This is a genomic window from Chryseobacterium sp. D764, from assembly GCF_019317325.1.
Lineage (GTDB): Bacteria > Bacteroidota > Bacteroidia > Flavobacteriales > Weeksellaceae > Chryseobacterium.
The window spans coordinates 3,572,268-3,629,938 of record NZ_CP079219.1; the positions used below are offsets into that span (position 1 = coordinate 3,572,268).

The window sequence follows — 57,671 nt, forward strand, 5'->3', positions numbered from 1 at the left end:
CCATAGCAATGAATATCTCCTTCGTTGAGTTCTTTTCCGGGAACATGGTGTTGTGTAATGATATCAATTACATAATGATGGTCAAGAATTTCAATATTTGGGCTGTTATTGGCTGTTTCCAGCAAAGCTCTTTCAATTTCAAAACCTGTAATATCTTTGTGGTGTACGATTCTGTTTTCAGTATGGCCTCCTTCTCTTCCTAAAGCGAATTTGCCGTTCTTCATGTCAAATTGGGCCCCCCATTCTACAATTTCTTTAAATCTTTTTGGAGCTTCCGTAACGACCATTTCTACGACATCGCGTTTGTTCTCACCGTCTCCGGCGCGCATAGTGTCTTCAATATGTTTGCTGAAATTATCATTTTTAGAATCTGTAACTACAGCCAGACCGCCTTGTGCATATTTGGTATTGCTTTCGTCTTCGTCAGATTTGGTTACGATAATGATTTTGGCATCAGGGAGCTGTTCAGAAACTTTAATGGCATAGGAAAGTCCGGAAATGCCGGAACCGATTACTAATACATCCGCTTTTATCATATGCTTGCTTTAGGTACAATCGCTTTAGAACGATTAAATAAATTTAAACAATTTTTCGTTTGGTTTCCTTACTTTTTTCATGTGCTGAAAATGGTCTTCTTCAGAACGGTAGCCTAAAGCGAGGGTAACGGTTACTTTTTCTGTTTCGGGATTGATATTCAGAATTTCTTCTATAAGATCCTGGCGGAAACCTTCCATAGGGCAGGAGTCTATATTTTCAATAGCGGCGGCATACATAAGATTGGCCAATACTATATAGGATTGTTTTTCTGCCCAGTTGAAGATTTCATCCTCTGTTTTCTGGGTGATGTGCTGATTTATACTGTTTCTGAAAGGATCCAGTTTTTCAACAGGAGTATCTCTTACTTCAGAAATATGATTAAAATATCCCCGGATATAGTTCTCTTCAATAATTTTCTTTGAAATAATAACGATAAGATGAGAACAGGTGGAAATCTGAGAAGGATTATAGAAAGCCGGAATCAGTTTCTGCTTCATTTCTTCACTCTCAACAATCACAATTTTATAGGGCTGAAGTCCCAGAGAACTGGCAGACAGCTTTCCTGACTCAAGAATATTGTGAAGGGTTTCCTGAGGAATAATCTGATGATTGAATTTTTTTACAGAATATCTTCTGCTTAAAGCTTCCAAATAATTCATAGGACAAATTTAAGAATTGAATATGAATAAAGAGTCTTTAAAATGAAATATCTCCGCCCTGTTAATACAAAAAATCACCCTGGCTGGCAGGGTGATTCTTTTGATGTGATGGAAAGTGTAATTATTCTCTGTTTTTTACAACAATCCAACCTGAGAATTTTATCGGAGTACTGTTTTTATTATTTTCATTCCATGAAACAGAATACCAGTAATTTCCTGTAGGAACTTTTTTACTTCCATTAGTGGTACCTGCCCATTTGTAGCCATTGGTTTTATCGGCCTGGAACATTTTGTAGCCATATCTGTCGAAGATGCCTATTTCCAGATTCTGTTTATTGGCAAGTGCAGAATAATCAACAAAATCATTAATACCGTCATCGTTAGGAGTGATCACGTTGATCAGATTAGGTACTGTAATATTAACTTCAACAGGAGTACAATTATAACCGTCTCTTACGAATATTGTAGCCTCACCTCTGGCAATATTGGTAAAGATATTGGAATCCTGCCAGTTGATATTATCCATAGAATACTGGTAAGGTGGAGTTCCGCCATTGGCATACACTGTCACTGTGCTTCCTGAAATATCTACAGTAGTAACAACAGGATTATCGGAAGGATATACTGTCACTTTTTGTGTTGCAATACAATCTCCGGTTTTAAGTTTTACCCAATAAGTACCTACTCCCACATTTTTGATAGATTGAGTGGTCGCTCCCGTGCTCCATTCATAGCTTTTGAAACCAGCTCCTGCATCTAATGTGGTTGTATTTTCTATACAAATAGTCTGATCAAGTAAAGTTCTTGAGAAAACTGGAGGGATGACCGTTAATGTAACTTTAGCAATTGAATAACATCCGTTTGCGCCAAATACTTTAATGTAAATGACTCCGTTCGGAGCAATGTATGCCGCCGGGGTAGAGATTGCATTAGTTCCACTGATTGCATCTGCTAATGATGGGTAATATTCTTTTGTAAGTCCGCCTTGGGAAACGATGGCTCCTGTAAGATTAAAAGAGGCCATAGATGGATTGGTTTCTATAAAGCAGGATTTTATTTCGGTATCGTTGACAACCACAACAGGGTAAATGTTCAGCGTAACTTTAGCTGTACTTACACAACCCTGGGGAGTTGTTACCCTTACATATAGTGTAGCTGCTGCAGAAGCATAAGCTGAAGGGTTTGTAATTTTGTTGGTGTCATTATTAAGATCATATAATGTAGGATAGAATTCCTTTGTAACTCCGGCAACAGTTGTTACAGCAGCAGAATTAAGATCAAAGGTCGCTGTTCCGGCATTGTTGTTATTGCATCCGGAAAGGGTAGCGTCAGTTGCTGCAAAAGGAGTAGGATTAAGCTGAATAACACCGTCACCATTATCACAAAGAGTGGAAGTAGGGTCTTTTATAACAACCTTGATGGTGGTATTTCCTGAATATTGGAAACTTGCAGGATTGGCAATAGGTGTAGAGCTTCCCAATACATAATAACTGAAAAGATAGTTTCCGGGATTATTCACAAATTGAGAGTTGAAAGAAGTAAGATCTACTACACCATTTCCGGTAGCGGGATTTGTACATACGAAAGGAGTTACCGTATTGCTTAAAATAGGAACTTTATCTACATATACTTTAACGTCTTTAATAGAATGTCTCGCGCTGGCACCTCCGGTTGCTGCAGAGAAACCAAAATATCCCTGTGACATTCCTACCGCACCTCCAGAAGGAGCAAAAGACTGATCTACGATAAGCACACCGTTGATTCTTACTTTGATGATCCAGTTTGTTGGGTTGGTAAGGTCTGTTTCTCCGTTTACTTCAACATGTCTGTAAGTATCTCCTACAAACGGTTGAGTAGCGATAAGATCAGGAGAATGGTATGTACTTCCAGGAGTAGTGTTGAATTCAATATTGTTACCAGCTGTATTATTGGTGCCATAAAGAATATGAACTTTACTCATCTGACCTTCCGTAGTGTTATTGAAAATATCAAAACCAACCATTAGCCCTGAAGCATTCGCCGGGATACCAAGTCCTCCTCCTGAAACGAATCCTGTGGGTGGATTGGCAAGATACCAGAAGGTAAAGCCATCTCCTTTTCCAAACTGAGTAGTTCCATTTCCGTCAATTCTGAAATCAAATTCCACTTTCCATTTATCACAATAGCTCAGGGTGATAGGTGTGGATAATTTTACAGCTCCATATCTGCTGGTCTGATCGGTTGTAAGCCTTACAAAGTCTCCGCTTACTACAGCATCAGAGACAAGGTCCCAGCCTGTTGTATTTACGGGATTTCCGGTAAGTTGGTAGGTTTGCGAAAATAGGCTTCCCGGCAAGCATAATAAGATAGTCAGTACAAAAATGAGTATATCTTTTTTCATAGTGGATGGATTGTGATGTTATATTTTTTCTTAGAAATAAAATTGTTTTTTTAATGTTTGAATTGATCATGAAACAATATCTGATCCCAATCTCTGATTAAGCAGGTCTTGTTTTAATACCGAAACTACCCCAAATGAGGTAGTTTCTGATAGTAAAATTTATTCTCTGTTTTTTACCAATACCCAGCCTGAGTATTTAGTTTCAGTATTGTCTTTATTGTTTTCGTTCCATGAGATGGTGTACCAGTAAGTACCTGTAAGAACTTTTTTACCGGAAGCAGTTCCATCCCAAGTAAAGTTTCTCATCTTTCCGGCTTCATACAATTTATTGCCATATCTGTCGTAGACGATGAATACTAAGTTTTTTTTGTAAGCGAGTGCAGAGTAGTCTATGAAATCGTTTACGTTATCACCGTTCGGAGTGATGGCATTAATCAGGTTTGGTACAGTGATCTGAACTTCAACAGGAGTACAGTTATAGAAGTCTTTTACATATACTCTTACTTCTCCTCTTGCCAGTCCGGTGAATATGTTGCTGGTCTGCCAGTTGACTCCATCCAGAGAGAATTGATACTGAGGTTTTCCTCCTGCTACATTTACGGTGATCGTGTTGTTGTCAATATCAATGCTGGAAATCACAGGATTTGCAGATGCATTTATTTTTACAATCTGTGTCGTGATACAGTTGCCGGTTTTAAGCTTCACCCAATAAACACCTACTCCAAGGTCTTTAACAGATGAGGTAGTGGCTCCGGTGCTCCATTCATAGCCATCAAATCCAGGACCTGCATCCAGATCTGTTTTTTCACCAATACAAATGGTTTTGTCTTTCAGAACAGAAGAAGGAACAGGTGGTAATACAATAAGGTTGATTTTAGCAATATTAAAACATCCGTTGGCATCTGTTACTTTTGCGTAAACGGCAGTACTTGTGGATAAGTACTGAAGAGGGTTCATGATTTCATTGGTTCCGTCTAAAGCATTAGCAATGGAGGTGTAGTATTTTTTTGTCACTCCAGAAGTTAATGTAGTAACATCAGCAGTGGTCAGATTAAAAATAGCACTGGTAATATTGTTTTCAATAAAACATGATCTGAGTGTGGCTTCTTTCACAGGTGTGTCAGGATAAAATGCCAGCGTGATTTTTGCCGAACCTGTACATCCCTGAGGAGTTGTCACTTTTACATACACGTCTCCCGGAGCAGATATATAGTTGCCGGGATTTTGAATCTCATTAGTATCTGCGTTGAGATCTGCTAACGTTTTATAATATTTTTTAACCGCTCCCGGAACACCTGTTACATTTGCTGTATTCAGGTCGAAAGCGGCCGTTCCGGTTTTGTTATTATTGCATACAGTAATGGTTTTATCCTCAGCTTTAAAAGGAGCGAGAACGAGTAAGATTTTACCATCCGGATTATCACAGAGCAGTCCTGCATTATCTTTAATAACAACCGTAACTGTTGTATTTGTATTGAATTGGTAGTTGGCAGGGTTGGCAATAGGGGTAGAACTTCCCAGTGGATAATACGTAAATGTATAATTTGAAGTATTGTTGACGAATTGCGAATTGAAAGATGTCAGGTTTACAGATCCATATCCGGTAGTCGGATTAGGGCAGAAAGACTGAGTAGCCGAGTTTTGTAAAATAGGAACTTTATCAGTATAAATTTTTACATTTTTAATAGAATGTCTTGATCTTGCACCTCCTGTGGAAGCTGAAAATCCAAAATATCCTACAGTCATTGCGGCAGCCGTTCCGGAAGGAGCAAAAGACTGATTGCAGATTACATTGCCGTCTATTGTTATTTTTAATATCCAGCTGGTAGGATTCGCTGGATCTACCTGTGCCGTTACTTCAACATGCTTAAAGGTGGTTCCCTGAAAAGGCTGGGTTGTATTCAGATCTGGTGAATGGAAAGAGCTTCCTGCAACATTAAAGAACTCAACATTATTCGTGTCACTTGTATTTTGAACTTGTCCATAAGCAACGTGAACCTTGCTCATTGTAGCGGTTGTAGTATTGTTATAAGTGTCAAAACCTACAACAAGGCCTACTGCATTTTGAGATACCCCCAGACCGGATCCCAATACACTGGCGACAGGCGGGTTGGCCAGATACCAGAAAGCAATTCCATCCCCATTAGAGGTTTGGTTGGAATCCATTCTGAAATCAAATTCCACTCTCCATTTGTCACAATATTTTAAATTGATAGGGTCATTCAGTCTGATAGAACCGGATTGGTTGTTGGTATCCGGGGTAAGCTGAATAAAATCTGTGTTTACCTGAGTAGGGGAAACCATCGTCCATCCAGTAGTAGCCACTGGGTTTCCAATAAGCTGATAAGTCTGGGCAAAGGACTTCCCGGCTATACAAAGTAAAAAAACAGATAAATACAATAATAGATTTTTATTCATTTAAATGGGACTTTGATTAATGTGTAAAGATATTAAATCCCGATCAAACAATATGTATTTAATGTTAATTTTGTTAAAAAATTTAATTATTTTTTAATAAATCTTGTTTCTTCTGATGAAATGGTAAATATGAAGCTGGGGCTTTAGAATAGTTTTAATTAAGATTAAAATAGAGAATTATTATCAAGATTTTCGAAATAAGTGTCAATTTCGAGATCGGAAGAATTGGCTGCTGCAACCGCTAATTTGTCGCAAAGTTCGTTTTCAAAGTGTCCTGCATGGCCTTTTACCCAATGCATTTTAGGGGTGTGTTTATTGTATAGCTCAACAAATTTTTTCCAGAGGTCGGGGTTTTTTACATTCTTCCAGCCTCGCTTGATCCATCCGGCAATCCAGTTTTGGTTGATTGCATCAGATACATATTTACTGTCAGTATATACATGGATCTCATTTTCTGTAGATTTCAGCTTTTCCAATGCAGTGATGACTGCCAGAAGTTCCATTCTGTTATTGGTGGTTTTCCGAAACCCTTTGGAAAATGTTTTCTGATAATTTTTTTCAGGAACGCGCATGAGAATTCCATATCCGCCTTTTCCCGGATTTCCGCTGCAAGCCCCGTCTGTATAAATTTCGATTCTCAAATCTGTTTTTTAAAAAATTGAATTATGGATTGTGAATTTAAACTGAATTAGGTTTAAGCCTTCACTTAAAAAGGAAAATCGTCATCATCATCAAAGTCATTCATTGATGAGCCGGAAAGTTTTGAGCTGTCCGGAAGGTCAAATGCTGCCCCTGGCTGAATAGTCGTTTTGATCTTGTCAAAGCCGCTTGGTTCTCCAAAGTTGGAAGGATATCCTCCTCCGGCTCCATCCATTGCTGCTTCGATATCACCAAATTTTGCAAAATGTTTTAAGAAAGATAGTCGGACGTCTGCCGTAGCACCATTCCTGTGCTTTGCTATAATCAGTTCGGCCTGGTTTTCAGTAGAAGTTTCCTGTCCTTCTTCATCATTATCCCAAACGGTAATTTTATAATATTCCGGTCTGAAGATGAAAGATACGATATCGGCATCCTGCTCAATCGCTCCGGATTCCCTAAGGTCAGAAAGCTGAGGTCTTTTCCCCGGACGCGCTTCCACACTTCTTGAAAGCTGGGAAAGAGCAATCACCGGAACGTTAAGTTCTTTTGCAATCGCTTTTAATGAACGTGAAATCATGGAGATCTCCTGTTCACGGTTTCCAACTCCTTTTCCACCGCTGCTTCCTGCTGTCATCAGCTGAAGGTAGTCGACCATGATAATTCTTACACCATGCTGCATGACAAGTCTTCGGCATTTTGCACGGAAGTCGAATATGGAAAGGGAAGGGGTTTCGTCAATATATAAAGGAGCATTTTCCAACTCAGATACATTGGAGAATAGTCTCTGCCATTCTTCATCATCCAGAGTTCCTTTTCTTAATTTCTCAGAAGAAATTCTTGTTTCGGAAGCAATCATTCTGGTGATCAGCTGTACTGATGCCATCTCGAGAGAGAAAAGAGCCATAGGAACTTTGTGTCCTACTGCAATATTTCTTGCCATGGAAAGAAGGAATGCCGTTTTTCCCATCGCGGGACGTGCAGCAATAATGATAAGGTCAGAATTCTGCCACCCACCGGTTTCCTTATCTACGTCTCGGAATCCTGAAGGAACCCCTGAAAGACCTTCTTTATCTTTTAAAGATTTAATAGTGTCAATAGCCTGTTTTACTAACGAATTGGCAGTATCGAATCCCTTTTTGATCGTTCCGTTGGTAATCTCAAAGAAAGACTGTTCAGCTTTATCCAGAAGTTCAAAAACGTCGGTTGACTCTTTGTATGAGGAATCAATGACATTGGCAGAAACATTGATAAGGCTTCTTAAAATATATTTTTCAAGAATCACACGTACATGGTATTCAATATGGGCAGATGAACTTACTCCCATTGTCAGGTCAATAATGTAGTGATCACCACCTGCCTGGCTTAGCTTATCTTCTTTTTTTAATTCCTGAATAATGGTCATTAAGTCTACCGGATGGTTGCCTTCATAAAGCTTTAAGATGATAGAAAAGATGACCTGATGTCTCGGATCATAGAATACTTCTGAAGTAAGAAGGTCAATAGAATGGTCAAGCCCTTTTTTGTCAATCAAAAAAGTTCCGATAACAAGTCTTTCGAAATCCACTGCATTGGGAGGCATTTTTCCATCCGCAATAGACAATTCTTTTGCAAAGTTTCCGTGTGTCAGGGATGATAATGTTTCTTTCTGCGCCATGGTGCAAAGATAGTTTATTTAAAAAATAATAAAAAAATAGTATTCAACAAATTATTAGCAGTCTTTCGGAAAATGCTGTAAACAGGAGGTTGATCTTGTTGATAAAAAAAATCACCTCAGACTGAGGTGATTTTTTCAAAAAGATTAAGTATCGCTTATTCTTTATTTTTTACCAATACCCATCCTGAATATTTGGTTTCTGTATTGTCTTTATTGTTTTCGTTCCATGAGATCGTGTACCAGTAAGTTCCTGTCAGGATTTTCTTACCGAAAGCAGTTCCGTCCCAAGTGAAATTTCTCATTTTGTTGGCTTCATGAAGTTTGTTTCCATATCTGTCATACACAACGAAGATAAGATTTTTCTTGTACGCCAGTGCAGAGTAATCAATCACATCATTTACGTTGTCTCCGTTTGGAGTGATAGCGTTAATAAGGTTCGGAACAGTAACCGTTACCTGAACAGGAGTACAATTATAAGTGTCTTTTACATACACTGTATTTTCACCTCTTGGAAGTCCTGTGAATGTATTAGAATCCTGCCAGTTGATACCATCTACTGAGAATTTATATGGAGGAACTCCACCTGTAGCAGTAACGGTGATGTTATTATTTGATATTTCTATCCCAGAAATCACCGGCTGAAGGCTTGCATGTACACGTACTTCCTGAAGCGTGAAGCATTTTCCAGTCTGAAGTTTTACAAAGTAAACTCCTACGCCTACGTTATTGATAGATTGTGAAGTTTCTCCGGTGCTCCATTCGTAGCTGTCGAATCCAGGTCCTGCATCCAAAGTGGTTTTGGCTTCCGCACAAATCGTTTTATCTTTTAATACCGCTGATTTTACCGGAGGTAATACTACCAGTTCTATTTTAGCAATTGAATAACATTGTTTATCATTGTCTACTCTTACATATACCGTTTTGCTTTCTGAAAGATAATTAAATGGCATTGTAATAGGATTGGTCTGGGCTTTTGCATCAGCTACCGATGTATAATATTTGATGATAGTTCCTGTAGGGGTTGGTACAGGTACTCCGATATCTGCTTTGGAAAGATCAAATGTTGAACGGGTAACATCATTATCAATATAACAATTTTGAAGTACTGCATCTTTTAATACCACTGTAGGGTAGAATAATAGTCTGATGGTAGTGGTTGCTTTACACCCGAAAGTAGAAATTACTTTTGCGTATATAGTTGCTTCCGGAGAGATATAGTTGGCAGGATCCGTAATTTCGTTGATTTCCGCATTCATATCATCAACCGTAGTATAATACTTAATAGTTGCTCCGCTTCCGCCGAATATATTGGCTGTTGTCAAATTATATTTAGCAGTACCGGCTCCATTGTTATTACAAGAATATAGAGTGGCTGTATTGGCTGAGATGCCTACATTCACAAACTTAAATTTCCCGGTTATAAAACATCCGTTGATAGGATTGGTTGGGTTGTTCGGGTCTTTATATACTACTCTGTAATAGTAGGTTGTTGTTCCATCTACAGTTGCTATGGTAAGAGGGTTTTCTCCTGTAAGGGCATCGTTGGTAGTTTTATGATAAGTAACCTTGAAATTAGGGCTGTTACCGTTTACAATAGCAGCAGAAAGTGTTGTAAAGTCAAACTGGCTAGGTAATGCACAAACCATTACCTGGTTAGGATCGTTAGGAGTTGCTCCAGGAATTCCCGGTGGAATGAATGGGTTAGGAGAAAGAATCGGATCGTTAAATGCAGAACTTAAACTCGCAGTACCTGACCATTCCATAGAAAAACCATTAACGGATCTACTGAAGTTATCAATGACTAAATAATAGGTTTGTCCTACTAATACATCCATATAAGGACTCCATTTACCATTGTTCATACTGGCTGTAGTGCCAGGAGGATTGGTAGGGAATACTGCAGGTGGAGCAAGAGTAAGATCCAGACCTGTATCTCCCGGAGTACCGCTATAGTTACATCTTATAGGCTGTATGAAGACATGATCTGCATTCTGTAAAGAAGCACAGCCGTTTGCTGTTGGTCCATAAACTGCAAAATCATAATCATCACCTTGATCGTTTGGCTTTATTTTAAATGCAAGTGTACCTGGTGTAGATACAGTGAAAGTGTACCAAACGGTATATCTTTCATTGGTGCTAAGGCATCCTCCGTTTGCATTAAGAATTTCTATAATATTTCCAGGTCCTGAAGGAGTGTAAGAAATATCAGAGTTACCACAGATGGGAATTGCCGTGATACAATCTGACTGTGAGTAGACTATTTGTGTTATCAATAAAATAAAAAGAAGTAGTATTTTTTTCATTGTTGAAACGATTTTTGTTAAACAAAATTGGGATCAATTAATTTTATCATGATTTGTTAAAAGAAAAAGCCGCCAAAGCGGCTTTCTCGTATTGTATTAGTTTTATTCTCTGTTTTTTACAACAATCCAACCTGAAAACTTAAATGGAGTATTCTTCTTGTCATTCTCATTCCATGTTACAGAATACCAGTATGTACCTGTCGGAATCTTCTTCCCTGCAATGGTTCCGTCCCATTTGTATCCATTGGATTTATCTCCCTGGTGGATTTTTGTTCCGTATCTGTCAAAGATACTCAATACAAGGTTTTGTTTGTCTGCAATTGCAGAATAATCTACAACATCGTTCACACCATCTCCGTTCGGTGTAATCATATTGATCAGGTTAGGAACCACTATTGTAACTTCAATAGGCTCACAGTCATAAGCATCTTTTACATATACTTTATAGGTGCCTCTTGCCACATTAGAGAATGTATTGGAGGTCTGCCATATGATTTTATCCATAGAATACTGATAATCCGGAGTTCCTCCTATAACATTGATCGTTAATGTAGTGTTAGAAACATCAATATTTGTTACAACCGGCTGATCAGCAGGATATACTGTTACTGTTTGAGTAGTGATACATTCCCCTGTTTTTAATTTTACCCAGTAGATTCCTACTCCTACATCTTTTATAGACTGAGTTGTAGCTCCCGTGCTCCACTCATAGCTTTTGAATCCAGGCCCGGCATCTAAAGTTGTTGTGTCTTCTATACAGATGATTTTGTCTTTCAGAACACTGGATGTTACCGGAGGGATAACTGTTAAACCGATTTTTACAACTACAAAACATCCTCTGGTATCAGATACTCTTACGTATACCAAACCGTTTGGTGCAATATAATTAGCATTTAAAATCTCGTTGGTTGCATCTATTGCATCTGTCAGTGAAGGGAAGTATTTTTTCGTGATACCTGCCTGTGGCGTGATTACAGCGGCGTTATCAAGGTTGAATAAAGCTGTAGAAGGATTTGCTTCAATAAAGCATGATCTTAATTCTGCATCTTTTGCAATGATTGCCGGATAGAACTTAAGGGTAATTTCTGCAATATCGGTACATCCGAATACAGAAGTTACTTTTACATATATTTTACCCTCTGCCGAAACAAACTGATAGATATTGGTGATCTCATTAATTGAGTTATTCAGATCATATAAAGTATAATAATATTTTTTTGTAGCCGTAGGATCTGCAAAAACAGCTGCTGTTGTAAGGTCATAAGTTGCCGTACCCGCATTGTTGTTGTTACAGCTTGTTAAAGTAACGCTTGTTGCCTTGATGGTACCATCTTTAAATTTAAATTTACCAGTCTGTCTACATTTATTAATAGGACTGTCCGGATTAGTAGGATCGGTATAGTTGATACTATAGAAATAAACACCTACAGGAGTAACTGTTTGAGGGCCAATAAGAGGATTGTTACCTGTTAATGCATCATTTTGGCTTGTATGATAGCTAATACTGAAGTTCGGGTTACCGTTCAGAATTCCTGCTGTTAATGAAGAGAAATCAAAAGTTGCAGGATTTGCACACACCACTACTTCTCTAGGGTCTGTAGGGTTTGCTCCTGGAATTCCTGGTGGAATGAACGGATGAGGCTGTATATTCGGATCTGTAAATGGAGAAGATAAAGTAGCTGTCCCACCCCATGATAATTTGAATCCGTTAGCGGTCTCTCTGTGGTTGTTTACAATTAAATAGTACGTCTGGCCAGGTAATACATCAAGGTATTTCACCCATTTATCTCCTGAAGCATCCTCACTAAGGTCTGTAGCCGTCATGTTAAGGCCTGTGTTTCCACTTGTTCCGGAATAAGAACAGCGGATTGGCGTTCCAAGGCTGCCACATGACTTGTTAGGACCATATACCCCGAAGTCATAGTCATCACTCTGATCATTAGGAATGATTTCGAAAGTTAAGGTTCCGGCTGTAGCTACCGTAAACGAGTACCATACAGAGTACTTTTCATCGGAAGATAAACATCCGCCAAGGTCTTCTGCAATGTCTCCGTGCCCGCCCGGAGTATAGGAAATATCCGAGTTTCCGCAGACTGCCATTGCAGTAGGACAGTCAGACTGGGCAAATAAAAGATGTGAAAATATAATTGAGAAAACAAGTAATGCTTTTTTCATAAGAGATGATTTTAAAAACAAATAGTAAAATTGTTTAATTACTAAAAAAATGCGGTGCTTTATCGGATACAAAAATGTTTCTGCGAACTATTAAAGTCTTGTGTATCAAAATAAAAACTGACCGCCCAATTTACTCAGGAGATCATGCATTTTCTTACTGTTAATTTGTTCCGATCAGCTGTCTTCCCCAGTTTGGTGAACCGGATGAAGCGTTTGATGTTTCGAATTCTTTGACTGCTTTTTGATAAAATTTGATAGCTTCTGTCTTATTGCCTTGCTTTTCAGCCATTTCAGCTTTTAAGAAAGAAAGTCTTGGATTGTTCTTTACAGTTGTTTCCGCTTTTGTCATAAAGCTTGTAGCGGTCTTTAGTTCCTTTTGAGGATCTGCAGCTGTTTTTATCCTGATTTTCTGAAAATGGATAAGACCAAGAAGAATATTTACTTCTCCATTATTCTTCTCAGAAGCAAGAGCCTGCATAGCCAGTTTTCTTGCATTTTCGTTAGATTCTCCAAGAGGACTGTTCGGGCTGTTCTTTAAAAGGAAATTTGTTTTAAGATACAATGCTGCAGCGGCATAATAATTAGCCTGCCATTTTTCTGAAGTTTTAGCCTCTGAAAACTTAGAAAAAAGAGTATCATAGTCGTTTTCTGTTTTTGCATTATTCAGCTGCAAAACAGATTGCTGTAAGGTTTGATCTGAAAAAAATTGGGCATTCATCAGCGAACCTGTGACGAAAAAACTCAAAATTAGTAAAAGTTTATACATAGGGGGATATTTTATAGAGCAAATATAAAAAATTATTAACGTTAAATTAAAGATTTTGAGATATATTTAAAGAAAGTAATATATTGATTTTTAATATTGTATTTTATTTTTTAAGTGAAATTATATAGAGATCGCAAAGATTTTAATGATTTCACTGAATATTTGGGATTTAATCCTTTGAATGATTTTGAAAAAGCACCTATAAAAGTAAAATCAGAATAGAAAACATTCTATTCTGATTTTAAGTATTTCGGATTACGGTTTTTACCGTATAAGTTTTGAAATGAATTGATAAATAATAGGTTAATATTGCATTTTTCTTAGTTTAGGATTGGTGCTTCCCACAAGTAAAGCAACAAGAACAGTCATGCATCCTCCAAATACTACAGAGCGTACAACCCCCAGTAATTTAGCCATAACACCACTTTCAAACTGTCCCATTTCATTGCTGGACATAATGAAGATTGAATTTACACTGAGAACACGTCCTCTTATATGATCTGGTGTCTTTAACTGTACAATGGTACCCCGGATGACCACAGAAATTCCATCAAGCATTCCACTCATCACAAGGAACATGAAAGACAGCCAATACAATTTGGATAAACCAAACCCAATAATACAAAGCCCGAATCCGGTGACAACAACAAGTAGTATTTTCCCCTGATTTTTTCGAAGAGGAACAATGGATAAAATAGTAATGATACACATTGAACCGATATCAGATGCTGCATTCAACAATCCGAAACCTTCAGCCCCTGAATTTAAAATATCAGTAGCAAATACCGGGATCATGGCCACTGCACCCCCAAAAAGTACAGCAAACATATCAAGACACAGTGCTCCCAGAATCTCTTTGGTTTTAAAAATATAAGAAATTCCTTCACGCATACTCTCCACCACATTTACAGTTTCCTTTTTGTACTCCGAATACTGTTTGTGAAGTTGCCAGAAAAAGAGTGAAGCAACAAATATTAATGCTAAAATAGCAACCAACGTCCATTTTACGCCTATAAAGCCAATAAGAATACCACCTACCGCATGTCCACACACAGAAGATATAAGGAAAGTAGCCTGGTTCAGAGTAACAGCGTTGGGAAGGTTTTCTTTCTTTACAATTTTAGGAATCATGGAAGGTACAATAGGACCTATGAACGCTCTTGCTATTCCGGTAAAAAAGATGACTCCATAAATATAATAGGTAATCTGATGACCTGTGAAATGCATCTCCACATCAAAAAAGGCAGGAATCAGCAGAAGCCCGATCAGGAAAATATATGTATAATTACAGATGAGAAGCAGTCTCTTTTTCTCATTCATATCAATAACGTGTCCTGCATACAGCGCACAGCTTACAGCAGGAATTACCTCCGATAGCCCGATAAGACCTATTGAAAAAGGATCTTTTGTTAATTGATATACCCACCATCCTAATAAAGTGGCCAGCATTCTGAAAGCTAAAACAATAAAAAATCTCCCGGTAAGAAGATTTCTGAACTCAACATTTTGTAATGTTTGTAACGGGGTAAAGGAAATCATGAACAAAAATAGCCCTAAAAATCTATTTAGGACTATTCATATGTTGATTTTTAAAAGATATATTAAATATATCCTGAAAGATAAAATCTATTTTAGTCTGCTCTTGAAGAACTGATTACGATGGCAGCAACACCCGCAGCCCCAATAATAGTAGCTCCGGCAGCAATTCTTGCCTTTCTTCTGTCTTTTACAGCCGCTACATTTGATTTCGGGATCACTACTTCTGTACTGTCTTTTTTACCCGCTGTACCTATAAGATTATCACCAACAACGTTTCTGAATAAGATGGTTTGTTTAGGAGAACCGTCTCTCATAGTTACTTTGTATACCTTTCCGGCTTCAAGATTAGAGTAATTGTTTTTTGAAATATCTTCGCTGTATTTTGTAGTAGCACAAGATGTAATAACAAATAAAGATGTTAGTAAAGACGATTTCAACAGTACAGATGCTTTCATTATTTTCTTTTAGTTTTTCAAATTTATAATTTTTTTTGAATATACGTTTTTGGAATTGAAAAAATATGATTAATTTTTGTAAATTTCTAAGAGATCTGCAATGTTTCTGTCATTAGCCAATCTCGGAGTCTTATTTTGGCCACCCAGTTTCCCCTGAGATTTGGCATATTCCTGAAAGGCATTCTTTTTTAAGGTGGTGATATGCAGCTTCTGTAAAATATTCCCGGAAATAAGATCATCATAATACGTATTTCTTGCCCTCAATTGCAAATCTAGTTCATCTCTGAATGTATCTAAATTCTCCGGTTCCTTTTCAAATTCGATCAGCCATTCATGATAAGGAAGTCCTTCGCCAGGATTTACCTGTGGGGCAAGATGGAATTCTGTAATCTGTGCCGGATGTTTTTCAAGAGTAGCTTTCATCGCTTCTTCAACTTCAAAAGCAATCACGTGTTCCCCAAATGCCGAAGTGAAATGTTTGGTCCTGCCACTTACTAGAACTCTGTAAGGATCTTTGCTGATAAACCGCACAACATCTCCGATAGAATACGCCCAAAGTCCGGAATTCGTTGTAAGAATTAAGGCATAATCTTTATGAAGTTCAATTTCTTTTAATGTTAATCTTCTTGCTCTTGGCTTACCATATTCTTCCAAAGGAATAAATTCATAGAAAATTCCATGATGGGTCAATAGCAGAAGACCTTCTTTTGTGTAATCATCCTGAAAAGCAAAAAAGCCTTCAGAAGCAGGAAATGTCTGAATAATATCTACTTTTCCACCCAGCAGATCTTCCATTTTATCGCGGTATGGTTCGTAATTGACCCCTCCTGTAACGATAAGCTGCAGGTTTGGGAAAAGCTGTTTGATTTTTTTGCCGTGTCTTTCTGTTAACTTTTCAAAATACATGATCAGCCATGGCGGAATTCCTGAGATCAGGGTCATGTTTTCATGTTCCGTTTCTTCAATGATTTTATCTACTTTGGCTTCCCAGTCTTCCATGATATTGGTTTCCCAGCTTGGCAGACGGTTTTTTTGCAGATAATTAGGAATATGGTGCGCTACAATACCGGATAATCTTCCTGTTTTTATTCCAAAAACTTCCTCCAGTTCAGGACTTCCCTGCAGAAAAATCATTTTTCCGTTCACAAAGTCGGCATTATTCTTTTTACTGATGTAATGAAATAAGGCACTTTGTGCACCGGCAATCTGAAGCGGCATTCCTTCTTTGGAAATAGGAATATATTTTGATCCGGAAGTTGTTCCCGAAGTTTTAGCAAAATATTCAGGAGTTTCTGTCCATAAAATATTGGCCTGTCCTTTTTTTACCCGTTCTATATAAGGTTTAAGATCTTCATAATCTGCTACAGGAACTCTGTCTTGAAAATCTTTCACCGAATGGATGTTTTCAAAATCATGTTCCCGGCCAAAAAGTGTTTTTTGAGCCGTACTGACTAGAGAAAGTAATAAGTCCTCCTGGTTTTTCTCTGCATTTTTTTTGAATTCCTCCGCTTTTTGAACATGTTTCTTTGCCCAGATCAGCGCTGCATTTTTCTTGAAGAAGTTTAACATGGGTCAAATTTATAAATAAGTAGAGAATATGGAGTCATTTTTACGAAGCTTCACATAAAAAAACCGATAGAACTAGTTCCACCGGCTTTTCGAAATTTGATTATGAAAATAACAACTATATGTTAATGTTATGCTTATTTGTTCACCTTATACCTTTTATCAGGAGTACCATCTTTTTTCAGGTGCTTGTTTTCTTTATATCTCTTATCAGGAGTACCATCTTTTTTCATTTTGGCAGCCGGTTGTGAAGGCTTCGCAGCTTTTGCATCCATTGCTGGTTTTGCAGCTTTTACTTCTGCAGGTTTAGCGGCTTTCACTGTAGTTTTTACAGGTTGATGAGGCTGAGCGCTGGTAGCGGGAGCAGTCTGCTGAGCAGTTGCAAGTCCTAATCCAAGGATCAATGACATTGCAGATAATAGTTTTTTCATAAGAATATTATTGTTTGTTTTTGTTGAATAAAGATATACAAAAAGCAGGCTAGAAAATTTGGATTTTCAACCTTAACTAAAGTTTATTACTGCTTAAAAAAAAATTAAAACAATTCATTTACAATAGAAAAGCCTGTCTTCAGATGAAAACAGGCTTGCAATAATATATAAATAGACAGGAGGTTAGCGCGTACAGTTGGCTGTCCACGTTTTACCGTCCTTTGCGTATAGGATTTTTAACGTATTGTTGTCAATTCTGATATAAGAGGTTGCTGTAGAACCAATCATAACAAGAGTGTGATCTCCTTCCTGATTAAACTCTATTCCGTTAAGATCCGGAATGCTGTTTGAGAAACCGAAATTATACTTGGTACCGCTGGCAATCTTCGTTACAAAAACACTTCCGTTATCTGTGCTTACATTAGTAGATCCGCCATCGTTATAAGAAATACTTCCTTTGTATGTTCCCGCAAAGAACTCATTGTTTACCGGATCATCATCCTTGCTGCACGACGAAAACGATAATGCTGTGAATACCAGCATCATCATAACTCCTAAAATTTTAATTGCTTTTTTCATAATACTTAAATGTTTGGTTAGACTTAAAAGCCCAAACACTATGCCATGAGGGAATAATTGGTTTTTTTTAACGGGTTATTAAATAAATTTGTAAAAAATTAAGATTTATTAGGCTAAGTCATTCATTTTAAATCCGAAAGTCAGCTGGTTTTTTAATGAAAGAAAAAAATATCCGTACCTTTGTATACCATAAACGGTTTCGGAAAACTCCCGAAATCGCTTTTGTCGTTTATATCAATACTATTTATGCAATTAAAATCCATCAAAGAAAAGTTTCTTCCAGATCTGATGCAGAAAGAGTTTGGGAAAGAAATTTTCACCCAGTTAGAAAACAGCCAGCATATTGCCGTAAAGGGAAGTGCGGGATCTTCAGTTTCTATTTTTGTGGCTGAACTTTTTTTAGTTCAAAAGAAAAATATTCTTTATCTGGTAGATGATAAAGAGGATGCATTGTATGCCAATACTGAAATGGAAGATCTTATTGGCAAAGATAAGGTGTTGTATTTTCCAGCCACCCATCTTGAGCCTTATCAGGTAGAAAAAACACAAAATGCCAATCTGGTTTTAAGAACTGAAGTTTTAAATAAAATCAATTCAGGGAGATCTCCGAAAGTTATTGTAGCTTATGCCGGAGCTTTGTCTGAAAAGGTTTTGAAAAAAGAAGATTTTAAAGCCATCTCTCATCATATAAAAGTAGGTGACCAGCTGGACTTCGATTTTGTAGACGAATTGCTCACCCATTACCATTTTCAGCAGGCCGATTTTGTTTCAGAACCGGGAGAATTTTCTGTAAGAGGGGGAATTGTAGATGTATTTTCTTATTCATATGAAAAGCCATATAGGATTACATTCTTTGGGAATGAAGTGGAAAGTATTAAAACTTTTGATATCGAAACCCAGCTTTCTATAGATAAAGTAAAGGATTTTCAATTGGTTTCCAATATGAATTTCTCTGTGACAGGAAGCAGAGTGTCATTGTTACAGCTGTTGCCAAACGAAAGTTTTGTAGTTTCTAAAAATGGAATGATAGGAATGCAGAAGATCAGGACGTTCTATGAGAAGTCCCTGGAAAAATATGATACTTTAAGTAAAGATATTGCTCACAGAACTCCTCAGGAACTTTTTATTTCTGATCAGGAGTTTTTATTCGATTATAAAAAATTCAGAACAGTTGATTTTGGTGGGGCAGTAATTGAAGGATTGAAGGAAATTACTGAAGTCAAAATGGAGCAGCTCCCTCAGCCGTCTTTTCATAAAAACTTTGAACTGCTGATTGAAGATATCGAAGAAAAACAGAACAGCGGATTTGATACGTGGATTTCCTTTTCAACAGAAAAACAGAAAGAAAGACTCGAATCTATTTTTGAAGAACTTGAACATGAACTTCCTTTTAAGAGCTTTAAATCTGAGCTGCATGAGGGATTTGTGGACAACGGTCACAAGCTTCTTGTTTATACTGACCACCAGATCTTTGACCGTTATCAGAGATATAAGGCAAAGAATACTTTTGCAAAATCAGAGCAGCTTACCCTGAAAGACCTGATGTCTTTGAAAATAGGTGACTATATTGCCCATATTGACCACGGGATCGGAAAATTTATGGGGCTGGTAAAAGTAAATAATGATGGTAAGATTCAGGAATGTTTTAAACTGACTTATAAAAACGGAGACTTATTATATGTAAGTATTCACTCTTTGCATAAGATTTCGAAATACAATGGACCGGATGGAAGAGAGATTGTGCTGAGCAAACTTGGTTCTCCAACCTGGAAATCTTTGAAACAAAAAACAAAAGCGAAGGTAAAGCAAATTGCTTTTGATCTTATTCAATTATACGCACAGCGAAAGACGGCAAAAGGTTTTGCTTATACACCGGATTCTTATCTTCAGAATGAACTAGAGGCCAGCTTTATCTACGAGGATACTCCGGATCAGGAAAAAGCAACCGTAGATGTAAAGAAAGATATGGAGGCTGATACGGTTATGGACAGGCTGGTTTGTGGTGATGTAGGTTTCGGTAAAACGGAAGTTGCAATCCGTGCAGCATTTAAGGCGGCCACAGACGGTAAACAGGTTGCAATATTAGTTCCCACAACTATTCTTGCTTTTCAGCACTACAGGAGTTTTAAAGAAAGACTTAAAGATTTTCCTGTAAATGTTGGTTATATAAACCGATTCAGAACAGCGAAGCAAAAATCAGAAACTTTAGATGCTTTAAAGAATGGAAAAGTAGATATTATCATTGGGACACACCAGCTGGTAAGCAGTTCTGTGAAGTTTAAAGATCTGGGCCTGCTGATTATTGATGAAGAACATAAGTTTGGAGTTTCAGTAAAGGATAAGTTGAAAACGCTTAAAAGTAATGTTGATACGCTTACCCTTACAGCGACTCCTATTCCAAGGACTTTACAGTTTTCATTAATGGCGGCAAGGGATTTATCTGTCATCAAAACACCACCACCTAACAGACAGCCTGTAGATACGCAATTGATCGGATTCAATGAAGAGATTCTTCGTGATGCCGTTTCTTATGAGCTTCAGAGGGATGGTCAGGTTTATTTCATTAATAACAGAATAGAAAACCTTAAAGATATTGCCGGACTTATTCAGAGACTGGTTCCGGATGCAAGAGTGATCACAGGACATGGTCAGATGGAAGGAAAGCAGCTGGAGAAGAATGTTCTGGATTTTATGGAAGGAAAATATGATGTTCTAGTGTCCACGACAATTGTAGAAAGTGGTGTGGATGTCCCGAATGCCAATACCATTTTCATCAATGATGCACAGCGGTTTGGAATGGCAGATCTGCATCAGATGAGAGGAAGGGTAGGACGTAGTAACAGAAAGGCATTCTGCTATCTGATTACACCACCTTATGATATGATGACTTCCGATGCCAGAAAACGTCTGGAAGCCATTGAGCAGTTTTCTGATCTGGGAAGTGGTTTCCAGATTGCAATGAAAGACCTTGAAATCCGTGGTGCCGGTGACCTTTTGGGTGCTGAACAAAGCGGGTTCATCAATGAAATGGGGTTTGAAACATATCAGAAACTAATGCAGGAAGCGCTGGAAGAACTGAAAGATGATGCTGACTTTGAAAGTCTGTTTGAAAACGAGGAAGACAGACAAAAGCTCTTCAAATCTGTAAAAGATGTCAATATCGATACTGACCTGGAATTGATGTTACCTGATTTCTATATTTCCAATACCGAAGAAAGATTACTGCTGTACCAGAAAATTGCAGAAATTAATAATGAAGTTGATCTTCATCAGTTTGAACTTGAGCTGATTGACCGTTTTGGAGCATTGCCGAAAGAAGCCGTCAATCTATTGAAAAGCGTTTCTCTGAAATGGTTAGCCGCAGATATAGGTTTTGAGAAGATTGTTATGAAAAATGGAGTATTCTTAGGATACTTCCCAGGGAATCCTCAGGATAAATTCTACCAGACAGATAGATTCAGACATATTATTAATTATTTAACCCGAAATCCTGCCGAAGCCCAGCTTAAAGAGAAATCCGGAAAAGAAGGTAATCAGCTGATGATGAGGAAGGAAAAGGTGAAAAATGTGGATGAGGTTAATATATTATTAAAAGCTATTATTGAACATAATTAAATTATAGGTTTTGTTTTTTGTAAACAAATTTGTAAAAAATGTGAAAAGCGTATAAAATCTTAAATTTTATACGCTTTTTTGTGATTGTTATCATGTTTTTTCTGAGTAATATTCCTTGAGAAGAGAATTAAGCCTGTTTTGAAGGGTCTGATATCACTTTGTTATGACTAAAAATATCCTGTAGATTCCCGTACAGTAAGGGTTTGAGACCTTACTAGATTTTTTTTAAACATAAAAAGTGGAGTTATGTAGAAATAATTCTACTTTTATGTGTGATTAATTCTATGTTGTAATGTGTTTATTTCTATAGGTTTATGGATGTATAACTGGAATTTTTAGGACTTCATTGTGTACCTTTGCAGTCCTTATTATGAAAAAAATTATATATTGCTGCGCAGCTGGACTTCTATCACTCTGCGCTAATGCGCAGGTGGGAATAGGTACTGCAAAACCTAAATCTGTTCTTGATGTGAATGGAAAAACCACCTTAAGAAAAGAACTTAGAGTAGGCGGAACTTCAACTCAGGCTGGAGATGCCGGGTTAAACGGCCAGGTTTTGGTTTCTCAGGGTGAGGGTTTGCCTCCCGTGTGGAAGTCTTTGAACATTTCCTTCATGGAAGAGGGACAGTATAAGTTGATCAACTCTTATCTGTCGTCAGATCAAACGGGTATTATCTCACTTACCAATGGTATTGCTGGTGATGGTATTTACAAAAACAGTGTTGGAGATAATATTACTGATGCTGCTAAAGGAACATGGAAAAAGATTGATGGACTTACAAATACCTTTACAATCAAAAATGGAAAAAATAGGCTTACCTATCAGTTCCAGACAGGAATCGAAATAAAAGCACCTACATCTACGACGATAGAAAGTGTAAGATTTACCTGTGGTGTTTTCAGAAACGGAACTTTGGTAGCGGTACGTCCGGATAGAGTTGCGTCTAATAACAACAGCGGAAAAAATGGTCTTCAGGACTATATCTTTACCCTTAATTATACCGAACAGAATGTTCCCGTTGGAGCTCATACGATTGAGATTGCATGCAGAAAGATTGATACTTCAAATTCTACCTCACAATTTGCCATCGGACGCAATGTACAGGCTTCAAATGGAGCTTCCAGTGCATTTACTTTGGAGTCTACAATGAAAATGGACGTTATTGAATACGTGAGCTATAAAACGAACTAATGATGAAAAAACTATTATCAACCCTATTTCTGACCATAGGACTTTTGGTGTCGGCTCAGGTAGGAATAAAAACAGATACTCCAAAAGCAACTCTTGATGTAAACGGAGATTTGAACTTCAGAAATAAAATTGCAGTCCTTAATGCTACTGATAATTCAATTTCTCAGGGAAATAACGACCAATTACTGGTTTCTCAGGGAGAAGGCTATGCCCCAATCTGGAAATCACTTCGTATTCCTGAATATGAGCCTAATAAATTTTATCTGATCTACAACAACTCTTTTTCAGATAAAGTAGGGATTTCATTTACTTCTTCTGATGATTCTTCGGTAGGTTTGGCCTCAAGAGGGGGAACTTTTACCAAAGGAAAAGAGATCAGCAGTCTTACTAATTTTAAAAAAATCAACAATCTTTCACAGGTAATCAGTGTATTCAGTACTCAGAGTAAAGCTTACTTCCAGTTTGAAACGGTTGTACAGGCAGACTTCGGAGGTGCTGGGACTACAGATACCTCAATAGATTATGCCTGTGGGATTTTTGTAGACAATAAACTGGTGAATCTGAGACAGAGAAACTTAAAAGCAATCAGTACTTCATATCCTTTCCTTACCCATACTCAGATTGGTATTGTAGATAATCTTGCGAAAGGAGATCATACAGTAGATGTTGCCTGTACAAGATTGGGTTCTTATGGAGCGGGGAGCAATACCCTTACGATAGGAACCAATGTATACTCTAATATTAATGGCTTTATTTCACAGTCATCCCTTAAAGTAGATGTATATGAAGTTCCAGAAGTGTTTAACACCATTATAAACTAAAGCGGATTATGAAAAAAATATTATTTGTAACATCACTTCTGTTAACTGTTGCAGCTACTGCCCAAGTGGGTATTAATACTCCTAATCCGACTAATATGCTGGATGTAAACGGAGACCTGAATGTTGGAAAAGAATTAAGAACAGGAGGTACAGATGTACTGAGAGGATCTGCCGGAGCAGCAGGTGATATATTTCACAATAACGCAGACCTGACTACAAACGACTGGAAGGCAATAAAAATTGCAGACGGACAAGGAAGTATGTCAGTTTTTTCAATCAATACGGTTGCTGATAAAACAGGAGTTACTTTTGTTGCGCCAAACGGAGCTACTACTCCTTATAACGATGGAGATGCTTTAGCTGGGAACTGGACTGTGCTTCCCGGGGCAGTGGATACATTCTCTGTAACCAATATGGTGAATAAAGCTACATTCTCTTTTCAGACGACTGTTCAAAAAACAGGAACAAGCTCAGCGAGTTTTGCCTGTGGTATTTTTATAGATGACAAACTTAGAGCGGTAAGAACAGATGTTTTATTAGGAGATAGCGGGGCCTACAAGATTTTTAATCTTAATGCTACTCTTGCGAATCTTACTCCTAAAAACCAATATAGCGTTAAAGTAGCCTGCATCAAAAGAGCAATCTCAGGAACAAATCTGGGAATAGGAAAAGCTGTTGATGCTACTTATCTTAATAGCGATATGTCACAATCTGTTTTGACGACATCTATATTGCAACCTTATTAATTTTTATGATAATACAATAATTAGAAATCTAAAAACGTTATGTTTTTAGATTTTTTTTGTTTATTAACTCTATTTCTTGTGAATTTGTCCATATAAATTGAAGTGTATTATCGAAAATTGAATTATATTTGGGCAAGCTAAAAAAATTCTATATGGTAAAAAACTATTTTTTAAAAATATTTGCCGGTATTGCTTTTCTTGGGCTGCTGGCAGCATGTACTACTACCTCAGATCCCATAGAATCTATCCCGAATCCGGATGATGGACCGCCGCCTAAAAAGGTTTTAGCAAAGGTGAGTGCTAATAATATTTCCCAGGAAGAATATGTTACGGCAGCAGTAACCGGAGATTTACAGACTGCAGTTTCTAAGGATGAATCTGCTCCGGGTGCTTTTTATACGGGAACGGTAACGTATACCAACAAGAATATCACAAAAATTAAATATGTAAGTTCAGCAGCATCCAGTCTTGTTTATGAATTTAATATTGTTCCTGATGCTACAGGTAAAAAGATTTACAACGCCACTTCTACTACAACGGGTGCCACTCCATCAGTTTCTGTTATAAGTGACTATACTTTTACTTATAATCCAACGACGAATAAACTTACTAAGATTCTTGAGAAGAGAAAAGAAGGGGGAATCAGCGCTTATAACAAATTTATAGATTATAGTTTTGTATATACCGGAGATAATGTTATTCAGGTAGTTTCTTCCAAAGGATTATTAGATATCAATGGAAACCCGAATATGGGTACTGCAGTAGTAAGCAAGTACAGCTTTCAGAACTATGATGCTCAGAAAAGCCCTTACTCTACACTTTCACCGGTTTATTTTATAACACGAAGTCTGATAAATCCAGCTCAATTCTATAAAATTTCTCCGAATAATCCTACTTCAATGTTTATAGAATTGCCTTCACCAGCGGCTCCGGTAAATACAGCTCAGAGCTATTCTTATGATAATCAAGGGTATGTGGTTGTAGAGAAAAACCAGAATGTTACTTTTACCTATAAAAATTTATAGGAGAGAGATAGTTATTAATCTTACCAGAATATAAAATAATCATATAATTTTTAGGTAAAAAAAATTATATTTGTCAAAAAAATAATCAATTACAAGGAAATGAAGCAAATTTTCTATTTTATTTTACTAATCGCAGGTTTTTCTTCAATACATTCCTGCAAGAGTTTACTAGATGAAGATGGGAATCCATTATTGGATCTTAATAATACAGGGGGATTAAGCGGCCCCAGAGCATTATACAGAGAAATTACAGATAAAGATACTATCGCAGAATATCAGTACAGCGGACTTCTTGTGACTAAAGTACTTACAGATAGTGCTTCAGTGACTAATATTATGTATAGTGGTGATAAAATCAGCCAGATTAATTTCAATGGCTTTTTGGATCTTGACGGAAACGGAAAACTAGATAAGGATAGTGTATCATACACTCAATTATTCACTTACGCAAATAACAATAAGCTGCAGACGATTTCTGAAAACCGTTCTATTTTCAGAAGACCTCCGCCTGTACCACCGGCAACTACTCCAGGTCCACAGACATTACTGAAAAAAGAGAAGAGCCTTTACAATATTAAATATAGTACTGCTACAGGGAAGCTGGATTCTATCATTATGAGGAATGGTCCGGATGTAGTAGGAGTGCCGCTTGCTTTCACAGATTACTCTAAAACGGCTTACACATATGTAGGCGATAACGTATCTAAAGTAACAAGAAACTATGGAACAATGACAGGAGGAGCATTCGGTGCTGTTACAGGAAAATATAGCTATGAATACTATGCATATGATGATCAGGTGAGCCCGTTCACATTATTGCCACACGTATATAAGATTTCAAGACTATTATCTACAGTAATCAATGATAAAGAAAGTCTTATTCTATCTCCAAACAACCCTAAGAGATGGTCGGTGACAGATCTTTCGCCACCTATTCCAACTCCAATTGTAAAGAGTACCAATTACGTTTATGATCCTCAGACTTATATGACAAAAGGATACGGCGTTAATTATATCTACAAACCACAATAGAAGACTTTTTTAATAATATTGAAACTCAATCTTTCCTAAGATTGAGTTTTTTATTTTTTATCCCTTAATTTTGCAAAAAATTTCTGATGAAATATTTAATTGTCGGGCTTGGTAACAAAGGCTCAGAATATGAAAATACACGACACAATATAGGCTTTAAAGTAGCTGAAAAAATAGCTGAAACTCTTGAGGTATCATTCAATACCTCTAACTTTGGCTGGATGGCAGAAGGAAAACATAAAGGCAGAAAAGTTTTTATCCTTAAGCCAGATACGTATATGAATCTTTCCGGAAATGCGGTGAAATACTGGATGCAGAAAGAAAATATTCCTTTGGAAAATGTACTGATTGTTACTGATGATCTTGCTTTACCTTTCGGAACATTAAGGTTGAAAGGGAAAGGCTCTGATGCTGGCCACAACGGACTCAAAAATATTAATGAAGTATTGCAGACCCAAAATTACGCAAGGCTTCGTTTCGGAATCTCTGCTGATTTCTCTGCAGGACGACAGGTAGATTATGTATTAGGAACCTGGAATGAAGAAGAGACAGCAAAGCTTACTGAGAGAATTGAAACTTTTTCAAAAGCGAGCCTTTCTTTCGTATTTGCAGGATTGAATAATACGATGTCTGCATTTAACGGGAAATAATAGAAAGACAGAAAGTAAGAGAGTATAGGAGCAGGTAATAAGGAGTAGACTTTTATTGCATGACAAAAAATAAATGCCACCGGATTCCGATGGCATTTTCTGTAAATTATAATTGAAATTTAATGAGTTTATCTTTTATAACCAACTTACTGCACCAGTTTCAACATCATAATTGGCACCAACAATTTTAATTTTTCCTTCTTCTTCAAGTTTTTTAAGTGTTGAGCTTTGCTTACGGATGTCTTCAATAGCGCTTTTTACGTTTTGCTGATTAAGCCTTTCCAAAAGAGAACTGTTTTTTGATGAACGCTCTTCATTTTCTTCAATGATGTCATTGATGATAGGGTTGAAATGGTTGATCAGGTGGTTAAGATTATCCATTCCCAATCCTTCAATCTGTGCAGCATCAAGACCTCCTTTCAAAGCACCGCATTTTGTGTGGCCTAAAACTACAATAAGTTTAGAACCGGCAACGTTGCAGCCAAATTCCATCGATCCAAGAATGTCCTGATTAACAAAATTACCGGCAATTCTGATACTGAAAACGTCTCCCAATCCCTGGTCAAAGATAAGCTCCGCAGAAGTACGGCTGTCTATACAGCTTAGAACTACAGCAAAAGGCCACTGTCCTTCACGGGTAGCATTCACTTGCTCAAGAAGGTCTCTGTTTGCTTTAAGATTGTTTACAAATCTTTGATTTCCTTCTTTTAAGAATTCTAATGCTTTCTCTGGAGTGATAGTAGACTGTGTTTCGTATGTATGTGCTTTCATATTTTTATTGTTTTCGAATTTAAAGTTAAAAAAATTAATTATAAATGGAGATTACATGGCTCTTTTGTGAGTAACCAGAATATGGGAATCCTCACTTCTTTCGTAATCTCTGTATGAAGTTTTAAAGCCTAAAAGTTCTACGTTGATGTCCTGTTCCTTTGCACGGATATTGGCAAAATCCTGAATCATTTCCAGTACATCTGTTGCGATGTATGAAGTGCTTCTGGCATCAATGATGACCGTTGAACTTGGTTTTATATTTTTAAGTGTTTTTTTGATAGCAGCTTTATTTAAAAATGAAACTTCTTCAGCTAGTTTTATGTTGATTCCATCTGCATCATCCAGCCTTTCTCTGCTCAAATAATAAGCTCTTTTCATATTCCCCTGAAGGATATAGAAAACAGAGATAGTAAGACCAATTCCGACTCCTTTTAATAAATCTGTTGCTACAACAGCTACCACCGTTGCTACAAACGGAATAAACTGGAATTTTCCTAAATGCCAGAAATGCTTGAATGTAGCCGGCTTTGCCAATTTATATCCCACTAAAATTAATACCGCAGCCAATGTAGCTAATGGAATTAAATTTAAAATAACAGGAATAGAAAGTACACAGATCAATAAGAATATTCCGTGAATAATGGCTGAGATTTTAGAAGTTGCTCCGGCGTTAGCATTGGCAGAACTTCTTACGACAACAGACGTCATTGGAAGACCACCGATAAATGAGCTGATAAGATTTCCGATTCCCTGAGCCTTAAGCTCAAGATTGGTATCCGTAATTCTTCTCTGTCGGTCTAATCGGTCTGATGCTTCAATACAAAGTAACGTCTCAATTGAGGCTACAATAGCAATTGTTGCACCTACAATCCATACTTTAGGATTTGTGAAACCATTAAAATCCGGAGTGGTAATCAGGTTCTTGAAATCATCAAAAGACTGAGGAACAGGCAAAGAAACCAAATGCTGGGTTTCGATAGCCAGAGAACTTCCGGACATCTTGAAGAGTTGATTCAGAAGAATACTTACAATTACTGCAACCAAAGCTCCAGGAAGCATTTTCAGCCTCTTCAGAACGTGGATTTTATCCCATGCTATAAGAACTGCTACTGAAATCAAAGTAATAACAATAGCCCCAGGGTGGATAGCCCCAAATAATTCTGTAAAATATCCGAAGTTTAAACCATTATCAAAAATAGATTCATGACCTTCATAATCTTTATCAAATCCTAAAGCATGCGGAATCTGTTTTAAAATAATAATGATTCCTATGGCAGCAAGCATTCCTTCAATAACGTTGTTGGGAAAGTAGTTGGAAATACTTCCGGCTCTTACAAACCCTAAAATCAATTGAATAAGTCCTGCAATAATCCCTGCACAAAGGAAAAGCTCAAATGCGCCAAGATCTGTTATAGCTGTTAAAACAATTGCCGTTAAACCTGCTGCAGGCCCGGAAACTGAAATATTAGAATTACTGATTGTTCCTACTACCAGGCCGCCTATAATACCGGAAATAATACCGGATAATGGGGGAGCACCTGATGCTAAAGCAATTCCTAAACACAACGGAAGTGCTACTAAAAATACCACGAGTCCTGAAGGAAAATTCTCCTTGATTCCTCCTATTAATGATGTCTTTTTCATAATGTGAAGCTGTAAAGTATAACCGGCTTATTTTTTTTAAATAAGTCAATTACAAAAAGTTGAGAAAAAATAATTTTTAAAGTACATGTGTATCCGATATCAAAAAATGATATGGAAATAGTATCAAAAAAATCTAACTGTAGGAGTTACGCTTCCGGAGGGGGAGAAAATATAGTAAGTAAAGGTGAAAGATGAAAAGAATCATCTATCAGTACAAAAGAAACGCCCTGAAAATCAGGTTCGGAAAACTTCAGATAGTCGAAAACGTCCAAAGGTTTCGGAATGGTCTTTTCATAAACAATAAATGAGGACGGATGAGAATGTGGTTCTTCTTCGTTGATTATTATATTCGTTCTTGCAATATCCCAGCCCGCTACCGCAGCAATGCCTGGCAGCGCCGTAAAATTCAGAAAAAACGTTAATACAATAATACTCCAGAATTTCATTTTACATTCTTTTTAGAAAAACTACTTAGTCTTTCTGCTCATTACCCAATCTGAACTTGTAAGATTGTAGATCTTTTGGATGTCTTTTAAGGTTTTCTCAAAATCAATCTCCAGATCAATGATCTTACCTGTTCTAAGGTCAAATACCCAGCCGTGTACAATAGGTTGTTCCTCTAAAATATACCTTTCCTGTACGCAGGCCATTTTGATCACGTTGATGCACTGCTCCTGAACATTAAGTTCTACGAGTCTGTCATAACGCTTGTTTTCGTCTTCAATAGAATCCAGCTCTACCTGATGTAATCTGTAAACATCACGGATGTTTCTCAGCCAGGGATTCAATAATCCCAGATCCTGAGGAGTCATCGCGGCTTTTACACCACCACAGTTGTAATGTCCGCACACAATAATGTGTTTCACTTTCAGATGTTCTACAGCATATTGAATAACGGCTGTAGAACTCATATCTAAAGTATTGACTACATTAGCAATGTTTCTGTGAACAAATACTTCGCCCGGCTTTGCTCCCATCAATTCTTCTGCGGTGGCTCTGCTGTCTGAACATCCGATATAAAGAAATTCAGGATGCTGAGTTTTTGCAAGTTCCTTAAAGAAATTCGGGTCTTCAGCTATTTTGGATTCTACCCATTTTTTGTTGTTTTCGAAAATAACCTCGTACGATTGTGACATAATTTTAAATTTTTAAAAGTTTATAATTATTTATTTCGTTTAAATTATTTCCAAAATCAATAGACTAAATCAATAATTATGCAAAAATATACTTTTTGTTAAAAAGTAAATCACTTTTAACAAAGTTTAATATTAAAATATGCTTAAAATCATGTCTAATATTCCGATATAGTTTGCTTTACAGCCATCAGGCTCTATAGGGTAATCCAAACGTTTAAAACCATGATAAAATTACGAAGTATAAATTAAAAATTGAGATTTGTGAATTAAAATATTCTTAATTTATTTGTCTCATCACATGTTGCTTCACAAGAGTTCATTAAAAAGCTGTCATATGTGTCAAAAAATGAATAATTTAACACCTTGATTAATCTATCCATTTGATGTCTGATCTTGGTCTGCAATCTTTATCACCACTATTTTATTGGGCAGGAATTTTTATTGCCTTTTTTTCATCTTTTCTGATTTTGGGAAAATCCAAGAAGGTGACCGCAGATTATGTGTTGGCAATATGGTTTATGATCATAGGAATTCATCTTATTTTCTTTGTTTTATTTCGTGCAGAAGGATATTTGCGTTTCCCTTCTCTCATTGGTTTCGAGATTCCCTTTCCTTTTATGCATGGGCCAATGCTGTATTTGTACATTTTGTATGTCACCAGCCAAAATTCAGGCAAAAAGATCTGGCTGCTGCATTGGATTCCGGTTTTAATGATCTATATCTCTTTGTTTCAGTTTTTGCTGCTCCCTCCGCAAGAGAGAGTAGAGGTATATCAGAATAAAGGAAAAGGGTATGAAACATTGAGCCAGGTGATTAAATTTCTTATGATTCTCTCGGGAATTTTGTATGTAGGATTAAGTTTTCTTGCAGTAAGAAAATATAAGAAAGCAATTTCCAATCAATATTCAAATACTGAGAAAATCAATCTGAACTGGGTATATTATCTGATTACCGGTATTGCGCTGATTTGGATTGCCGTTATGATCAGGAATAATATTCTTATTTTTTCAATGGTTGTTTTGTTTATTATGGTTGCTGCTTATTTCGGGATCAGCCGGGTGGGCATTCTTGATTATTCAATGGTAAAAACTGAAGGCGATACGGAAAATAGTACAGTTGAAAACAGTCCTGAAGTTCCAAAATATGAGAAAACCTTTGCCGGAAAAGAAGCAATACAGGATATCTATAATAAGCTGGTGATTCAGATGGAGAAGGAAAAATTGTATACAGATCCTGAATTGAACCTGAACTATGTTGCAAAACTTTTGGATGTTCATCCGAATACACTTTCCCAAACCATTAATTTTGTTGAAAACAGAAACTTTTATGACTATATCAACCGTCAGCGGATTGAAGAATTTAAGAGAATAGCAGTGTTACCTGAAAATGGAAAGTTTACGATTCTTTCACTGGCATTTGAGAGTGGATTTAATTCAAAAACCTCTTTTAACCGGAATTTTAAGAAATATATGAACTGCTCACCAAGAGAGTTTCTAAAAAGCCAGAGTATTACTATGGAATAACTTATTTATTAATTTGTTTTAGTATAAGTTATTCTTTTTGAGTTGTTTAAATGTTTGTTCCACCTTTCATTTTGGAACAGATGAAGCGTTTATAATCCTCATTTTTACAAAAAAATTGAATCAGACTTTTATGAAAAAATTACTATTTGTAATCATGTGTGTGCTGGCATTGCTTATTGGCGCTTATCCTCTTATGTATGCTTTTGTGGAGCAGAAACATACTTTTTTAGGTTCCAAATCTCCTGAAGTGCTTCATAATATCATTTGGAAAACAGCATTTTTTGCCCATATTATTTTCGGAGGGCTGGCGCTTTTTATGGGCTGGCGTCAGTTTGGCAGCTCATTCAGGAATAAATATATCAAGATTCATAGGAAACTTGGAAGTATCTATGTCATTGCAGTGGTCATAAGTTCTGTTTCAGCTGTTTATATGGGCTTTTATGCCAATGGCGGACTGATCTCCGCAATAGGATTTATCAGCTTAGGATGTGTCTGGCTGATGACAACTCTTATGGCGGTTGGGCAGATAAGAAAAGGGAATGTTGTGATGCATCAACAGTTCATGATTTACAGTTATGCCTGTACTTTTGCTGCCGTGACACTGAGATTGTGGTATCCTTTGCTAACCAATATTACCGGTGATCCTGAAAACTCTTATACTGCTGTTGCCTGGCTGTGCTGGGTTCCTAATTTATTGACTGCCTATTTTATCAATAAAAGAATAGCTGTGATATAGATTTCCCTTCACAAAAGAGATTATATTCTACTCCGGCAGCTTTCCATACTCCATACTTTTCATCTCTAAGTTTAAATATTTATTTCCTTCATTTTTATAATGCTGAGGAGGCTGAAGACCCATGTATTTCATAATCAGAGGATAGATATAAGTCGTTTGGGTCTGTTTAGTTTCATGTCCGGTAATTCTATATGCTGCAGGAACTTTATCACCAAACCATACAAAAAATGGCACCTGAGTAGATTCTTTAGAGTCTATATGCAGTAATTTGTCACCCTGTATTTTAAGTCCATGATCTGAAGCATAGATCACTACGGAATTGGTGTTTTTCAACGTACGGAAAATATTATTGAAGACATAATCTGTATATTTTATGGAGTTGTCATAGCAGTTTAGATTCTCAGAATTCCAGTTGGGAGGAAGTCTGTTGCATGGATTGGGGTGGCTTCCCATGATGTGGAGAACTACAAATTTATCCTCTTTTTTCTGAATGACCTTCTCCAGTTCAGGGACAATCACTTCATCGTAGCCGTTTACCCATTTTTTATTTTTAGACATTGAAGCAATGGCTGTTATTCCTCTTGCGCTTGCCTGTGTGCTGAGCCAGAAAGAATTGTATCCGGTTTGGTTAGCCAGATTGATGATATTGTAGGATAGCTTGTCATAACGGTACCTGAATTCATCAGGATGAATGCTGGACAGCATTAAAGGCACACTCAGGTTGGTAATTCCTGCAGGAGAAACTGCATTGTCAAAAATCATCATGTTTTCAGCCTGCTGATCTGTATAGGGTGTTGTTTTTTTATGATAGCCATACAATGACATGTTTTGCTTTCTTTCGGATTCTCCAATAATAAAAATTACATTTTCAATCCCTGGCTGTATTTTTTTAATATTGAAAACAGGAACATTCTTTTTTATTTCATTGATATCTCTCTGGATATTCAATGCTGTATTGAAATCGGATAAATGGTAGTATACATTCTTTATCATTTTTCCTCCCCCTTTATTGCTTACATATGTGTGTTTAAGATGATATCCAAACGGTAGAATAAGCCACAGTAATGCAATGATGATAAACTTAGCATCAAAACGGACAACATTTTTTTTAAGGTAGTTCACAGAATATAGTAACATTCCCAGAAAAATCAAAAACAAAATACCCGGAAGGATAAACATGTAAGACATGCTCATTGCTTCATCTGGATTAGATTCAAGAATACTGATGGCCATTCCTACATTAAATCCGGAATGATAGATAAGGAAGCACGATGCTGATATTAGAAAATTAATGCTTAATAATAAGCACAGAATAACAGCAACGACTGAAGTATATTTATTTTTTAAAAGAAGCGCATTGAATACAAGGAAAGAACAAAACATAATTCCATATTCAAAAATACTCCGGATGCTTTCCAGCTTCTCTGACCCGAATAAATTATCAAAAATATAAGGGAAAGAAAGAAGAAAACCTGTGAGATAGATTAAAATAAGAAAAATCGGAATTATTTTTTTGAGCATGGTTGTATATATGTTTTCGGGGCTGTTAAGATCATTTTTTATAATCTTTCTTAAGAGTCTTCCGGGTGAGAGCCTGCTGAATATCAGAATCGTGTGTTGCTTGAGAAGAATTAATATCAGTTAATAATTCTTAGGGATTACAGATATTATATCAAGTCAAAAAAGAATCTTTTGAAAGATAAATTGCTACAGTTGTACGGAGCGTTGTTTCTGTCCGTTTAGATTTTCAATGATTGTAGAAAACGTAACTATAGAGCTGATATTGCAGATAAAGAATGGGAATAATGAGGGTGTGTTTCTTTCATCAAAAAATATATTTTTTTAATTAATAATAAGCCTGGGTTGTGTTTTTAATATTAAGCGATTTTTTCAGAACAAGGAGCATTGAAGAATTGATGCCATCGGGATTTTCAAACCGAATAATCATATCGTTATTTCATAACTAAACAATGCCTTTTTTACAAATGTACACGAAATTACCGATAAATGCAAGTAGAATTTTTACTATAAGTGGCTGGGATTACTACACTTTACGGTTGATATAGTCCATTGTGGCATTAGGAGTTGGGATGATTTTTGCCGGGTTTCCTATGACAACAGAATTGGACGGAACGTCAAAGTTGACATAAGAATTAGGAACAATCAATACATTATTTCCAATAGTAACAGCTCCTACAATAACGGCATTGGTACCTATCCATACTTCATCACCAATGATTGGAGAACCTTCATTTTTTCCACGGTTTTGCTGGCCGATGGTGACTCCCTGTGCGATATTACAGTTCTTTCCAATGACTGTTTTCGGATTGATAACAAGACTTCCCCAGTGCCCCAGATAAAAACCTTCCCCGATCTGGGTTTCAGGATAAATCTGAAATCCGTATTTGATCTGATAATGTCTTAATACAATTCTCCAGAAAGTATTCAAAAGAGGATTCTTCTGATACTTCTGAGCCTTTCTCAAAATGTAAACAAAATGAAGATTGGGATTGATGCATTTTTTCCAGATCTGAAATGTTGAAAGCCACCTTCCGCTTTCCCGGTAAAAGTCTTTTTGAATGATAGAATAATCAGCCATTGTTAATGTTTTTATACTTCATCAATTATTTTCTGAAGATGTTCCACAGATTTTTCCAGTACAAACGGCAGCTCTGTTGCTGAGATCTGTTTTTTGTATTCTTCAGTTATATTTTTATCGGTAAGAAACTTTTTCATTCCTTCATAAATTCCCTCTTCGGAATTTGCAGTAATATTGCCCAGTTTTCCGTCCTGAAGGAGATCTCTGATACCGGAAATATCCGTTGCAGAAATAGGTTTGTTGAGAATAAGTGCTTCTGCTATGATGGTTGGAAATCCTTCATGCCTTGACGACATAATATAGAAATCCGCCTTTTTCATATATGGGTACGGATTACTGCTGAAGCCCAGCATTTTTGCAGTATCCTGAAGTCCCAGTGTATTGAGCTGATCCTGGGTTTTTTCAAAATCATAGCCGTCACCAATGATCAAAAGCTGATGCTTTAATCCTTCATCGATCAGTTTTTTATGAACATTCAGCAATCTGTCATACCCTTTCTGAGGATATACGGTTCCCACTGTCACAAAAGTAGGAAGATCACTGTTGAAAGGATAATCATTGATCTCAATATCTGCCTTTCTTAAGGTATCATTCTTATCAATTGGATTAAAAATCTTGATCACAGAAGCCTTTTCAGCCTCATTTTTGGCCAAATTATGCATTCCTTCCTGCAGCTTGTTGGAAATCACAAGGATTCTGTCAAACTTAAAAAACTGTCTGATGACTTCAGGAGTGTATTCTTTCAAATTGAAAATGTCATTTTGTACCCAGATGATTTTTTTGGAATCCTTTTGAGGACTTGACAGTATTTCCTGATGCATTGCATGGATGGCAGCAATCTCTACATCGTATTTTTTATTTTTTAAAATAAATTTATAAAGAAGAGAAGGAAACCAAAGAAACATTTTCTGATAAAGAACCCTGTACGCTTTCACAGGAATATCCTGCGGCCTGTTAGTCGTTATCATTTCTCCTTTTGTTAAATAGTATAAAGTCACCCATGACGGAACCTCTTTAATATATAACCCTGAATAGAGGTTGACCAGAAGATCTACTTCATATTTATCGGAAGGAAGATTTTTCAAAAAGTTGATTAATACTTTTTCTGCACCGCCATGACGTAATGAACCTATACGAATGAGGAGTTTTTTCTTTTTCAATTTGTTTCTTTTATGATTTTACAAGATTAAATTTATTTAATTTTTCTTGCTTTTTTATACTTGTGAGGAAGATTTTCTTTGATATAGGCATCCAGTTTTTTTCTGTCCTTCTCCAATTCACGGGGATATTCCGGATTGTTTTTAAGGACAATATCACCATAATCTTCAATGGTACACAGAAACTGTGCCGGGTTTCCGATAAAAACAGTGTTGTCTGGCATAGACTGTGACAATACAGAGTTGGCTCCCAGAATACAGTTGTTGCCAATCTGTACATCCTGCATGATTACAGCATTGAGACCAATTGTACAGTTGTTTCCAATCTTTATTCTTCCAAGAATTCTGGCATCTTCATATCCGGGAAGTCTTCTCAGCAGGGTAGTAGTTCCGCCGTGGTTTACAAATCTTACGTCTCCGGCAATATTCACATTGTCGCCAATTTCGATAAGGTAAGGTTCGGTTCCAAAATACACTTTATCAGGCATATTAAAGTTTTTTCCTACCTTCATACCTCTATATTTAGCCACTTCAAGACTGCCTCTATTCAAAAAAGAATGATAGAGAGCGTCTATTTTTAATAGGATTCTGAATATAAAAATCATCACAAGTGTAAAGTTGTTTTCGTTACTTTTGCAAAGAAAGAGAATTTATTAATATGATGAAAATTTCAAAAATAGAATATTATCTGCCTCAGCAGGTGTTAACTAACGAGGGTCTTGAAAAATTGTTCCCCGAATGGAGTTCCGAACGCATCAAGGAGAAAGTAGGTATTTCTCAACGTCATATTTCTTCAGACAACGAAACGGTGCTGGATATGGCTGTACAATCTTCAGAGAAAATCTTCGAAAATTATGACCGGAACAAAGTAGATTTTATTTTGTTCTGTACCCAAAGTCCGGAGTATTTTCTACCTACAACGGCCTGTATTTTGCAGGACAGATTGGGTCTTAGAAAAAATATCGGAGCGATAGACTTTAATCTTGGCTGTTCAGGGTTTGTGTATGGGCTGGCTTTTGCGAAAGGATTGATTGCTGCAGGAATTGCAAAGAGCATTCTTTTGGTTACTTCAGAAACCTACACCAAACATATTCATGCTGATGATAAAGGAAACCGAAGTATATTCGGGGACGCTTCCGCTTCCGCAATTGTTGAAAAAGCAGAGGGCAATGATTATCAGTTCTGTCTGGGAACAGACGGGAGTGGTGCTGAAAATCTTATCGTGAAGAAAGGGGCTTTCAAAAAAGACTTTGAACTGAATCCCGAGCATGAATTCAGCCCTGAAAATATTTATATGAATGGTCCTGAAATTTTTAATTTTACCATTGAAAATATTCCGGGATTGGTAAAAGAAACCCTTGAAGTAAACGGAATGACAATGGATGATATTGACCATTTTGTTTTTCACCAGGCCAATTCTTTTATGCTGAATTATTTAAGAAAGAAAACAAAAATACCGGCTGAAAAGTTCTATATTGATATGGAAAAAACCGGAAACACCGTTTCTGCAACCATTCCTATTGCCCTTAAAAATATGATGGATAAAGGAATGCTGAAGGAAGGAGATAAAGTTTTAATGGCAGGATTTGGCGTAGGATATTCATGGGGAGCCACTATTATGGAAATTTAGAACAACAAACATTTAAAATTATAGAATATGAAAACATCCGTTTTTTTAGAAAAACTACAGGAAGAATTGGAGGAAGATGAAACATTGACCACTGAAACGAATTTAAAATCTTTGGAAAGCTATGATTCTATCAGTTTACTTTCTGTTATTGCGTTTGTAGACGAAAATTTCAGTAAGAAAATTGATACCAAGCATTTTAAAGATATCGAAACTGTTTCAGATCTGATGAATGTTATAGGAAAAGAAAATTTTGAAGATTAATGGATGCTTTCTCATTAAAAAATAAAATTATCCTCATTACAGGCGCTTCTTCCGGGATCGGGAGAAGCTGTTCTGTAGAATGTAGTAAAAGCGGTGCAGATCTGATTCTTGTGGGAAGAAACCAGAACGAACTGATGAAAACCGTTTCTCTGCTTAATTCTGAAACAAAAGTTGAGATCATTGCCGAAGACATTACCCAATCTGATAACCTTGAAGGAATCATTGCGGATAAAGTTTCAGCTTTAGGCAAAATTTCAGGATTTATACACTGTGCCGGTATAGAAAAAACACTGCCGTTAAAAAAGCACAATCCTCAGCTGTACCACGATATATTTGCAGTAAATGTGATTGCCGGACTTGAAATTGCTAAAATCCTGTCTTTAAAAAAGTATAAAGACGAGACTTCCAGTTTTGTATTTATTTCTTCCGTTGCGGGAATGGTAGGAGAGGCTGGGAAAGCTGCTTATTCTGCAAGTAAGGGAGCTGTGATTTCCGGAGCCCGTTCGTTGGCAATGGAACTTTCCAGAAGTAATATCCGTGTCAACAGCATCAGCCCTGCGATGGTGAATACCCCGATTCTGGAAAAAATGTTTGAGGATATTGGTGAAGAAGCTTCATCAGAAATCATAAAAAAGCATCCGCTGGGAATAGGTGATCCTAAAGATGTAGCGAATGCTTGTATTTTTCTATTGTCCGATGCTTCAAGATGGGTCACAGGGACCAACCTTGTTATTGACGGAGGATATTCCGCACAGTAACTTATTTTTTGTACAGCGTTTCTATAATATTTTCTACACTGTCAAATATTTTCTTATTGTCGAACTGACTTTCAATATTTTTAAGATTTTCTCTGATATGGAGAACAATGCCGGGATCTGTAAAGAATGTCTTCATTGCCGAATACATTTCATCAACCTCATAGCTGATGAGATACCCGGTTTCCCGGTCTTTGATCATCAGCCCTACATCACCTACATTTGTTGCAATAATAGGCTTCTGAAGGATTAATGCTTCAGCAATTACCAAAGGCCATGCTTCAGATTCTGAAGGAAGGATAAAGTAGTCCGCCTTTTTAATGTATGGATAAGGATTCATCTGATTTCCGGCTAAAATAAATGTCTTTTCAACATTGTTTTTTGCGACCTGAGCCTTAAGGTTCTTCATTTCGTCACCATCACCAATGACAATGATGCTGTGATGAAATCCTTCGTTGATAAGCCTTGTATGTGCTTCTATAAGCTTATGATATCCTTTTCTTGAATGAAGCCTTCCAATAGAAGCGAAAACAGGTCCTTCAGGGAACGTATCAAGCTTTTCTTCGGCCTTACGTTTTATTTCTTCGATAGGAATAGGATTGATAATAACACTCTCAGCCGGATAACTGAGATCCGGATAATACTGATGCATCATATCCTTTATTTTGTGAGAGCAATACACCATATGATCAAACTGAGGAAAACTCTTTAAAATATCAGGAACCAAAGGTTGAAATTTAGGAACATTGATTTCAGAGTGAAACCATCCGATTTTTTTTGAATTCGTATGGGTAGAACTGAGAATAGCATCATAATCCCTGTAATCCATCCCTATTTCTATATCAAAAGTATCATTGATAAGCCGGTCTGCAATCGTTGGGTTGTTTTTCAGTTTACGAAGCTTTAACCTTCTTTTGACAAGCTGAACTTTCTGTAAGAGAGTGTTGTCGGAAAAATCCTCTTTTCCATCGGTAAGATATATTTTTCTGATATGTTTCGGAAGTTCATCACGCAACTTGCCCTGGTTAAGGGTAAGGCATACCGTCATTTCAAATTTGTCAGGATCCAGGTTGTTGAGAAGTCCCAACAGTACTTTTTCTACACCTCCCATTTCCATGGAGCGGTGTCTGAACAAAATTTTTATTTTTTTTTCTAACATTATCCGAAGATTGATTGTAAAGTAATTGTTATTTTTTTCTTGATACGGAAAGGAAGTTTATGCTGATATTGCAGCAGACTGAATATTTCATCTACACCCGGATAATGATCAGGAATTTTCTGGCCATTGATGGTGGTAAGTCCTCTGCGTTTCATGGTATTGAAAATCACCTGAGCAAAATACTCATGGGATTTCTTTTTATTGTCATTCTGGGAAATTCCCCCTTGATGAGTTCTGTAAAGGTAGTTGGTGTCATTAATGAACTGAACTTTTCCTTTTTCATACATTTTAAGGTAGAGATCCTGATCTTCCCCGATTTTCAAATCCGGATTCATTTTTTCTGTCTGTTCATATACTGCCTTTCTGAAGGTTACAAAATGAGCGATCTGAATAGGGAAATTAAAAAAATAAGGATCATCGTTCGGTACCTGCATTGCAGATCTGAACGGAGAAATTGGTTTCAGATTTTGATCACAGGTCATAAACCTGGAATAGGTAAGGACTGTGTTTTTTTTAGCCTGAAAGATCTCCATACATTTTTGAATGGCTGTTGGGTTTATAGCATCATCAGGATCTAAAAATCCACAGATTTCCCCTTCTGCCAGCTCAATCAGTTTACTTTTTGTTACACCTACACCGGAATTTTTTTCATTTTCAAAAAATTTAAACCTTTTATCACTTGAAATCATTTCCCGGATCATTTTCTTCTCGCTTTCAGAGGAGGCGTCATCCAGAATGATGGCTTCCCAGTCTGTATACGTCTGCTGAAGGATGCTTTCAAAACAGTCTTTGAAAAAATGAGCGTTATTATAATGGGCTATAAGGATAGAAAACTTCATTAATGTTCCTTAAATATTAATTCCTGATGATTGATTACGGTTGTATTGGGAGGAACATCTTTGTAAATTGTACATCCTGCTCCAATAATACAGTTGTCTCCGATAGTTACCCCTTTTAGGATGGTAACATTGCTTCCGAGCCAGCAGTTGCTTCCGATTTTGATGGGAGCTGTGGTGAACTCAGCGTGAGACAGTTTAAAATCCGGATGAGTCTGATAGGCATGGTTGTGGTCATACAGTTTTACATTTTCTCCGAATAATGTATTATCCCCTATTGAAATACTGTCCAGACAGTTGATGGAACAGAAGTTATTCATGAAAAAATTGTTCCCGATTTCTAAAGTGGCATTCTGCTGCACAAGAACATGTACATAATTTCTGAAACTGACCCCATTACCAATTGTCACTTTCTTTACATTTTCATGCAGAATAAAATGATCACTGATCCCAAGCTTTATCCCCTTGAAAGAAACATGAGGATGTTTTTTGAGAAGAGAAATCTGGCTTTTCCGTTGAAGTTTTGCTAAAATTTCATAAAGCATACCTAAATTTATTTTCACATTTGTAGCCTACAAATATAATTTGTTTTACATAATTATAATAATAAATCTTATTTTTGTGCCTTAAAATTAACACTTTATAGTAATAAAAACAGTACTCCGTGTTGAGTTTGCTGTATTTTGATAAAGTAAAGCATTTTGCGGTTCTGTGAAGATAAGTCAGATTACATTTACCAGGTTTATTGCCGCTATGGCAATTGTCATTTCCCATTTCAATAAAGATCTGTTTTTATATAAGATAGATTACATTTCCAATCTTTTTTTGAGAGCGAATGTCGGGGTAAGCTATTTCTTTATCCTTTCAGGGTTTATTATGATCATTGCTTATCATAAAAAGGATAAGATTGATTATCTGGAGTTTTATAAAAACAGATTTGCCAGGATCTATCCGCTTTATATGCTGGGACTTCTGCTGTATTTCATGACGAGATATGAAATGTTTGATTGGTATAAGCTGGTTTTATACGGATTAGGCATTCAGAGCTGGATACCCGGAGAAGCCATGATTTTGAATTTTCCGGGATGGTCTATCTCTGTAGAGTTTTTCTTTTACCTGATTTTCCCGTTTTTATATAATTATTTTTACGCGAAAAAAAATAAAATGATCTGGGTATTTGCTATTGGACTGTGGCTGATTACTCAGGTGTTTTCAAACCTTTATCCGGTATATGGAGCGTATGAGGGGCCACATACGAAAAGTCATGAATTCCTTTATTATTTCCCTTTCTGGCATCTTAATGAATTTCTGATCGGAAATCTTGCGGGAATATTTTTCGTGAGAAATTATAAGCAAAAAAATTACGATCGTCAGGTGATTGCCGTCTTTTTACTGATCCTTGTGTCGCTGATGTTTGTTCCGCTTTTTTATCACAACGGTTTGATGGCTTTACTTTTTGTGCCTGCAATTCTCCTTATTTCGGCGAATAACGGAAGAATAAGTAAGCTCTTTTCATTAAAGCCTCTGGAATATCTTGGAGAAATAAGTTATGGTATATATATCACACATATTCCTGTTCTTTATCTTGTCCGGGAGTTTTTAAAATGGCAGGAATACACGTTTAGTATTGATCTTGTATTTGTGATTTACATTATTGTTATGCTGTTCAGTTCTGCAGTTTTTTATCAGTGTATTGAAAAACCAATGCGTGATCTTTTAAGGAAGATACATTTTTCCAAACAATAAAATTAAAGCACTGTTTTTAAACTAGACACTTAGTTTAATTATACTATTAGAACAAATCGTTCCTGAAATTAATATTATAGAGCCCTGAACGTATACTTTTATAATCCGTAAGCAGATACTTCGTTATCATTCCCCATTTTTTGAAAAGAGGAGCATTGGCAATTTGGAAACTTCTGTAGACTCTTTTGATATGAAGCTTCATATCATCGGGAATGGTATTTTCATTTTCTGCCCAATGGTTGACTTCCTTCCACAAGATAACTCTTGTTGAGGCCGGTTTAACTTGTCTGGAATCTATTTTGGTAATTCTGTTGTTTTCGTGAACCCCTCTTACCGCTACTGCCTTATCAAGAATTCCCGGATATAAATTCAGATAGTAGGAGAGTCTGAAAAGGAATTCAGTGTCCTGATGGAGCTTTAAATGAGTTTTAAAGAAATACTCCATGTTTTTCAAAGAACTTTTACGGATAGTCAATGCATCAATACTGAACAGTCCGAAAGTTCCTATCATATTAAGCTGCCCCGGAAATACATCTCTTGGAGGATGTTTCTTGTAAACTGTAGTCAGGCGGTCACCAAAGACCTTGTAATATTGTTCTTTTGCTTTCTCCGAATAATAGTGAACCCCGATTGCACCATAAACTCCGTCAACATCTTTGTTGGAAAACAGTTCTTTTTCTGCATCAAAACGGTTGGGAAGGTAGTAATCATCCGCATCCAGAAAAGCGATAAAATCTCCTTCCGCTTTTTCCAGTCCTAAATTTCTGCTGGCACCGGCTCCATGATTGCCTTTGTCAGGATGCTGAAAAAGCTTTACTCTATCATGTTTTTCAGCGAGTTCCTTACAGACCTGCAATGCATTGTCCGGAGACTTGTCCTCTACCAATACCACTTCATATACCTCTTCGAACTGAAGCGCAGAATCTACAGCCTGTGAAACATATTTTTCGGCATTGTAAACGGGAATAATTACTGAAATTTTCATTTGTATCGGATTATGCTTTTAATTTAATTTTTAAATAATTGGTTACTCTTTTCTCAACAAAATAATACAGAAGTGATGCCACTATAATGACCATGGCAATCTTAAATAGGAAAAAGGGAAAGCTGAGGTAGCCTTCAACTTTAAATCTTTTTAAAGCAATTTCCACAAAAGGATGCGACAGGTATAGTGAATAGGAAATATCTCCCAGAAAAATAAAGGCTTTGTTTCCTTTAAACTGAAATACATAATCAAAAGTTAAGAAAGAAAAGACGAACAGGGAGATAATGGCCAGCTTTATCATATCATTATCTGTAGGGATAATGCTAAGCAGCACCAATATAAATAATACGATTCCTGTTACAGAAAGTAATGCTGCCCAGATCTTTGAAATTGTAAATCTGTTCAGTAGAAGCGAAAAAAGAATTCCTACAACAAAATATAGGTTCAGGGAATGGGTTACCATTCGTAAATACGGATTTTCAAAATGGATAAAATATCCCAGGATTGAAGTAAGGATAAAAAAACCTGCAATGAAGTAATATCTTTTTTCTTTAAAGAATAATGAAAGTCCAAATATGAGATAAAAGAACATTTCAAAATTTAAAGACCAGCCCAAGAAAAGGACCGGAAATTCTTTCTTTGTGGGAAGAAATAATAATGAATGGATAAGCTCATAAAGTCCTGCTCCGTGAAAATAGAGGAAAAAACTGCCTCCGGGTATCATCGCAGCAAAGGTCAAAAGATAATACAGCGGAACAATTCTGATCACCCTTCTTTTGTAAAATAAAGTGATCTGCTGAAAAGAATCTTTACTGAAATTTATTTTTTGAGTGGTGAAAGCCATGATAAACCCACTGATAATAAAAAATACGGGAACACCGATACTTCCTTTTTTAAAGAGAATATCGCCAAGATTCAGCCCGGGCAGGTTTATTGTTTCACGGAAATGAAAGCAGCATACCAATAAGGCTGAAATCCCTCTTAATATCTGGAGGTTGTGAAGCTTCATGACTGGAGGAATCTTATTTTTTAAATATCTTTTTTATAATAAGTCCCATCACAAAAGGAACTCTGGCAATATTATGCTGAAACGTCTTGAACCCGTCTATGGTAAATTTGGTATCTTCTGTCATTCCGTATTCTGAAAAATCTACTTCAGGAACAGCCTTATGTTTAAAGGTTACATTCATCAAGTTGTACTGATGGATAACCTGGATGTACATCTCTTTACTGTCTTCTACAGAAAAATTCGGGTAATGGCGATAGCTGTTGTGAGCTCTTTCCTTTAGCATCGTTTTGAAGTTGTCTACACTTTCTGCTAAGCTTACAAATGGGTTTACTACAGCGTTATAAACATTTACTACCGCTTTACGGTCTGGCAGCATGGTAAGCTGATATCCTCTTCTTAAATCTATTACCAGGTCATGAACCGGTTTGAAATGTTCCTGAACTGTTTTTATATAATCCTGATGAAGCATGTCATCATTATCCAGCTCGCTGGTGATCACAAATTTTGTATCAGGAGTGAAAAACTGAGGAATTATTTCTACAGCTTTCGTTTTCATAACATCAAAATCTTCTACAAATACCGCTTTGAAAGTTGGGTATTCTGTTTCAATTTCTTTAATGATTTTTCTAAACTTATCAGATGTATTGGTGTCGAAAAAGGTAAGCCAGACGTAGTTTTGGTTGGTCTGATTTTTATAAGAAGGAAGCACGTAAGTTCTGAATAACTTGAACCGGTCATCCAGCCATTCTTCGGTAAGCGGTTTATATCCTGAACGTGTTTCGTTCCAGCCTTTTGTAGGAACATTGAATCTTGTCATTATTACGTGTACAAATTGACTCATCTAAATAAATTTATTTAAAGTTATATAATTTACAAGGGTTTCTGCTGTATATCTGCTTGGCAGTACCCACTCATTTGTGTAGTTTTTATGGAAATATAGTTGTCCGAAGTTTATTATACTTCAAATTTAGCCATCTACTTTTTTTCTGAAAAGCTTGTAATAAAATCTTTTGAGAGAAAGATATTTTGCGACTACGGCCAGGGGAATCATTTTTTGAAATTCGCGTCTTTGCTGTATAAGCTGGGTGGTACGAACGTCTATGATATGGTAAGCCAGTTTGTCGTGTACCTCTTCACCATAAAGTTTTTTTAAGGTTGGTAGAATTTTAAGGCGCTGCTTCATGATTTTGATCGGATCGGCAGACATATTATCGTTGACGTCTTTTCGGTAATGGGCGAGAGCTTCATTGATCAAAAGGGCATCAGGATGATCCTTGGTGATATAAATCCACATTACCCAGTCTTCACAGCTGGTAAGGGTAGTGTCAAAAAGAAAACCTTCCAGAAGTTTTTTGCCTATCAAGGCACAGTGTATCGGGATGGAAAATTTAAGATCCCAATCGTATACAATTCCATCAAAGGTCAGGAAACTCTGCTCAACATTTTTATAGCCAGGAAGATGGGTTTGGTTTCTGTAGATGGTGTACTGACTTACAATCAACGGATATTCTTTGTCTCCGGAAAGGCTTTTGGAAAACTTTTCACGGTGTATCAGATCATCCGAATCCAAAAACTGTATGTAATCTCCGGTAACAATTTCCAGTGCTGCATTTCTTGCAGAAGACAGACCTCCGTTTTCTTTATAAAGATACTTAAAACGGCTGTCCTTTTTTACCCATTTATCAGCTACTTCATCAGTATTATCAGGCGATCCGTCATTGACAATGATACATTCCCAATTTTCATAAGTCTGATCCATTATAGACTGCAGACATTCATCTAAAAACTGAGCCTGTTTGTAGCAGGGGACAATTACGGATATTTTGGGATTCATTTTCATTTTTTATTCAATAGGTTTAATGTGTTTTTTATTCTTCAGTTGGTCATAAAAACCACTACTTTTTAATTGCTTTTTCTTGGCCTGAATAATATCTGAAGCTTTCTGGTCGAAGGTACAAAAATTATTTTTTCCGGTACAGAATGGGATCTTTCGGGAGCGGCCATGTATTGTCTTTTATAAATAAGATGAATAGAGTTTCTTAAGGTATTCATCAGGAGACAGACCCTCGAAAAAATCTTCTGTAAGGCTGTTGAACTCTATATTATAAAAGGAACCTTCGTTCACAGTTTCATAATCTGCATTTTTTGCAAGATGATTCTCCAGCTGAGATAAAATCTCCGGTAATGAGTACTGGTAAGGGTAAGCAAGATTGACGATCTCATTGTTGAGGTCCTGCATATACTTCCCGACAAATGATGCAATATCATCCGTACCAATCAGAATTCTTCTTGCATTGCTGTAAATGGTTAGCTTATTTTCAGATAAGATTGAATTTTTAAGAAAGTTGATCAGCGTATTGGGATTTCCTCCACGGCCTACAGCATTCCCTACCCTGAAAATAATAAAGCTGAAGCAATGCTCTGCAATTATTTTTTCAATAGCAAGTTTATGCACTACATAAGGGCTGTCGGTTTTACTGGGATCATAAATACTGCATGTGGAAAAATAGATCAGCTTTTTATCCGGATTTTGGCTAATAACTGATTTCAGAAGGGATATTTCTCTTTCAAATTCAGCAGGATTCTTTTCCAGTGAATTGGAAACTCCTGATGCAAAAAAAACAACATCTTCTTTATCATAAAGTTTTACGGCATTTGCCAGAATTCCACTACCAATAATCATATGCTTCTTTTCTAATTAAGATGTTAGTTTTAAATCTTTTAAGAATATCAATAGATTTAAAGTTTTTTAAAGATTTTAAAAAGTCCAAGTGTATTCCCCAATTTTGCCCATCTTGAATTTTTTACATGATTCAATTGGTTGAGGGCCTGGTCATATTTCTTTTTCGGAACATAGCTCTGAATAAAAAGATCTTCAATACTTATGTTTCTTCTTTCTGCCATTTTGATCATAGCAACCCAGTGCCAGAATAATGCTTTTTCTGCATTTTTGGTTGTAGAGATCCCACTGTCATGGATTCTGTATAAGTATAAATCCTCATCAATATATTTAACAGGGGCTGTTTCGCACATTTTCATGTACCAGTCTTTATCTTCAGCAATTTTTAAGAAAGAATCAATGCCGGACGTCTGCTCGTAAATCTTCTTTTTGAATGTGACGAAATGTGAAATCTCTGCATTGAAGTTAAAGTAAGACTGATCCAGTTCTGTGATTTGTTTGGCTTTATGAACAGACAGAGGATTAAGATTTTCATCACATCGTACAAAATTTGAATATACCAGGCCTGCTTCCGGATATTCGGAATGTGTTTTTAAAACAATTTCCAGAGCATGAGGAGCCAAAGCGTCATCTGGGTCTAAAAAACCGCATATTTCTGCTTCAGCAAGACCTATTAATCTCTTTTTTGTATAGCCAATTCCTCTGTTTTGGTCATTCTGGTGTATTTTAAACCGGGAATCGTCACCTGTGATTTTTTTTATAACTTCTAGAGAGTTATCGGTAGAGCCGTCATCCAGAATTACAGCTTCCCAATCCGTTTCAGTCTGCGCAACTAAGCTTTGGCAGCATTTTTCAAAAAAATGGCCATTGTTATAATTGGCAATAAGTATACTGAATTTACTCATTTCGACTGTGTTTATTCAAGATTTTTTTTAATGCATTCAGATATCCGAAACCATATTTTCTGTCCGGTTCCAGAATATTTCCTTCTGCCCATTCGTTCCAGGATTTAACAATTAAAAACTGTTCAGGATAATCTTTTTTATCCTCAAGATATGTTGCGGCTTTTTCAACCTGCTGTTCAAATATTTCCGGAGAATTATTAGCAAGTATAATGCCTCTGTATCCACTTCTTGGAGTATTGTCCCAATTAGGCAGGATACATGGATAGGTAGGAACGTTGCTTTCTTCAAACTTTAAGTCATTGACTACCGCCTGGGCGTCCTGAATTCTGACTTTAGGCTGTTCTTTTTTCTTAATTCCGATTAATCCTTTTATTCTGTTTTTATAATATTGAGAATGGGAGATGTATTCTTTTTTGTCAATATGAGGTACCCATGCTTTCTGAAAGGCATTGGAAATCTTACTGTCATATCCCATAGATTTAAAATCAAGATCATCACGAAGTTTATTGGATGCCATGACATATAAGCCATCAAATCCGTTTTCTTTTGCAAGCTCTCTGAATCTGGAAATATAATGAGGATCTCCATCATTCAAATGGTTGGGATCGTAGATAATCAAAAGAGGTTTATTGTCCACTTTTATATACCTCTCGTCCTTGAAGAAAGGAAGAAGGTATTCGAAATGGGCAATTAAGTCCTGTTCATTAGGGTAAACCTGTTGAGCCAGAATTTTTTCTGATAATCCGTGCCATATGCCTGACCATGTTTCATTGGCCCAGCAGAAGCAGAAAGGGAAATCTGGTTTTCCTGATTTCAGCACATCGTTGGCAACACGTTCCAACAATTGTTTGCCATTACCAAACCAGTAATGATAGTAGATAAATCCGTGTACACCATAGTCTTTAGCCATCTGAGCCTGCTGTTCTCTTACTTCTGGAACCCGCAGATCATAATATCCCAAATCTCCAGGGTATATAGGCTGTTCATGTCCTTCAAATAAAGGTTGGGCTTTTCCTACATTCGTCCATTCTGTAAAACCTTTTCCCCACCATTCGTCATTTTCAGGGACAGGATGGTATTGAGGGAGGTAGAATGCAAGGGGCTTTATTTTTTTCATCATTAACTTATTTCGTTCGATAGAGGATCTTATTTTTTAATACAATAAAAATAGGAGGAATCAATAATTTGAGCAACTTTCTTCCTTTTTTTTCTTGAGGTTTTTCTGTTTTTGGGGCAGGTTTGCCATAAGTTTCCACGTATTTTGGACTGGAATAACAGATGGAAAGAAATAATTCATAGTTTTGATTCATTTTTGCAGTATCTCTCATCATACTGCTGTCATGAAGTCTTATAAGCGTTTTTGTATTGCCTTCATAGCCAATATGCTGAAATTTAAAATCATTCAAAACACATCTGAGATTAAATTCCCAATCTTCTAAAGACTTTAAACGCTCATCAAAGAAACCAATTGTTTTGAAAATATCTTTATGATATAACGGAGCAGATATTACAAAAGGGTTTTTAATCTTAAAAAGCTGCTTAATATCAGTAGTATCATCAAAATTTAAGTATACTTCCGGAAGAAAATTATTTCTTCCAAAAATCCTTTTATAGTTGACTCCTTCTGAGCTTTCAAAATATCGGTATCCGGAAATAATGATATCAATATTTTGATTAAAAAACCTAGAATGAGCTTCTAATTTTTTATTTTCTATTATATCATCGCAATCAAGGAGAAGCAGCCATTCTCCATTGGCCGTTTTTATTCCTGCATTTCTGGCAGACGATAAACCACCATTATCTTTATAGAGATAGTGAAAACGGCTGTCTGTTTCCAGCCATTTTTTTGCAATATTTTCTGTGTTATCCGGTGATCCATCATTCACAATGATGCATTCCCAATCCTGAAACGTCTGTTCTAACACAGATTGTAGGCATTCATCAAGAAAATGAGCCTGATTATAACATGGGACGATTATTGAAATTTTTGGATTCATTTTTAAATCATTTTATTTAAAAATTTATACAACGGAACCGGAATTTTATACTGTATTGCAATACTTAATCTTTTTACATTGAAAGGGTATTTCTTGTAGGCTTCAGTGTATTGTGAAGGCAGTTTTTCTCCAGAAAAATAATATTTCTGTGTGATACCATTTATTTTATTTTTTAGATCACCTTCTTTATCAAACATCATTTGAAGCATCACGTTTTCAATTTCAATTCTGTCTGCTTTTATTTTTGAAATATTTTCCTGGTGTAATCTGTAATATGCCAGTTTTTCAGGGATGTAACCAATTAAATACTTTTCATTTATTTTTAACCAGCGATAATAATCTTCAGCAATAAACATTGAGTCATATTCACCGGTTTCAATAATTGCTTCTGTTCTTATCAATGTAGTCAGACCTGCAATTCTGTTATTTTTTATCAGTTCTTTTCTGAAAATATAGGGATCAACTTCTCCTAATGCATCATAATCTGCTATATCTTCTCCAATACGGCTGTTTTCATCTATTATATTGGTATTGGTATGAATCATGGCATATTCTTTTCCTAAAGATTCAATTTTAGCAACAGTCTTTTCTAAGAACTCAGGATGCAGGTAATCATCTGCTGAAATGATTTTTATATATTTTCCTTTTGCAAGCTTAATACATTCATTCAACATTGTTGCCAGACCTGTGTTTTTGGTATGGAAGTTTTTTTCTGCAGAATAACTATTATCATTTAACCAACGCTCAAAAACTTCAACGGAATTATCAGGCGAGACATCATCACCCAGAATAAGCTGAATGTTTTTATAGGTTTGATTTTTTACACTATCTAAATTTTCCTTGATATATTGGGAATGATTATAGGCTGTGACAATAACTGTAACTAGAGGCTGTTCCATATTAATACTCATTTAAGGCATTAATGATGTTTATCACTTCATGCTCTTCTAACACAGAAGATATAGGTAAGCTCAGTACTTCCTCATGTATCAGTTCACTGATAGGAAAAGAAAGTTCATTCATTTCTTTGTAAGCTTCCTGTTGATGGGGAGGGATAGGGTAGTGAATGATAGTCTGAATACCTTTTTCTGTTAAATAGGTTTGAAGTAGATCACGGTTTTCTGTTCTTATGACAAAAACATGCCATACATGCTCTTTTTCATCTGAAGGGTTTTCAGGAAGGATGATTTTGGAATTTTTTATTCCTTCGATAAATAATTTTGCAATTCTTCTTCTTGCTTCATTTTCATCTTCAATATATTTCAGTTTAACATCTAAAACAGCTGCCTGAAGTTCATCTAATCTGGAATTTAATCCTTTGTAAATATTAATATATTTTTGGTTTGAGCCATAATTTCCTAAAGCACGGATCGTTTCGGATAATTGTTTGTCATTTGTTGTGACTGCTCCTGCGTCTCCCAGAGCTCCCAGATTTTTTCCGGGATAAAAACTGAACCCTGCGGCGTCTCCAAGATTTCCTGATTTAATGTTATTCCATTCGGCACCTATAGCCTGGGCATTGTCTTCTACAATTTTTAATTTATATTTTTCAGCAATACTTTTCAGTTTTTCTGAGAAAACAATTCTGCCCTGAAGATGAACTATTAAAATGGCTTTTGTCTTATCAGTAATCTTTTCTTCTATTTTTGAAATATTAATATTGTAAGTATTAAGCTCGGGTTCTACTAAAACGGGAACTAATCCATTGTCTGACAAAGCCAGAATGGAAGCAATATAGGTATTGGAAGGGACAATTACTTCGTCACCGGGTTTCATATAACCCAGTTCGATATAAGCCCGAAAAATAAGACGAAGCGCATCCAGTCCGTTTGCTACCCCTATTGCATATTCTGAACCAATATAACCGGCTAAATTGGTTTCAAAATTTTTAATTTCGTTTCCTAATAAATACCATCCGCTTCTGAACACTTCCAGAAGTTTGTTTTCTATTTCCTGTTGGTATTTCAAATTTACTTTTTGAAGATCTAAAAACTTAATCATTTCTTTTTATTTTGAACATGCCACATATATTTCAGCGCAATGGTGAGGAAATTTTTTTCCTAATTTATAAAATCCGTCTATCATAGCTTCATTCCAATTATTTTCAATTTGCCCATTTGAAACAGGTTTAAAGAAAATGCCGCCCTCATCCACTATTTTATAACCGGCCTTTGTAATGTCATCTTTTAAAGTATCCAAATCATATACTCTGTAGTGTCCTAATTCATGGTCTCTTTGATTCAATTCATATTCGCTGTTTAATAATCCCATCTCTACTGCGGCTAATCTGTGGATAGACTTTGCGTTAGGCACTGAAATTAAAAATACACCACTATCGGATAACCAGGAAGATATAATTTTTAAAACTTCAACAGGATTTTCAATATGTTCGAGGACATGGCTCATTATTATAGTATCAAACTTTTTATCTGTTTTAAACTCTTCAAAATAGGAGTTATGTTTTGTAATATTTGGATAATCAGGAATTTGATTTAATAAATCTTGAGAGCCTTCAACCAAATCCAAAGATGAAAAGTCATTAATCAGATATTTGGTCATATGTCCTAAGGCAGGTCCTAATTCCAAAGCAGATTCTCCTTTAAAATAAGGTTTTAAACTTAAGTAATTCAATTCTGTTAACTTAAAATCAAAATCAAGAAAAGAGCTGTTATAGAATTGTGCTGAATCCTGCACTTTATTTTTATAATTTTCCATTTGTAATTTTATCTATTTTTAAATCAAGAACAGTATTTATAATTATGTCTGGCTGATAGGGGAGTAAGCTTTCTTTACTTAGAAAACCGGAAAGTACGGCGGCTGTTTTCATCCCTAATAATTTGCCTGTTTGAATATCTTTTCCTGTATCTCCAATAAACCAGTCTTCAGGAGTTATCTGAACTGCATTTTTAATTAAATCATGTTTTTCCTGTTGCTGTTGGGTTACTAAAACTTTCGTGAAAATATTTTCCCAACCGAATGATTTTACCTGTTCCAGAGCAATGCTTTCAGACTGACGGGCTGTAACAACAAACAGGGTATAGTTTTTAGACAGGTTTATGAGTAAGTCTACTATTCCTTCAAAAGGAGTATCTAATTTCAACCATTTTTCTAATTCAATTTCCGACATCCATTTTTTCTCAAAATCGCTGTATTGCTCGCTGGAATAATTAAATTTAGAAAGTAGAATTTCTTTATGACTTTTTTTACCCCGCTTTAAAGTCCAATATTCATCAAAAGACAATTCCGAAGTGGGAACTAATGACTGAAACAAGTGGTATAGCCTAGGCCGGGAATCAATTAAAGTACCATCAAGGTCAAAAAAAATATTCATATTATTTTTTATTTTTTTTCATGTACTCAAACTCTTCTTTTAGCCCTTCTTCAAGAGAGGTTTCTTTTTGTAGCAAAAATTCATTCATTTTTGAACTGTCGAATACAAAGTCTCTTCCTTTTTTTTCAGCAGGTATTTTTTCTATTGTTACGTCTTTGTTAGAAATGAATTTTATTGTATTTACCAAATCATTGATAGAAATAGAACGATTTCCGACTAAGTTTATAACTCCTATATCTTTTAGTTGAATAGAATCTACAATAGCTTTAACGATATCTTTAATATAAATAAAAGAGCGCAATTCTTCTCCTGTGCCCCAGATCTGAATTGGCTTTTCTGCTAAAATATTATGTATTGTTGCAGGAATTATTTTCTGATAAGCCTCTTCTCCCGGACCGTACACATGGCCTATCCTTAAAATTTGAACGGATTTATTATGCTCTTTCCCCCAACTTTCCACCATCTTTTCTGAATATAGCTTAGAATGGCCGTACAATGAAGCCGGTTTTTCTAAAGTACTCTCAGAAATAATGTTCTCATTATCATAGACATCAAGTGTACTAAGGTAAATGAATTTTTTTATATGAGGTAAAGTAGCACTTAATAGTTTATCTGTGTTAAATATATTTGAATTGGATAATTGAATATTATTGGCTTCACTTCCTTTTTTGGGGGTGAAAGCTCCTGCATGAATTATTGTTTCAATATACTGAAACCCATTTTTTAAAAAAAAATCGCTTTCGAACTGATAGTTGTTGTGTAACAAATATCTACATTCTGATATAGGTTGAGAAGTTAGACACACAACATTATCCCTACCGTATTTTTCAATCAATAGCGGAAGTAAATGTTTTCCTATAAATCCCGAAGCTCCCGTTAAAAGTAACATTTATAAATTTTTTATTCGTTGCTGTATCTGAATATCGGTCATTAATTTGGGTTGAGTGTCCATCCCCCTTAGCCACATTAGCCCATCCTGTAATGGATTTATTTTTTTACTTAATTGGGGAAATTCATTATATAAAGCAATGTCTTTAAATATCTCAGGCATGTTTAATCCTGCTTCGGTAAAAAATAATACCGTTGTAAAGAATCTTGAAATATTGATTTCTGTAGGATTAGGCACTCCATTTTTGTCATAAGCCATATCTACCCCGAAAATGCCATGAGGCTTATCCGAAACTGCCTTTATGGTAGCTATTGATATTCTGTCTATTTCAGGATCTGAGTAGGTCTGGCCTACTTTTGTAACACCTGTAACCCCGGAAACAGTTCTGTTTCCATGAGTCCATCCTTTTCTTAATCTTGTCTGAGCGACTACCAATTCGCCTTCATGCCAAATGGAGAGCCATGTTACCGTGTCTGGAGTAAGCATTTCTGCTGCGACAAAGTCTCCCCACCCGTTATATCGGTCAATCCACCCTTTGGCAAACGAAAAATCATTAGTAGGCAGGGCGCCTTTACCTCCTCCTCCAATAGATGAAGCTCTTAGCCATATGTTTCCATCCTTATCTCCTAAATCTGAAAACGCTTTTTTTAGATCTTCTTCATTATTGATCATGATGTTTTCTGGAACTGTTACACCGGCTTCCCTGCATTTTAAATAGGTTTTATATTTATGAACACAGGTGTCTATTACTTCATGCGATGGCATAAACGTTTTAGTGCCGGTAGAATGAATGTCTTCTCTGATTATGGAGGCATGATAAATCTCCAGATCATTTTGAAAATGTATTAAATCAGGTTTTTCCTGATTCAGTATTTGTAATAATGACGCTTTATAATCTGGCTGATTGGCATAAGGTATATAGGATACTTCATGTGCATTGGAGAGTATCAGATCTGTAGGCTCACTGCCCATCCCAATTATTCTCTCCTTTTTCGAGCTTAGAAGAAGTGAGTTGATGACTCCTTCAGAGGGAGCGCCGCCTGCACCGGCAATTAATATTTTAATCATTCTATGAGTTTTTGAAATTCGTGGTAATCCCTTATATAATCGTCTTCAGTATATGGCAGAGATGCTAAACATAAAAGCACTGCATTATGTGAAAACTTGATATCTCTCCATACCAATTTGGGGATGTATATACCTTTAGATGGGTTATTCAGAACAAAACTTTCTTTATGTCCATCTTTATTTTCTGTGTTAAATTCTATAATACCTGAAACAGCGAATATTAATTGTTCAAGATTTTTATGAGCATGACCTCCTCTTATTACATCCTGAGGTGTATAATAAGTCCAGTATACACGCTTAATTTCAAAAGGTATATTTTTTAAATTTTCAGCGACTGTAATGAAGCCTAATGAAGAATCACCTATTTTTTCTAAATCAAAATATTGAACTTTTTCCATTAAATAATTTATTTTACGATGTAATTAAAATCAGGTCTGATAATTCCGGGTAATACATTGATATTTTTACCCATTTTTACATTTTCAACTTCAAAACCTATTATTTCGTTGGCTACAAAAAGAGGGATTCTTTGATCTTCTCCAAACATGAGTTTGAAATAATAATTACCCGTATTGAGTAAGTGTGGTGGGATTTCGAATTCTACAACATATTCTTTTTTCTGAGAATCATTTTGAGTAGTAATGGGAGCCCCTGTATGGAAAACTACCGCTTCTTCATATGTTCTCAGCTCAAAAGTTGTATCAATATTGATATTTTCTTTGAAATTATAAAATCTAAGCAGGATTTTAATCCCTGATTCTATATCTAAAAACTGTCCTTTTGTAGGTTTAACAGAAAATTCTAATATTTTGATATTTTCATTTCCTAAAGCTGTTTCCAACGGCCCTTCATGAAGGTAAATTGATTGCTTCTCAGAGCTTTTCTGATATTCTGCAATGGTATCTAAAATACCTCCGCTATATGTTAACTGCCCTTGGTGAAGTAAAATTCCGGATGAACAAAGCTCTTTTATTGCAGTCATATTATGGCTTACAAATAAGATGGTTCTTCCTTCTCCTTTGGTGACATCATTCATCTTTCCAAGGCATTTTTTCTGAAAGTCTGCATCACCCACTGCTAAAACCTCGTCAACGATTAAAATCTCAGATTCTAAGTGAGCTGCTACAGCAAACGCAAGGCGAACATACATTCCCGAAGAATATCTTTTAACAGGAGTATCAATATATCTCTCAACACCAGAAAAATCTACAATTTCATCAAATTTTCTCTTGATTTCTTTTCTTGTCATTCCTAAAATAGCACCATTGAGAAAAACATTTTCCCGTCCTGTCATTTCAGGATGAAATCCTGTTCCTACTTCCAATAGAGAAGCAATTCTTCCATTGGTATAAATCTTACCTGTCGTAGGTTTTGTAACTTTACTTAAAACCTTTAACAGTGTTGATTTTCCTGCACCGTTTCTTCCGATAATTCCTACAGCATCTCCCTTTTCGATTTCAAAATCGATATCACGGAGAGACCATACATATTCAGAGTCTCCCTTGGTTGTTCTGTCATTGGTTTCTCCAATTTTCAAATAAGGATCTTCCTTTCCTCTTATTTTATACCAGAACCTGTTGAGATCATGAGACAGTGTTCCTGTACCGACTTGTCCCAGACGGTATTGTTTAGATATGTTTTCTGCTTTTAAAGCTAGCATGTTTTTTTAATT

Annotated in this window: 54 protein-coding genes (1 of these 54 only partly in view); 13 read left to right on the forward strand and 41 right to left on the reverse strand. The window is 36.3% G+C overall.

What is annotated here, in order from left to right:
• The 14 genes from nadB to KYG33_RS16295 form a co-directional block, all read right to left on the reverse strand.
• A protein-coding gene (gene nadB / locus KYG33_RS16230) for an L-aspartate oxidase (protein WP_077413476.1) crosses the window boundary here: on the reverse strand, positions 1 to 536 show its beginning. 1,036 nt of this gene lie to the left of the window's left edge; 536 of the gene's 1,572 nt are visible here — the first part of the coding sequence; its start codon is at positions 534 to 536; the stop codon falls past the left edge of the window.
• A 33-nt stretch (positions 537 to 569) separates the two neighbouring features.
• Positions 570 to 1,196, reverse strand: coding sequence for an NAD(P)H-dependent oxidoreductase (locus KYG33_RS16235; RefSeq protein ID WP_047380324.1), 627 nt, complete (start codon positions 1,194 to 1,196; stop codon positions 570 to 572).
• Positions 1,197 to 1,317: 121 nt separating this feature from the next.
• The gene (locus KYG33_RS16240) at positions 1,318 to 3,576 is read right to left on the reverse strand and encodes a gliding motility-associated C-terminal domain-containing protein (RefSeq protein ID WP_077413477.1); all 2,259 of its coding nucleotides are present in this window, start codon (positions 3,574 to 3,576) and stop codon (positions 1,318 to 1,320) included.
• A 159-nt stretch (positions 3,577 to 3,735) separates the two neighbouring features.
• Positions 3,736 to 5,994 carry a lectin-like domain-containing protein gene (locus tag KYG33_RS16245; RefSeq protein ID WP_219072071.1) on the reverse strand — a complete coding sequence of 753 codons (2,259 nt, stop codon included), beginning with the start codon at positions 5,992 to 5,994 and terminating at the stop codon, positions 3,736 to 3,738.
• A gap of 164 nt (positions 5,995 to 6,158) precedes the next feature.
• Positions 6,159 to 6,635, reverse strand: coding sequence for a ribonuclease HI (rnhA, locus tag KYG33_RS16250; RefSeq protein WP_077413479.1), 477 nt, complete (start codon positions 6,633 to 6,635; stop codon positions 6,159 to 6,161).
• Positions 6,636 to 6,700: 65 nt separating this feature from the next.
• Positions 6,701 to 8,287 carry a replicative DNA helicase gene (dnaB, locus tag KYG33_RS16255; RefSeq protein ID WP_047380329.1) on the reverse strand — a complete coding sequence of 529 codons (1,587 nt, stop codon included), beginning with the start codon at positions 8,285 to 8,287 and terminating at the stop codon, positions 6,701 to 6,703.
• Between the two features lie 155 nt (positions 8,288 to 8,442).
• Positions 8,443 to 10,590: a T9SS type B sorting domain-containing protein gene (locus tag KYG33_RS16260; RefSeq protein WP_219072072.1), complete on the reverse strand. Its 2,148-nt coding sequence runs from the start codon at positions 10,588 to 10,590 to the stop codon at positions 8,443 to 8,445.
• A 102-nt stretch (positions 10,591 to 10,692) separates the two neighbouring features.
• Entirely contained in the window at positions 10,693 to 12,765 is a 2,073-nt protein-coding gene (locus KYG33_RS16265) for a T9SS type B sorting domain-containing protein (protein WP_077413481.1), read from the reverse strand.
• Between the two features lie 160 nt (positions 12,766 to 12,925).
• Positions 12,926 to 13,531, reverse strand: coding sequence for a tetratricopeptide repeat protein (locus KYG33_RS16270; RefSeq protein ID WP_219072073.1), 606 nt, complete (start codon positions 13,529 to 13,531; stop codon positions 12,926 to 12,928).
• A gap of 303 nt (positions 13,532 to 13,834) precedes the next feature.
• Positions 13,835 to 15,070, reverse strand: coding sequence for an MFS transporter (locus tag KYG33_RS16275; RefSeq protein WP_077413483.1), 1,236 nt, complete (start codon positions 15,068 to 15,070; stop codon positions 13,835 to 13,837).
• Positions 15,071 to 15,162: 92 nt separating this feature from the next.
• A complete protein-coding gene (locus KYG33_RS16280) occupies positions 15,163 to 15,525 on the reverse strand; it encodes a hypothetical protein (protein ID WP_077413484.1) in 363 nt (120 codons plus the stop codon).
• Between the two features lie 69 nt (positions 15,526 to 15,594).
• The gene (locus KYG33_RS16285) at positions 15,595 to 17,094 is read right to left on the reverse strand and encodes a GH3 auxin-responsive promoter family protein (protein WP_219072074.1); all 1,500 of its coding nucleotides are present in this window, start codon (positions 17,092 to 17,094) and stop codon (positions 15,595 to 15,597) included.
• A gap of 134 nt (positions 17,095 to 17,228) precedes the next feature.
• Entirely contained in the window at positions 17,229 to 17,522 is a 294-nt protein-coding gene (locus tag KYG33_RS16290; protein WP_077413486.1) for a hypothetical protein, read from the reverse strand.
• Between the two features lie 183 nt (positions 17,523 to 17,705).
• Positions 17,706 to 18,101 (reverse strand): hypothetical protein, encoded by a 396-nt coding sequence (locus KYG33_RS16295; protein WP_077413487.1) that lies wholly within the window; start codon positions 18,099 to 18,101, stop codon positions 17,706 to 17,708.
• Between the two features lie 246 nt (positions 18,102 to 18,347).
• On the opposite strand from KYG33_RS16295, the gene mfd reads away from it, so the two are divergent.
• The 7 genes from mfd to pth all read left to right on the forward strand — a co-directional run bounded on the left by mfd (position 18,348) and on the right by pth (position 27,182).
• Complete coding sequence (gene mfd, locus KYG33_RS16300; protein WP_180564993.1) at positions 18,348 to 21,716, forward strand: transcription-repair coupling factor; 3,369 nt, start codon at positions 18,348 to 18,350, stop codon at positions 21,714 to 21,716.
• 370 nt (positions 21,717 to 22,086) lie between these two features.
• Positions 22,087 to 22,908, forward strand: a complete 822-nt coding sequence (locus tag KYG33_RS16305) for a hypothetical protein (protein ID WP_219072075.1) — start codon at positions 22,087 to 22,089, stop codon at positions 22,906 to 22,908.
• A 2-nt stretch (positions 22,909 to 22,910) separates the two neighbouring features.
• Positions 22,911 to 23,729, forward strand: a complete 819-nt coding sequence (locus KYG33_RS16310; RefSeq protein ID WP_232539043.1) for a hypothetical protein — start codon at positions 22,911 to 22,913, stop codon at positions 23,727 to 23,729.
• An 8-nt stretch (positions 23,730 to 23,737) separates the two neighbouring features.
• On the forward strand, positions 23,738 to 24,475 hold the full coding sequence (locus KYG33_RS16315; RefSeq protein ID WP_077413491.1) for a hypothetical protein: 738 nt from the start codon (positions 23,738 to 23,740) through the stop codon (positions 24,473 to 24,475).
• 152 nt (positions 24,476 to 24,627) lie between these two features.
• The gene (locus tag KYG33_RS16320) at positions 24,628 to 25,500 is read left to right on the forward strand and encodes a hypothetical protein (protein ID WP_180564994.1); all 873 of its coding nucleotides are present in this window, start codon (positions 24,628 to 24,630) and stop codon (positions 25,498 to 25,500) included.
• A 99-nt stretch (positions 25,501 to 25,599) separates the two neighbouring features.
• Positions 25,600 to 26,532, forward strand: coding sequence for a hypothetical protein (locus KYG33_RS16325; protein WP_077413493.1), 933 nt, complete (start codon positions 25,600 to 25,602; stop codon positions 26,530 to 26,532).
• An 86-nt stretch (positions 26,533 to 26,618) separates the two neighbouring features.
• A complete protein-coding gene (gene pth / locus KYG33_RS16330; RefSeq protein WP_077413494.1) occupies positions 26,619 to 27,182 on the forward strand; it encodes an aminoacyl-tRNA hydrolase in 564 nt (187 codons plus the stop codon).
• A gap of 135 nt (positions 27,183 to 27,317) precedes the next feature.
• On the opposite strand, the gene KYG33_RS16335 is transcribed toward pth, so the two are convergent.
• From KYG33_RS16335 to KYG33_RS16350, 4 genes are all read right to left on the reverse strand, one after another.
• Positions 27,318 to 27,953: a carbonic anhydrase gene (locus KYG33_RS16335; protein WP_047380366.1), complete on the reverse strand. Its 636-nt coding sequence runs from the start codon at positions 27,951 to 27,953 to the stop codon at positions 27,318 to 27,320.
• A 51-nt stretch (positions 27,954 to 28,004) separates the two neighbouring features.
• Positions 28,005 to 29,597: a SulP family inorganic anion transporter gene (locus KYG33_RS16340; RefSeq protein WP_077413495.1), complete on the reverse strand. Its 1,593-nt coding sequence runs from the start codon at positions 29,595 to 29,597 to the stop codon at positions 28,005 to 28,007.
• 146 nt (positions 29,598 to 29,743) lie between these two features.
• Positions 29,744 to 30,043 carry a hypothetical protein gene (locus KYG33_RS16345; protein WP_047380370.1) on the reverse strand — a complete coding sequence of 100 codons (300 nt, stop codon included), beginning with the start codon at positions 30,041 to 30,043 and terminating at the stop codon, positions 29,744 to 29,746.
• Between the two features lie 21 nt (positions 30,044 to 30,064).
• Positions 30,065 to 30,733 (reverse strand): carbonic anhydrase, encoded by a 669-nt coding sequence (locus tag KYG33_RS16350; protein WP_219072076.1) that lies wholly within the window; start codon positions 30,731 to 30,733, stop codon positions 30,065 to 30,067.
• 383 nt (positions 30,734 to 31,116) lie between these two features.
• On the opposite strand from KYG33_RS16350, the gene KYG33_RS16355 reads away from it, so the two are divergent.
• Complete coding sequence (locus KYG33_RS16355) at positions 31,117 to 32,256, forward strand: helix-turn-helix domain-containing protein (RefSeq protein WP_219072077.1); 1,140 nt, start codon at positions 31,117 to 31,119, stop codon at positions 32,254 to 32,256.
• 130 nt (positions 32,257 to 32,386) lie between these two features.
• Positions 32,387 to 32,992 carry a DUF2306 domain-containing protein gene (locus KYG33_RS16360; RefSeq protein WP_077413498.1) on the forward strand — a complete coding sequence of 202 codons (606 nt, stop codon included), beginning with the start codon at positions 32,387 to 32,389 and terminating at the stop codon, positions 32,990 to 32,992.
• 27 nt (positions 32,993 to 33,019) lie between these two features.
• Here the strand turns inward: KYG33_RS16360 and KYG33_RS16365 are convergent, their stop codons facing one another.
• The 4 genes from KYG33_RS16365 to KYG33_RS16380 form a co-directional block, all read right to left on the reverse strand.
• Entirely contained in the window at positions 33,020 to 34,513 is a 1,494-nt protein-coding gene (locus tag KYG33_RS16365) for a phosphoethanolamine transferase (protein WP_180564999.1), read from the reverse strand.
• 523 nt (positions 34,514 to 35,036) lie between these two features.
• On the reverse strand, positions 35,037 to 35,591 hold the full coding sequence (locus KYG33_RS16370) for a serine O-acetyltransferase (protein WP_219072078.1): 555 nt from the start codon (positions 35,589 to 35,591) through the stop codon (positions 35,037 to 35,039).
• 11 nt (positions 35,592 to 35,602) lie between these two features.
• Positions 35,603 to 36,751, reverse strand: a complete 1,149-nt coding sequence (locus KYG33_RS16375; RefSeq protein ID WP_077413500.1) for a glycosyltransferase — start codon at positions 36,749 to 36,751, stop codon at positions 35,603 to 35,605.
• 32 nt (positions 36,752 to 36,783) lie between these two features.
• Positions 36,784 to 37,260: an acyltransferase gene (locus tag KYG33_RS16380; protein WP_228408609.1), complete on the reverse strand. Its 477-nt coding sequence runs from the start codon at positions 37,258 to 37,260 to the stop codon at positions 36,784 to 36,786.
• A gap of 146 nt (positions 37,261 to 37,406) precedes the next feature.
• Here KYG33_RS16380 and KYG33_RS16385 point away from each other — a divergent pair, with 146 nt between their 5' ends.
• The 3 genes from KYG33_RS16385 to KYG33_RS16395 are packed head-to-tail and all read left to right on the forward strand — an operon-like array spanning position 37,407 to position 39,397.
• The gene (locus KYG33_RS16385; protein ID WP_077413502.1) at positions 37,407 to 38,378 is read left to right on the forward strand and encodes a 3-oxoacyl-ACP synthase III family protein; all 972 of its coding nucleotides are present in this window, start codon (positions 37,407 to 37,409) and stop codon (positions 38,376 to 38,378) included.
• A 27-nt stretch (positions 38,379 to 38,405) separates the two neighbouring features.
• Positions 38,406 to 38,639 carry a phosphopantetheine-binding protein gene (locus tag KYG33_RS16390; protein WP_047380387.1) on the forward strand — a complete coding sequence of 78 codons (234 nt, stop codon included), beginning with the start codon at positions 38,406 to 38,408 and terminating at the stop codon, positions 38,637 to 38,639.
• On the forward strand, positions 38,639 to 39,397 hold the full coding sequence (locus tag KYG33_RS16395; RefSeq protein ID WP_077413503.1) for an SDR family NAD(P)-dependent oxidoreductase: 759 nt from the start codon (positions 38,639 to 38,641) through the stop codon (positions 39,395 to 39,397). Before KYG33_RS16390 ends, KYG33_RS16395 begins: the two co-directional genes overlap by 1 nt.
• A 1-nt stretch (position 39,398) precedes the next feature.
• Here the strand turns inward: KYG33_RS16395 and KYG33_RS16400 are convergent, their stop codons facing one another.
• Genes KYG33_RS16400 through KYG33_RS16410 form a run of 3 tightly spaced genes read right to left on the reverse strand, consistent with a single transcriptional unit; the run spans position 39,399 to position 41,934 of the window.
• The gene (locus tag KYG33_RS16400; protein ID WP_077413504.1) at positions 39,399 to 40,553 is read right to left on the reverse strand and encodes a glycosyltransferase; all 1,155 of its coding nucleotides are present in this window, start codon (positions 40,551 to 40,553) and stop codon (positions 39,399 to 39,401) included.
• Positions 40,553 to 41,392 (reverse strand): glycosyltransferase family 2 protein, encoded by an 840-nt coding sequence (locus tag KYG33_RS16405; RefSeq protein ID WP_219072079.1) that lies wholly within the window; start codon positions 41,390 to 41,392, stop codon positions 40,553 to 40,555. The genes KYG33_RS16400 and KYG33_RS16405 overlap by 1 nt, the downstream gene beginning before the upstream one ends.
• Positions 41,392 to 41,934: an acyltransferase gene (locus KYG33_RS16410; protein WP_077413506.1), complete on the reverse strand. Its 543-nt coding sequence runs from the start codon at positions 41,932 to 41,934 to the stop codon at positions 41,392 to 41,394. The genes KYG33_RS16405 and KYG33_RS16410 overlap by 1 nt, the downstream gene beginning before the upstream one ends.
• Positions 41,935 to 42,100: 166 nt before the next feature.
• Between KYG33_RS16410 and KYG33_RS16415 the strand changes: the two genes are divergently transcribed.
• Complete coding sequence (locus tag KYG33_RS16415; RefSeq protein ID WP_139348454.1) at positions 42,101 to 43,135, forward strand: acyltransferase family protein; 1,035 nt, start codon at positions 42,101 to 42,103, stop codon at positions 43,133 to 43,135.
• Positions 43,136 to 43,181: 46 nt separating this feature from the next.
• On the opposite strand, the gene KYG33_RS16420 is transcribed toward KYG33_RS16415, so the two are convergent.
• The 16 genes from KYG33_RS16420 to KYG33_RS16495 all read right to left on the reverse strand — a co-directional run bounded on the left by KYG33_RS16420 (position 43,182) and on the right by KYG33_RS16495 (position 57,659).
• Positions 43,182 to 44,120, reverse strand: coding sequence for a glycosyltransferase family 2 protein (locus tag KYG33_RS16420; RefSeq protein WP_219072080.1), 939 nt, complete (start codon positions 44,118 to 44,120; stop codon positions 43,182 to 43,184).
• A gap of 10 nt (positions 44,121 to 44,130) precedes the next feature.
• The gene (locus KYG33_RS16425; protein WP_219072081.1) at positions 44,131 to 45,129 is read right to left on the reverse strand and encodes an acyltransferase family protein; all 999 of its coding nucleotides are present in this window, start codon (positions 45,127 to 45,129) and stop codon (positions 44,131 to 44,133) included.
• 13 nt (positions 45,130 to 45,142) lie between these two features.
• Positions 45,143 to 45,970, reverse strand: a complete 828-nt coding sequence (locus KYG33_RS16430) for a glycosyltransferase (RefSeq protein WP_077413509.1) — start codon at positions 45,968 to 45,970, stop codon at positions 45,143 to 45,145.
• 126 nt (positions 45,971 to 46,096) lie between these two features.
• Positions 46,097 to 46,963: a glycosyltransferase family 2 protein gene (locus tag KYG33_RS16435; RefSeq protein WP_219072082.1), complete on the reverse strand. Its 867-nt coding sequence runs from the start codon at positions 46,961 to 46,963 to the stop codon at positions 46,097 to 46,099.
• A gap of 180 nt (positions 46,964 to 47,143) precedes the next feature.
• On the reverse strand, positions 47,144 to 47,812 hold the full coding sequence (locus KYG33_RS16440; RefSeq protein WP_219072083.1) for an NAD-dependent epimerase/dehydratase family protein: 669 nt from the start codon (positions 47,810 to 47,812) through the stop codon (positions 47,144 to 47,146).
• Positions 47,813 to 47,868: 56 nt separating this feature from the next.
• Positions 47,869 to 48,714 (reverse strand): glycosyltransferase family 2 protein, encoded by an 846-nt coding sequence (locus KYG33_RS16445; protein ID WP_219072084.1) that lies wholly within the window; start codon positions 48,712 to 48,714, stop codon positions 47,869 to 47,871.
• Positions 48,707 to 49,831 (reverse strand): glycoside hydrolase family 99-like domain-containing protein, encoded by a 1,125-nt coding sequence (locus KYG33_RS16450; RefSeq protein ID WP_077413685.1) that lies wholly within the window; start codon positions 49,829 to 49,831, stop codon positions 48,707 to 48,709. The genes KYG33_RS16445 and KYG33_RS16450 overlap by 8 nt, the downstream gene beginning before the upstream one ends.
• A 7-nt stretch (positions 49,832 to 49,838) precedes the next feature.
• Positions 49,839 to 50,711 (reverse strand): glycosyltransferase family 2 protein, encoded by an 873-nt coding sequence (locus KYG33_RS16455; protein ID WP_180565006.1) that lies wholly within the window; start codon positions 50,709 to 50,711, stop codon positions 49,839 to 49,841.
• A gap of 2 nt (positions 50,712 to 50,713) precedes the next feature.
• Entirely contained in the window at positions 50,714 to 51,610 is an 897-nt protein-coding gene (locus KYG33_RS16460) for a glycosyltransferase family 2 protein (protein ID WP_175627177.1), read from the reverse strand.
• A 1-nt stretch (position 51,611) separates the two neighbouring features.
• Positions 51,612 to 52,712, reverse strand: coding sequence for a DegT/DnrJ/EryC1/StrS family aminotransferase (locus KYG33_RS16465; protein WP_219072085.1), 1,101 nt, complete (start codon positions 52,710 to 52,712; stop codon positions 51,612 to 51,614).
• Positions 52,713 to 52,718: 6 nt separating this feature from the next.
• Positions 52,719 to 53,426, reverse strand: a complete 708-nt coding sequence (locus KYG33_RS16470) for a class I SAM-dependent methyltransferase (RefSeq protein WP_180565009.1) — start codon at positions 53,424 to 53,426, stop codon at positions 52,719 to 52,721.
• Entirely contained in the window at positions 53,413 to 54,042 is a 630-nt protein-coding gene (locus KYG33_RS16475; protein ID WP_077413516.1) for an HAD family hydrolase, read from the reverse strand. Before KYG33_RS16475 ends, KYG33_RS16470 begins: the two co-directional genes overlap by 14 nt.
• A gap of 1 nt (position 54,043) precedes the next feature.
• Positions 54,044 to 54,931: an NAD-dependent epimerase/dehydratase family protein gene (locus KYG33_RS16480; RefSeq protein WP_219072086.1), complete on the reverse strand. Its 888-nt coding sequence runs from the start codon at positions 54,929 to 54,931 to the stop codon at positions 54,044 to 54,046.
• Complete coding sequence (locus KYG33_RS16485; RefSeq protein ID WP_077413518.1) at positions 54,932 to 55,999, reverse strand: carboxylate--amine ligase; 1,068 nt, start codon at positions 55,997 to 55,999, stop codon at positions 54,932 to 54,934.
• Positions 55,996 to 56,397 carry a sugar 3,4-ketoisomerase gene (locus tag KYG33_RS16490; protein ID WP_077413519.1) on the reverse strand — a complete coding sequence of 134 codons (402 nt, stop codon included), beginning with the start codon at positions 56,395 to 56,397 and terminating at the stop codon, positions 55,996 to 55,998. The genes KYG33_RS16485 and KYG33_RS16490 overlap by 4 nt, the downstream gene beginning before the upstream one ends.
• An 8-nt stretch (positions 56,398 to 56,405) precedes the next feature.
• Positions 56,406 to 57,659, reverse strand: a complete 1,254-nt coding sequence (locus tag KYG33_RS16495) for a polysaccharide ABC transporter ATP-binding protein (protein ID WP_077413520.1) — start codon at positions 57,657 to 57,659, stop codon at positions 56,406 to 56,408.
• Positions 57,660 to 57,671 lie beyond the last annotated feature (12 nt).

Excerpts from the sequence above, each read along its gene's own strand:
- KYG33_RS16275 (WP_077413483.1), bottom strand. The coding sequence starts at position 15,070 with ATGATTTCCTTTACCCCGTTACAAACATTACAAAATGTTGAGTTCAGA.
- KYG33_RS16410 (WP_077413506.1), bottom strand. The coding sequence starts at position 41,934 with ATGCTTTATGAAATTTTAGCAAAACTTCAACGGAAAAGCCAGATTTCT.
- KYG33_RS16340 (WP_077413495.1), bottom strand. The coding sequence starts at position 29,597 with ATGAAAAAGACATCATTAATAGGAGGAATCAAGGAGAATTTTCCTTCA.
- KYG33_RS16290 (WP_077413486.1), bottom strand. The coding sequence starts at position 17,522 with ATGAAAAAACTATTATCTGCAATGTCATTGATCCTTGGATTAGGACTT.
- KYG33_RS16285 (WP_219072074.1), bottom strand. The coding sequence starts at position 17,094 with ATGTTAAACTTCTTCAAGAAAAATGCAGCGCTGATCTGGGCAAAGAAA.
- KYG33_RS16280 (WP_077413484.1), bottom strand. The coding sequence starts at position 15,525 with ATGAAAGCATCTGTACTGTTGAAATCGTCTTTACTAACATCTTTATTT.
- KYG33_RS16320 (WP_180564994.1), top strand. The coding sequence starts at position 24,628 with ATGGTAAAAAACTATTTTTTAAAAATATTTGCCGGTATTGCTTTTCTT.
- KYG33_RS16440 (WP_219072083.1), bottom strand. The coding sequence starts at position 47,812 with ATGATTATTGGTAGTGGAATTCTGGCAAATGCCGTAAAACTTTATGAT.
- KYG33_RS16455 (WP_180565006.1), bottom strand. The coding sequence starts at position 50,711 with ATGAATCCAAAAATTTCAATAATCGTCCCATGTTATAATCAGGCTCAT.
- KYG33_RS16495 (WP_077413520.1), bottom strand. The coding sequence starts at position 57,659 with ATGCTAGCTTTAAAAGCAGAAAACATATCTAAACAATACCGTCTGGGA.
- KYG33_RS16470 (WP_180565009.1), bottom strand. The coding sequence starts at position 53,426 with ATGGAAAATTATAAAAATAAAGTGCAGGATTCAGCACAATTCTATAAC.
- KYG33_RS16355 (WP_219072077.1), top strand. The coding sequence starts at position 31,117 with ATGTCTGATCTTGGTCTGCAATCTTTATCACCACTATTTTATTGGGCA.
- KYG33_RS16325 (WP_077413493.1), top strand. The coding sequence starts at position 25,600 with ATGAAGCAAATTTTCTATTTTATTTTACTAATCGCAGGTTTTTCTTCA.
- KYG33_RS16445 (WP_219072084.1), bottom strand. The coding sequence starts at position 48,714 with ATGAGTAAATTCAGTATACTTATTGCCAATTATAACAATGGCCATTTT.
- KYG33_RS16310 (WP_232539043.1), top strand. The coding sequence starts at position 22,911 with ATGAAAAAACTATTATCAACCCTATTTCTGACCATAGGACTTTTGGTG.
- KYG33_RS16490 (WP_077413519.1), bottom strand. The coding sequence starts at position 56,397 with ATGGAAAAAGTTCAATATTTTGATTTAGAAAAAATAGGTGATTCTTCA.
- KYG33_RS16335 (WP_047380366.1), bottom strand. The coding sequence starts at position 27,953 with ATGAAAGCACATACATACGAAACACAGTCTACTATCACTCCAGAGAAA.
- KYG33_RS16395 (WP_077413503.1), top strand. The coding sequence starts at position 38,639 with ATGGATGCTTTCTCATTAAAAAATAAAATTATCCTCATTACAGGCGCT.
- KYG33_RS16430 (WP_077413509.1), bottom strand. The coding sequence starts at position 45,970 with ATGAGTCAATTTGTACACGTAATAATGACAAGATTCAATGTTCCTACA.
- KYG33_RS16370 (WP_219072078.1), bottom strand. The coding sequence starts at position 35,591 with ATGGCTGATTATTCTATCATTCAAAAAGACTTTTACCGGGAAAGCGGA.
- KYG33_RS16480 (WP_219072086.1), bottom strand. The coding sequence starts at position 54,931 with ATGTTACTTTTAACGGGAGCTTCGGGATTTATAGGAAAACATTTACTT.
- KYG33_RS16240 (WP_077413477.1), bottom strand. The coding sequence starts at position 3,576 with ATGAAAAAAGATATACTCATTTTTGTACTGACTATCTTATTATGCTTG.
- KYG33_RS16460 (WP_175627177.1), bottom strand. The coding sequence starts at position 51,610 with ATGGAACAGCCTCTAGTTACAGTTATTGTCACAGCCTATAATCATTCC.
- KYG33_RS16235 (WP_047380324.1), bottom strand. The coding sequence starts at position 1,196 with ATGAATTATTTGGAAGCTTTAAGCAGAAGATATTCTGTAAAAAAATTC.
- KYG33_RS16465 (WP_219072085.1), bottom strand. The coding sequence starts at position 52,712 with ATGATTAAGTTTTTAGATCTTCAAAAAGTAAATTTGAAATACCAACAG.
- KYG33_RS16270 (WP_219072073.1), bottom strand. The coding sequence starts at position 13,531 with ATGTATAAACTTTTACTAATTTTGAGTTTTTTCGTCACAGGTTCGCTG.
- KYG33_RS16305 (WP_219072075.1), top strand. The coding sequence starts at position 22,087 with ATGAAAAAAATTATATATTGCTGCGCAGCTGGACTTCTATCACTCTGC.
- KYG33_RS16425 (WP_219072081.1), bottom strand. The coding sequence starts at position 45,129 with ATGAAGCTTCACAACCTCCAGATATTAAGAGGGATTTCAGCCTTATTG.
- KYG33_RS16365 (WP_180564999.1), bottom strand. The coding sequence starts at position 34,513 with ATGCTCAAAAAAATAATTCCGATTTTTCTTATTTTAATCTATCTCACA.
- mfd (WP_180564993.1), top strand. The coding sequence starts at position 18,348 with ATGCAATTAAAATCCATCAAAGAAAAGTTTCTTCCAGATCTGATGCAG.
- KYG33_RS16400 (WP_077413504.1), bottom strand. The coding sequence starts at position 40,553 with ATGTTAGAAAAAAAAATAAAAATTTTGTTCAGACACCGCTCCATGGAA.
- KYG33_RS16405 (WP_219072079.1), bottom strand. The coding sequence starts at position 41,392 with ATGAAGTTTTCTATCCTTATAGCCCATTATAATAACGCTCATTTTTTC.
- KYG33_RS16350 (WP_219072076.1), bottom strand. The coding sequence starts at position 30,733 with ATGTCACAATCGTACGAGGTTATTTTCGAAAACAACAAAAAATGGGTA.
- KYG33_RS16385 (WP_077413502.1), top strand. The coding sequence starts at position 37,407 with ATGATGAAAATTTCAAAAATAGAATATTATCTGCCTCAGCAGGTGTTA.
- KYG33_RS16390 (WP_047380387.1), top strand. The coding sequence starts at position 38,406 with ATGAAAACATCCGTTTTTTTAGAAAAACTACAGGAAGAATTGGAGGAA.
- KYG33_RS16475 (WP_077413516.1), bottom strand. The coding sequence starts at position 54,042 with ATGAATATTTTTTTTGACCTTGATGGTACTTTAATTGATTCCCGGCCT.
- KYG33_RS16260 (WP_219072072.1), bottom strand. The coding sequence starts at position 10,590 with ATGAAAAAAATACTACTTCTTTTTATTTTATTGATAACACAAATAGTC.
- pth (WP_077413494.1), top strand. The coding sequence starts at position 26,619 with ATGAAATATTTAATTGTCGGGCTTGGTAACAAAGGCTCAGAATATGAA.
- KYG33_RS16435 (WP_219072082.1), bottom strand. The coding sequence starts at position 46,963 with ATGAATCCCAAAATATCCGTAATTGTCCCCTGCTACAAACAGGCTCAG.
- KYG33_RS16345 (WP_047380370.1), bottom strand. The coding sequence starts at position 30,043 with ATGAAATTCTGGAGTATTATTGTATTAACGTTTTTTCTGAATTTTACG.
- KYG33_RS16485 (WP_077413518.1), bottom strand. The coding sequence starts at position 55,999 with ATGATTAAAATATTAATTGCCGGTGCAGGCGGCGCTCCCTCTGAAGGA.
- KYG33_RS16360 (WP_077413498.1), top strand. The coding sequence starts at position 32,387 with ATGAAAAAATTACTATTTGTAATCATGTGTGTGCTGGCATTGCTTATT.
- KYG33_RS16420 (WP_219072080.1), bottom strand. The coding sequence starts at position 44,120 with ATGAAAATTTCAGTAATTATTCCCGTTTACAATGCCGAAAAATATGTT.
- KYG33_RS16295 (WP_077413487.1), bottom strand. The coding sequence starts at position 18,101 with ATGAAAAAAGCAATTAAAATTTTAGGAGTTATGATGATGCTGGTATTC.
- KYG33_RS16450 (WP_077413685.1), bottom strand. The coding sequence starts at position 49,831 with ATGAAAAAAATAAAGCCCCTTGCATTCTACCTCCCTCAATACCATCCT.
- KYG33_RS16245 (WP_219072071.1), bottom strand. The coding sequence starts at position 5,994 with ATGAATAAAAATCTATTATTGTATTTATCTGTTTTTTTACTTTGTATA.
- KYG33_RS16315 (WP_077413491.1), top strand. The coding sequence starts at position 23,738 with ATGAAAAAAATATTATTTGTAACATCACTTCTGTTAACTGTTGCAGCT.
- KYG33_RS16265 (WP_077413481.1), bottom strand. The coding sequence starts at position 12,765 with ATGAAAAAAGCATTACTTGTTTTCTCAATTATATTTTCACATCTTTTA.
- dnaB (WP_047380329.1), bottom strand. The coding sequence starts at position 8,287 with ATGGCGCAGAAAGAAACATTATCATCCCTGACACACGGAAACTTTGCA.
- KYG33_RS16380 (WP_228408609.1), bottom strand. The coding sequence starts at position 37,260 with ATGAAGGTAGGAAAAAACTTTAATATGCCTGATAAAGTGTATTTTGGA.